Genomic DNA, 54,440 nt, shown 5'->3' with positions numbered 1-54,440 from the left:
CCACAGCACCTTCTTGTGGTGGTCGCCGAGGTTGACGCCCGCGAGCGAGACGAGCAGCAGGATCGCGGGGACCAGCGGGCTCTGCAGGTGCACGGGCTGGCCGGTGATCGAGGCGCGGGCCATCTCGACCGGGGCGATGCCGTAGTTCGCGGCGCTCTCGGCGAGCACCGGGAGGATGCCGAAGTAGAACGCGTCGTTCGACATGAAGAACGTGAACGGGATCGACAGGACGCCCGTGATGACGGCGAGGAAGGGCCCCATCGACGAGGGGATCACGTCGGTGATCCACGACGCCATCGCGGTCACCATGCCGGTGCCGTTCAGCACGCCCACGAGGACGCCGGCGGCGAGCACCATCGACACGACCCCCACGATGCTGGGCGCGTGGGCGACGATCTCGTCGGCCTGTCCGCGCAGCTTCGGGAAATTCACGATGAGGGCGAGCGCCGCACCGACCATGAACACGAACGCGAGCGGGAAGATGTCCATCACCAGCAGCACCATGACGGCGACGGTCAGCGCGAGGTTGAACCAGATGAGCTTCGGGCGGAGCGTCGCGCGGTTCGGGTCGAGCATCGTGTCGGCCATCGCGGTGTCGGCCGTGTCGACCAGCTGGGTCGCGGCGACGGCGTCGCGGCCGCCGCGGACGGTGACGATGTTCCCGGTGCGCAGCGAGGCGGCAGCCCCGGGCTTGGGCTCCGCGCCGCGCACCAGCGCCGGACCGCCGAGACGACCGAAGACCCCGGGGGTGTCGAGCTTCGAGGTGTCGACGACGCCCGCGAGGCGCTTGCGCTCGGCGAGGCCCAGGAACCACGCGAAGGCAAGAGAGACGACGAGGCCCGCGGCGAGCGAGGGGATCATCGGCACGAAGACGTCGGTCGGCTGGAGGCCCAGTGCGGTCGCCGCGCGGACGGTCGGACCGCCCCACGGGACGATGTTCATCGTGCCGTTCATCAGGCCCGCGACACAGGTGAGCACGACGGGGCTCATCCCCAGGCGCAGGTAGAGCGGCAGCATCGCCGAGGTCGTGATGATGAAGGTGGTCGAGCCGTCGCCGTCGAGCGAGACGGCGCCGGCGAGGATCGCCGTGCCAAGCACGATCTTGGCCGGGTCGTCGCCCAGCACGCGCGTGATCACGCGGATCAGCGGGTCGAACAGGCCGACATCGATCATGATGCCGAAGTACATGATCGCGAACATCAGCAGGGCCGCCGTGGGCGCCATCTTGCTGATCGCGTCGATCACCATGTCGCCGAGACCGAGGCCGGCGCCGGCGATCAGGCCGAAGATCGTGGGCACCACGATGAGGGCGACCATGGGGGTCAGGCGCCGCGTCATGATCAGCGCCATGAACGACAGGACCATGAGGAAGCCGAGGGCGACGAGCACGCCGTCGGCGGGCGTGTAGGCCACCGCGTACTCTTCGGCTTCGGACGCAAGGATCAGGGGGGTCATCGCGACTCCTTCGTCGGGACGGGCGCGTCTCTCGCGCTCTCGATGCGGCGACCCTACGGATGCCGAGACCTCGACCGCGCGCTTGCTCGCATTGCGCGGGGTTATGCGCGTACCGTGTGTTCTGCGCATTTCGCGCACGCCGTCGCGGTCGCTGCCGCGCGCGACGATGTCGAGCCCGGAGGTTCCCATGCGGTTCGCCACCCGGATGCTCGTCGTGCAGATCGCGACCCAGATCGCCGTCGTCGCGGTGTGCACCGCGGTGTTCGCCTGGCTCGGCGTGCAGCAGCTCAAGGCCGAGGCCGATTCATCGGCGCTGAACATCGCCCGCGCGGTCGCCGAAGCGCCCGAGGTGCGCGACCTCGTCGCGCAGTACTCGGCTGACCCCGGGACTCCGGATGCCGCCTCCCTGCGTGACGGCGCCCTCCAGCACTACGCCGCCGACGTCACCCAGCGCACGCGCGGCCTGTTCGTCGTGATCACCGACGATCACGGCATCCGTCTGGCCCACCCGGATCCGGACCGCCTCGGCCAGGTCGTCAGCACGAGCTTCGCGGACGCGCTCGCGGGCCGTGAGGTCGTCACATGGGAGACCGGAACGCTCGGGGAGTCCGCGCGCGCGAAAGTCCCCGTGTACGCGCCCGACGGGGGCGTGCCGGTCGGTGAGGTGAGCGTCGGCTTCGAACGCGCGAGCGTCTTCGACGATCTGCCCGCGCTCGTCGGCGGGATCGCCGTGGCCGTGGCGCTCGCCGTCGCGATCGGGGCGCTCGTCGCGCTGCTCATGCGCCGCCGGCTCGAGCGCCTCACCCTCGGCGTCCAGCCCGAAGAGCTGGTCGCCCTCGTCCAGACGCAGACCGCCGTGCTCGAGGGCGCCGATGAGGGCGTCCTCGCGATCGACGAGACGGGGGTCGTGCGCGTGTGCACCGCCACCGCCGAACGTCTTCTCGGGATCACGGATGCCGTCGGCCGCCCTCTCGCCGACCTCGATCTCCCGTCGGCCGTCGCCACCGCGCTGGCCGGCGACGGCGCGAGCACGGGGCTGCCCATCGGGGGCCGAGTCGTGTTCATCGACGTGCGTCCGGTGCGCCGCGGCGCTCGCGCGCTCGGCCGGGTCGCGGTGCTGCGCGACCGCACCGACGTGGCCGCGCTGTCGGGGAGGCTCGACAGCGTCCGCGCGATGGGAGACGCCCTGCGTGTGCAGCGGCACGAGAACGCGAACCGCCTGCACGCGGCGGTGGGCTTGCTCGACGCCGGCCGCGCCGACGAGGCTCGCGCATTCCTCGCGGATCTCGTCGATCGCGGCTCGGTGGACTGGGCCGTCCCGGGCATCGACCTCGTCGGCGACGCGATGCTCCAGTCGTTCCTCGGAGCGAAAGCGCTCGCCGCACGCGAGCGGGGAGTCGTGCTGCGCGTGTCCGACGACACCTACCTCCGCGGCACCGTCGACGACGTGGAAGACGTCGTGGCGGTGCTCGGCAACCTCGTCGACAACGCCGTGACCGCCACGGCATCCGGCCCCGAACCTCGAGAGGTCGAGGTCGCGGTGCTCGGCGACGGCGACGCGGTCGTGCTCACGGTGGCCGACACCGGGGGCGGGATCGCCGACGTCGACGCCGCCTTCGCCCCGCGCGAGCGCGACGACGACCCCTCGGCGGTCCACGGCCTCGGGATCGGTCTGCCGCTCTCGCGCGAGTTCGCGCGACGCCGGGGCGGCGACGTGTGGGTCGTCGATCCCGGTGGCGACGGGCACGGTGCCGTCGTGGCAGCCCGTCTGCCCGGAGTCCTTCGAGGAGAGAACGAATGACCGGTATCCGTGTCCTCGTCGTCGACGACGACTTCCGCGTCGCGGGACTGCACCGTGACGCGGTCGCCGCGCGCCCCGGCTTCGTCGCGCTCGAGCCCGCGCGCACGGTCGGCGAGGCCCGAGCCGCCCTCGCCGCGCACCGCCCGGATCTGCTCGTCGCCGACGTCTACCTGCCCGACGGTGACGGCATCGAGCTCGTCCGCTCGGCCGGGATCGACGCGTTCGTCCTCTCCGCGGCGACGGATGCCGAGACCGTCCGGCGTGCATTCACCGCCGGGGCGCTCGCCTACCTGGTGAAGCCCTTCGACACGCGCGTGCTCGCGGAGCGGCTCGACCGTTACGCGCGGTACCGCAACCTGCTGACCAGCTCGCGGCCCCTGTCGCAGGACGACATCGACCGCGCGGCATCCGTGATGCGCGGGGAGCGCGAGGGACCGTCGCTCGCGCGCTCGGCCACCGAGCAGACGGTGCTCGCCGCTCTCGGCGCGGACGAGGCCTCGGCGACCGAGGTGGCCGAGCGCATCGGCGTCTCGCGCGCGACCGCGCAACGACACCTGACCGCTCTCGCCGAACGGGGTCTCGTGCAGGTGAGCCTCCGGTACGGCTCGACGGGTCGTCCCGAGCACCGCTTCCGCGCCGGCGCCTGACCCGCGGAGGGAGGACGGTCACGGGTCGCGGTAAGCGGTGGCAGGGCTCGTCGAAGCCGTCTCCGGCAGGGGTGGCGTGAGGTGACTGAGCTTGTCAAAGCCACCGGGGTGCGACGGCCCCGGTCCCTTCGACAGGCTCAGGGACCTGCCTTCGACATGCTCAGGGACCCCGAGGATGTCACGCTTCCAGGACGACCCACCCGCGCGGCCCGAGCTCGACGCGCCCGTCCGTCGGCCACCCCTCGCCGGCCACGGGGGTCAGCCCGTCCGCGACCGGCAGCGACACCGGCTCGTCGCCGACGTTCAGCGCGACGACGACCGCGTCATCGCCGACCGCCGTCCGCAGGGCGAGAGCGGTATTGGCGACCTCGATCACGTCGGTATGCGCCCGCCACAGCCACGGCTTTCGGCGGCGCAGCGCGACGAGCGCGCGGTGGGCCTGCAGAATGCGCTCGTCGCCCTGCGCTTCCCCGGGGGTCGAGGGGAACGCGGGCCGCACCGCGTCGTCGCCCCCGACGCGTTCCTCCTTCACTCCCGTCCACCCGAACTCGTCGCCCGCGTACACCGACGGCGTCCCGGCGACCGTGAAGAGCACCGCGAGGGCATGCGGGACGAGGTCGCGCCCCACGGCTGAGGCGATCCGCGTCACATCGTGGTTCCCGACGAACGTCTGCGGCACGAAGGTCCGCAGCATCTCGTCGTGCCGCTCGATCGCGTGCCGCAGCTCGAAGAGGTTGCGGTCCGCGATGCCGTGCCAGATCCCCTGCCACAGCTCGTACTGCGTGAGCGAGTCCATCGTCGACTCCCGCACGATCGCCGGAGCGTCGCCGTGGATCACCTCGCCCAGGAACCACCCTTCCGGGAAGCGCTCCCGCACGCGGGGGAGCACCTCGGCCCAGAACGACGACGGCACCGCGTACGCGGCATCCAATCTCCAGCCGTCGATGCCCCGCTCGAGCCAGTGGCACATGACGTCGGCGACGAGGTCGACCACGGCGGGGGAGGAGTGATCCAGCGCGACGAGCGCGTCATGCCCCTCGAACACGTCGGCCTCGAACCGTCCGTCGATCCAACGCCCGCGGAACAGGCCCGGCCCGTTCTCGGTCAGGTCCCGGAAAGCCGCGTGACCGCGCCCCACATGGTTGAACACGCCGTCGAGCAGGATCCGGATGCCACGCTCCCGAGCCGCCGCGACGAGTCGGTCGAAGTCCCGGTCATCGCCCAGTCGCGGGTCGATGCGGAAGTGGTCGACCGTGTCGTAGCCGTGCGTCTCGGAGGCGAACACCGGTCCCAGCAACAGGCCGTTCAGCCCCAGCTCGATGACGTGGTCGAGCCACGGCTCGAGGCGGTCGAGGCGGTGCACCGGCGCGGCATCCGGACCCTCGTTCTCGCGGATCGGGGCGTCGACGAAGCCCAGCGGATAGACGTGCCACCAGATCACGTGTTCGGGCCACGAGGGCATCCGGTCTCCTCTCGATCGGGGTCGAGGTTCTCGACGCTATCCGGGGGGTCCGACACGGCGAGGGGGGCTTGCCCCTCACGCCCGCGCCCGGTCCTCGGGCAGGGCGAACGCCTCGAGATCGAGCGCGCGAGCGCGCGCCGACTCGACGGCGGCGGAGACGGCCCCGATCGACACGATGTCGGCCCCGAGCGTCGAGGCCACGATCCGCGGCGCCGGAAGGTGCAGCGAATCGGGGATCGCCTCGATCGCCGCGGCGATGATCGGTCCCGCACCGGCAGCGATCGCTCCGGACACCACCACGCGTTCCACGTCGAAGAGGCTGCCGAAGATCGCCGCCACTCCGGCGAGCGCCGGGCCGACCGCGCGTGCCGCGGCGAGGGCTCCGATATCGCCCGCGGCGGCGAGGTCGAGCACGGTCTTGGCATCGAGGCGCTCGGGATCGATCCCACGTAGCGCGCTGTCGACCGGAAGGGTTCCGGATGCCAGAGCCGCCCGCGCCGCATCCACGCACCGCGGTGCGAGGCCCCACGCGCTGCCGACGCCCTCGACCTGATCGAAGGCGACGGTCTCGCCCGCCCCTCCGTGCGCGCCGCGGAGCAGATGACCGTCGACGCTGATCCCCGCGCCGAACCGCTCGCCGGCGAGCAGCGCGACGAAGTCGTCGCAGCCCACCGCCGCGCCGTGCGTCCCTTCAGCCACCGCGGCGAGGGTGGCGTCGTTCTCGACGCGTACGACGGGCGCCCACGCCGCGAAGGTGTCGACGAAGTCGGGGTTCATGCGCGCCCAGAAGCCGTCGTGGTGGACGGGGGACCGCCCCGCCCGGTCGACCGGCGCGGGCACGCCGACACACAGCGCGACGAGGTCGTCGCGCGAGCGCCGCGCGCGCGTGAGGGCCGCGTCGACCGTCGCCTCGGCGGCGCGGCGGCGTCGCTCGGGCGAATCGAGTTCGGGGTCGACGGTGAGCCGCGAGGTCGCGAGGGTCGTGCCGCGGAGGTCGGCGACGGTCGCGGTGAGGTGACCGCGTCCCGCGTCGACCCCGACCACGAGCCCTGCGCCGGGTTGGAAGGCGAAGCGGCGCGCGGGGCGCCCCTTCGAGTACTCGCCGACCGCGCGGGCGTTGGGCATCTCCGCGAGGAGCCCGCGCGCGGTCAATTCGTCGAGCACGTCGATGGCCGTCGAGCGGGTCAGCCCGACCGCGGCGATCACGTCGCTGGCGGTGAAGGCGTCCTCGTCCCAGACGCGGGTCAGCACCGCGTCGAGGTTGTGGCGGCGCAGCGACGGCGTCGTCGTCATGGCATCCATCGGCTCTCTTGACCCCCCTGAGTTCTCCTGCAATACTGCCTGCACTACATTGATTTGGCGAGTAGATTTACTCACCGACACAACATATTCGCAGTGCAGCGGAGGAGGCAGCTGGTGTCGACGAAGACGAGGGCCGGGCGACGATGGGGCGCCGCGACCGCGGTGGGGGTGCTCGGGGCGGCGATGCTCGCGGGCTGCTCCGCCGACGGTCGCGAGACGATCCGCTTCACCTTCAGCAAGCGCGAGGCGCTGTCGTTCATGAACGACGTCGTTGCCGAGTACAACGCCTCGCAAGACCGGGTGCGCGTCGAGATGGACAGCTCCGGCGTCGACGTCGTGTCGGCCAGCTTCGTCCGCGGCAACCCGCCCGACATCATGCTCGCGAACTACAACTACGAGACCGCCCGCTTCGTCCAGCGGTGCGCGCTGAGCGACCTCTCGGGCACGACGGCCGCGAGCACGGTGCGCGACGACCTGCAGCCCCTCATGGACCAGTACGGCTCGTGCGAAGGGCGCACCAGCGCGCTGCCCTACTCGGTCATGGCGGCCTCGGTCATCTACAACAAGCAGATCTTCGACCAGTACGGACTCGAGGTTCCGACCACGTGGGACGAGCTGCTCCAGGTCTCCGAGACGCTGAAGGCCAATGGCGTGACGCCCTTCTACGGCACCTTCAAAGACGACTGGACTGTCGGACAGGGCTGGTACGACTACTCCGTCGGCGGATCGCTCGACGTCATCGACTTCTTCGACGCGCTCGCCGCCGAGGGCGACGAGGTCGGGCCGCAGTCGGCGGTGTCGTTCGCGAAGGACTTCAGCGAGCCGATGGACCGCATGCTCGAGCTCGCCCGGAATTACACGAACCCGGATGCCGAGAGCCGGGCCTACGGCGACGGCAACCTCGCATTCGCCCAAGGGCAGGCGGCCATGTACCTGCAGGGCCCGTGGGCGCTCGGCGAGATCGCCAAGACCTCGCCCGACCTCCCCGTCGGCACCTTCCCGCTGCCCATGACCGACGACCCGGCCGACCTGAAGGTCCGCGTCAACATGGACCTCGCGGCCATCATCCCCGAGGCATCCCGGCACAAGGATGCCGCGCGCGACTTCCTCGAGTACCTGTACCAGCCCGAGGTGATCGAGGCCTACAACGAGTCGCAGCTCGGCTTCGCGCCGACGAAGGACGCTCCCTCGCCGAGCGACCCCCGCATCGCGGGAATGGTGCCCTACTACGACGAGGGCCGCATCTACCAGGGCGCCTCGGTGCTCGTGCCCAAGACCATCCCGGTCTTCAACTACGTGCAGGCGATGCTGTTCGGCGCCTCGCCGCAGGCCACCCTGAACACCCTCGACGAGGACTGGTCGCGGCTCGCCTTCCGCCAGCCGCCCGCCTCGACCACCGACGCATCCGGCGAGGAGGCCGCGCGATGAGCACCACCACCACGATCGTGACGGGAGGGAAGGCGACCGCGCGTCGCAGCACCCGCCGGGTCGAGCCGATCTACTACTTCTTCCTGTTGCCGACGCTCGTGCTGTTCACGCTGGCGATCACGGTGCCCGGGATCATCGGTATCTTCTTCAGCTTCACCGACTCGATCGGTCTGGGGGAGTGGAACTTCACCGGCCTGACGAATTACATCGCGATCTTCAGCGACCCGGCGATCCTGCAGAGCTACCTCTTCACCTTCGGGTTCTCGGTCGCCACGGTCATCGTCGTCAACGTCGCGGCGTTCCTTCTCGCGGTGGGCCTGACCGCGCAGATCCGCTTCAAGAAGGCGTTGCGCACGGTCTTCGTCATTCCGATGGTGATCTCGGGCATCATCATCGCCTACGTCTTCAACTTCCTCTTCAGCAACTCCGTCCCGCAGGCCGGAGCCTCGCTCGGCATCCCGTGGCTCGAGACGAGCCTGCTCGCCAACCCCGATCTGGCGTGGGTCGCGATCGTCATCGTCACCGCGTGGCAGGCGATCCCCGGCACGCTGCTGATCTACATCGCGGGGCTGCTGTCGGTGCCCGGCGACGTCTACGAGGCCGCCGGCCTCGACGGGGCGAGCAAGACCCAGCAGCTCCTTCGCATCACGCTGCCGCTCGTGGCCGGATACGTCGTCATCAACGTCATCCTGGGCTTCAAAGGCTTCCTCAATGCCTACGACATCATCGTCGGTCTCACCGGCGGAGGCCCGGGTACCGCGACGCGCAGTGTCGCGATGTCGATCATCCTCGGCTTCAACGGAGGCGATTACGCCTACCAGATGGCCAACGCGGCGCTCTTCTTCGTCGTGGCCGTCGTCATCTCGCTCCTCCAGCTCTCCCTGACCCGGGGAAGGAACACCCTGTCATGACCGCTCTCAACCAGCCCGCGCTCGCGTTCGAGCAGGCCGAGATCACCGTCCCCGCGAAGCAGCGGTCCCGTCCCCGCATCCGCCGTGTCGGCGCCGAGCGCATCAACTGGTCGGCGACGACCATCCTCGTGCTCTGCTCGCTGACCGTGCTGCTGCCGCTGTACGTGACCATCTCGATGGCGCTGAAGAGCGGGACGCAGGTCGTCGACGGAAACGCCTTCTCGTTCCCCTCGCCGATCAGCTTCGACGGCTTCGTACAGGCGTGGACACTGACGAAGTTCCCCGTCGGTCTCGCCGTTTCCCTCCTGGTCACCGCCGGCACGGTCGCGGCGACGATCATCCTCGCGGCCTTCGCCTCGTACGCGATCGCCCGCAACTGGGATCGCAAGCTCTTCCGGTACTCGTTCTTCTACCTGCTCGCGGCGATGTTCATCCCGTTCCCGGTCGTCGCGCTCCCGCAGATCCAGCTCACCGGCCGGGTCGGTCTCGACAACCCGGTCGGCGTGATCATCCTCGCCACGATGTTCCAGCTGAGCTTCAGCGTGCTGCTGTTCACGGCGTTCCTGCGCTCGATCCCGCTGGAGCTCGAGGAGAGCGCGCGCATCGACGGCGCGACGACGTGGCAGACGTTCTGGCGGCTGATCTTCCCGCTGCTCGCCCCGATGAGCGCCACCGTCGGCATCTTCGCGTTCCTGTACGCGTGGAACGACTTCATGATGCCCTCGCTCATCATCAGCGATCCGGCCTTGCAGACGCTGCCCGTGCGCCAGAACCTGTTCCAGACGCAGTTCAGCAACAACTACAACGTCGCCTTCGCCTCCTACCTCATGGCCATGGCCCCCGCGATCGTCGCCTATCTCTTCACCCAGCGATGGGTGATGGCCGGCGTCACGCAGGGCGCCGTCAAGGGCTGATCTTCCCTCCACCCCGAAAGGAACCCCGCACGTGACTACCACCGCCCCCTCGGTGCAGACCCGCGAACTCTCCGACGCCCCCGACTGGTGGCGCCAGGCCGTGGTGTACCAGGTGTACCCGCGCAGCTTCGCCGACACCGACGGCGACGGCCTCGGCGACATCAAGGGCATCACCTCGCGCGTCCCGTACCTCGCGGAACTGGGGGTGGATGCCGTCTGGCTGAGCCCCTTCTACCCCTCGGCGCTCGCCGACGGAGGGTACGACGTCGCCGACTACCGCGACGTCGACCCGAAGCTCGGCACCCTGGCCGACATGGACGAGCTCATCGAGCGGCTCCACGCCCATGGCATCCGTGTCGTCGTCGACATCGTGCCGAACCACACCTCGAACGACCACGCCTGGTTCCAGGAGGCGCTGGCCGCAGGCCGCGGGTCGGCCGCGCGCGAGCGGTACATCTTCCGCGAGGGCACCGGGATCGACGGCTCCGAGCCGCCCACCGACTGGCTCTCGGTGTTCGGCGGTTCGGCGTGGGAGCGCGTCGAAGACGGCCAGTGGTACTTCCACAACTTCGACGTGTCGCAGCCCGACCTGAACTGGTCCAACCCCGAAGTGCGCGCCGACTTCGTGAAGACCCTGCGCTTCTGGAGCGACCGCGGCGTCGACGGCTTCCGCATCGACGTCGCGCACATGCTGACGAAGGACCTCAGCGAGCCGCTGCCCTCGCGGGCCGAGCTCGAGGCGCTGCCCTTCGACGGCAAGCACCCCCTGATCGACCGTGACGACGTGCACGAGGTCTACGCCGAGTGGCGTGCGGTGTTCAACGAGTACGACCCGCCGCGCACCGCCGTCGCCGAGGCGTGGGTCCACCCCTCCCGCGTGCCGCTGTACGCGAGCATCGAGAGCTTGGGTCAGGCCTTCAACTTCGATCTGCTCGAGGCCGATTTCGATGCGGGGCAGTTCCGCCGCATCGTCGCCGACAACCTCGCGCTCGCCGCGCAGTCGGGTTCGTCGACGACGTGGGTGTTGTCTAACCACGACGTCGTCCGTCACGCCACCCGGTACGGGCTCCCGGATGCCGAGCGCGGAGCCGACGGTCGCCCCACGCTCAAGCACGGCAACGAATGGCTGCTCTCGGGCGGCCAGTCGCCCGCCCTCGACGCCGCGCGCGGCGAGCGCCGGGCCCGCGCCGCCGCGACGTTCGTGCTGGGCCTCCCGGGATCCGCGTACCTGTACCAGGGCGAGGAACTGGGGCTGCACGAGGTGGCCGACATCCCCGACGCCGACCGGCAGGATCCGACGTTCTTCCGCAGCCCAGGGATCGACCAGGGTCGGGACGGATGCCGCGTGCCCCTGCCGTGGACCGCGGACGGCCCCGCGTTCGGCTTCGGCTCGACCGGTGCGCACCTCCCGCAGCCGGAGTGGTTCGGTACCTACGCGGTCGATCTGCAGGATGGCGACCCCGCCTCGACGCTGTCGCTCTACCGCCGCGCGCTCGACCTGCGCCACGAGCTGCAGACCGACGAGCAGTTGGAGTGGATCGACACGGGCCGCGATGACGTGGTGGCCTTCGAGCGTCCGAACGGCTGGACCGTCGTGACGAACTTCGGCACCGAGCCGGCCGCGCTCCCCGCGGGCGAGGTGCTTCTGTCGAGCACCGCGCTCGAGGGCGACACGCTCCCCGCCGAGACGACGGTCTGGCTCCGCCGCGCCTGACCCACCGCCCGCGGGAGCCCCGCACCCCTTTCCGGGCGCGGGGCTCTCTCGCGCGCCACTCTCGTCGACTGTCCAAGACACGCCGTAACTCCCCGCGCGGTTACGGCGTTTCTCGGACACTCAACCGCGATCCGTGCGCACCCACGCCTCACCCCGGCGCTCGATCGCGCCGGCCGCGGCGAATGCGTCGAGCCACCCGCCCATCGGCCACTCGCCCCACCGCTCATGGAACCTTGCGCCGTTGCGCAGGATGTCGTCGAGATGCTGCCACGGGGGAGAGGACGCCGGATGCCACTGGTGGAACGCATCCGCCCCGCCGATCCAGCGCATCTCGACGCCTCGCTCGCGCGCCGTCCACGCGAGGTCGGTGTCCTCGGCGCCATACCCCTCGTAGCCGGGGTGGAACCCGCCGATCCGCCGCCAGGTCGCGGGCGTCACCGCGAACGACAGTGACCAGAACAGGTCGTACTCGGCGGCGGTCGCGGTGCGCGCCTGACCGAGAGGAAGCGCCGGTCGCGCGCGGTGCGGGCGCCGGAGAAACGGCAGGTCGGAGGCGCTTCCCGGGCGCTGGACGCTCGTGAGATAGGTCACCGGGCCCGCCAGGAGAGCGGCTGGATCCGTCCGCGCCGCCGCCCGGTACGCGGGCAGCAGATTCGGACCAGGCAGGCAGTCCACGTCGAGGAAGACGAGCAGCTCGGCTCCCGCGTCGATCGCCCGCTCAGCAGCACGGTTTCGCCCTTCGCCGACGCGGAACCCTCGGGGCCCCGGAGGCACGTGCAACGTGTGGGTCCCGGCATCCCGGATGCCATCCGGCGGCGTCTCGTCGAGCCACGCCTCGACCCGCACGATGTCGTCGGCCACCTCGGCGAGCACTCGCCGTTGACGCTCGAGATGCTCGCGCCTGGCTGCGGAGGCGACCGTGATCACGGCGGTCCTCACGGCAGCATCCCCTCGATCGCCGCAGCCATCCGCGTCGCGGCCCCCGAGACCTGCCAGCGCGTCCAATCGGGGTCGTCGTCTCCGGCTCGCTCGATGACCGAGGCCAGTTCAGCGGCCGAATCGGCGGAGTCCGCCGTTCGCGCGAGTCCCGACCTCTCGAGAGCGTCCGCGGTGGCCCGCTGTTCGTCGAAAGGTCGGTCCTGGGCGATCACCACGGCTCGAGCCCCGGATGCCGCGAGGTCCGCGACACTGTTCTGCCCGGCCGCGCTCACGACCACCGTGCTCCGACAGAGCAGCGGCCACGGATCGTCGACGCGGGCGTGGTCGTCGTGTCCTATGGAGCGGACATCCCATCCGCCGGCCGAGAGTCGGGTGGTGAGCTCGGTGTGGACGGCGGGGTCGAGGATGTGTCCGAGCAGAAGAACCGCCCGTGGCTCGCGGGCGTTCTCGCGTGTGCGTGCGTCGAACCGCGAGATCCCCCCGGTCCAGACGACGCGATCGGCATGCGCCGTGAGGCCGGGGGTCGGCACCGCGCCGTGCGGCCACGGCGCCACGATGCGATCCGCCAGTCGGTAGGCGAGGGCATGCGGAGCGTCGGTCCGCGCGCCCGGCTGGGTCACCGCGACGGTGCGCAGGCCCAGGAGGCGAGCGAGAGCGACGACCTCGGCACTCACGTCGACGACGAAGGCCCCGAGGTGTCGCTCGGCGGCGACGCGGGCGATCGTCGCAAGTCGGGCGCGATGTCCGGGATGATCGTGCGGGGCCCAGTGCAGCGCCCCTCGTGCCGTGGGATCGGCGCTGCGCGGATCGAGCACGGTACCGTCCGCGGCCTCGACGGCATCGGCATCCGAGGGCAACTCCCTCCACTCGACCGAGGGATCGAGTCCGGGCGGCCGCGTCAGCGACGAGAACGCCACGACCGGGGTCCTCAGGTGCGGCTGCACGGCGAGGAAGCGAGCGACGTGCCCGAAACCGTGGTGGTGGACGTACCAGCCGATCACCACGACACCGCCGGCGCACGTCGCGCGGCGACGGGCTGAGCGGTGTGCGACAGCACGCGCTCCACTTCCCGGTAGCGCTGCGCGAGAGAGTGCTGCCGCACCGCTGCGCGCCGCGTCCACACCCGGGTCAGGGGCTCGCGCGCTCCCCGCGCGGCGAGCTCGGCCGCGGCTCTCCCGAGGGCGACGACGTCTCCCGGCGTGACGGTCGCCGATCCCGGCATCCCCGCGAGGACTTCCGAGACCCCGCCGATGTCGAACGCGGCGACGGGGGTGCCGGTGGCCAGCGCCTCGGCGATCACCAACCCGAACGGCTCTTCCCACATCGGCGTTACGAGGGCGACCGCCGACGATCCGACCAGACGGCACAGCTCGGGCTGGCGCAGCGGGCCGACGTAGCGCGCGTGCGGTCCGAGCCGGGGCACGACCTCCTGCTCGAAATAGTCGACGTCGCCGATCCGCCCGGCCAGCACGAGGTGAGCGCCGACGGCGCGCGCCGCCTCGATCGCCAGGTGAGGGGCCTTTTCCGGCACCACACGACCCGACCACACCCACGACGTTCCGCCCTCGCCGCGGGTCCACTGGTCGGTGTCGATGCCGTTCGGGAAGACGAACGCGTCGACCCCCTCCACCGACCACGCGCGTGCGGTCGCCTGGCTGACGGCGACGAAGCGGTGAGCGCTGTCACGCACCTGCTCGGCCGCTTCGAGCAGCGGTTCGAGGGGAGGGGTGTGCAGGGTCGTGACGACCGGGATCTCGGCCTCTCGGCTCCACCGGATCGGCGCCGGATGAAGGCTGTGGTTGTCGACGACGTCGTAGAGGTGGCGGTCGGCGATCAGCCGATCGCGCGCGGCCTCGAAGGCCGCGTCGACGGCCCCGGCGTACCCGAGGGGATAGTCCGTGTCCGACGACTCCTCGGGGCGCGTCCACGCGGGCGTCGGCAAGCGGAACTCGGGCACGTCGCCGAGGTAGTCCGATCCGTCCGCCGCGCACAGCGTGACGTCGTGGCCGCGCGCTTGCAACCACCGCACCCGGTCCCAGACGCACGCCTCCAGCCCTCCGGCGTGGGGCTGGCGCAGCGGATAGCGCGACGGCGCGACGACGAGGACGCGCAGCGGACGCGACGCGCGGCTCATGCGGCATCCGTCGTCTGGAGAGCCCGGCGGTAGATCTCGAGGTGTGCGGCGCGTATCCGGTCACGCTCGGCGGATCGCTCGCGACGTCGCCGAGCGACCTCCTCGGCGCGCCGCTGCGATCCGGATGTCGACCACGCCGGTGCCGTGGCATCCGTGATCGCCCGCGCGAGCGAGTTCGGGTCCCCCACGGCGAAGGCGTGGAAGTCCTCGGGATGCTGCGCCGCGATGTGCCCCACGCGCGTGCCGATCACCGGCACCGCGAGGTCGAAGCAGAGCTCTGCCCACCCCGATTGCGTGCCGTGCCGGTACGGCAGCAGACACGCGTCGAGGTCGGCGAGCCAGCTCGCCAGCTCGTCGTCGTCGAGACGGTCGCCGCGCTCCAACGTCACGCCGTCCGCCTCCGCGGCGAGTCGGTCGATGGATGCCGCCGCCTCCGCGTCGCGGACGCGCTCGTTCACCCGTACCACGGCCTCGACGCGCGCGCCTTCGGCGCGGAGGTCGGCGATCGCCCGCACCAGAGTCGCCACGGTGCCCACCCCGTCGATGTTCGGTCGCAGGTCGCGCAGGTGCACGCCCACCCGGGTCGTCGCGTGGGGCGTACCGATGGGCGGGTCCTCCGCGCCGAGCAGCGTCGGGTGCGGCACGACGGTCGTCGACCGGCCGTACACGCGGCGCACCTCGGCGTCGGCGCATTCGGTCAAGGTGATCAGCTGGTCCGCCGCGGCCGTCAGGACGGCGAGCGACGCACGGTGGGCGTCCTGCGATTCGAGCTGCGGGTTCTCCAGGTCGTGGACCGTGTATATGAGCGGACGCCGAGTGCGCCGCAGCGCGGCCACGGTCTCTGCGAGATCGTCCGGGCTGTACGACTCGATCCCGAAGTGCAGGTGCACGAGGTCGAATTCCGCCGCGTGTGCTTCCAGCCAGGCCGGGAGCAGGATCTGCGGCGGCCACCACTGGCCCTCGGGCGAACCGGGGACCGCGGGGTCGCTGAGCAGGGTCACCGCGTGGCGGTCCGTGACGGCGTCCACGTACGGATGCGACGACGGCACGGCGGCCACCCGGATCGGGGGGATGGTGGGGGCGTCGATTCTTTTTCCTCCTCGTGCAGCGGCTTCGTCGGTGCGCGTACCGCATCGACGGAGACATCGCAATGCAACGGGGCGGTTGGGACGACGACGGCACCGACGGATACGTTCACAGCATGAGCGGCGACGAGGGTGGCAAGACGAGCCTTGCGGACCACGGCGGGACGGTGATAGCGCGCCGTCGCCACTACGCGGAGTTCTTCGGCGAGGCCCCGCTTCCCGCCCGCTTCGGCGTGGTCGTCGGCAACTGCCAGGCCGAGTCCCTGCGTCTCGTGATCGCCTCCGACGCGCTCCCCACCATCCGGGTTCCGGCCGTGCACGAGCTCACCAAAACCGACGCCGTGCGCCTGCATGACGTGCTCGCGCGGGCCTCGTTCCTCGTCGCACAGCCGGTCCGTGACGATTACCGGGGCCTCCCGCTCGGCACCGCGCAGCTGCGGGCGTCCCTCCCGAGCGGTGCCCGCGTGGTCCTCGTCCCCTCGATCCGTTACGCCGGTCTGCACCCGTTCCAGGTCGTGCTGCGCCTCCCCGGTTTCGAGCCCGATCCGCCGCTGGTCGCCTACCACGACGTGCGCCTGCTGGCCGAGGCCGCGGGCCTTCCGGTCGAGCGAGAGCTGCCGGCGGAGTCGGTGCGCGAGGTGGCGGCGGAGTCCGTCGCCGAGCTGCGCCGGCGAGAGGATCTCGGGCTCGACGTCTCGGCATCCGATCTGTTCACCCCCGTCGTCGCCGACCTCGCCCGCACGGTCAACCACCCCGGGAACGCCGTGTTCGTCCCCCTGGGCGAGCGGGTGGTCGAGGCCCTCGGCGCGCCCGGGCGAGCGGTCGATCCCGGCCGCCCGATCCTCGCGGGAGTGCGCGCGCCGCTCGAGGAGTGGGTCGTCGACGCCTGGAACCTGGATGCCGAGCCCCAGCCCGACTGGGTCGTCGAGGGCGAGATCCTTCCCGCCGCGACCGTGTCCGAGGCCCACCGTGCCTGGTACGCCGAGCGTCCCGACTTCGTCGCCGCAGCCGTCACGCGTATCGCCTCCCTGCTGCACCGGTGGCGGGCAGCGTGACGGCCCCGATCCTTCTTGTCCACCCCGGTCCCCACGGGGTCGCGGTGTTCGGGCGCGAACTCGCGGACGCGCTGACGGATCTCGGGGCCGATCCTCGGGTGATCGACCCGGCGGAGATTTCATCGCTCACCCCGGGAACCCCTGTCCACGCGCAGATCACCGACCGGCTGTGGGGAACGTCGCCCGAGGACGCGACCGAGTACGTCCTGGCTCTGGCCGCCCGTCATCCGCTGACCGTGACCCTGCACGACGTCCCGCAAGCCTCCGATGGAGAGCGCAACCGGCCCCGCCGACGAGCGTTCTACACGGCGGTCGCTCGAGCGGCACGCGCGATTGCCGTCAACAGCGAGCATGAGCGCGCGCTGCTCGATGAAGAGGGCGTGTGGAGCGGGCCCGTCGCCGTGGTGCCGCTTCCCGTCACCGCGCACACGCTGTCGACCCGTCCCCGACTCGACGACGCCGTGGGCGTTCTGGGCTACTTCTACCCGGGGAAGGGACACGACGAAGCGCTCGCCGCGACCGTCGCGGCCGGACTGCCCCGGCTTCGCGTGCTCGGGCGCGCGTCGGACGGTCACGCTGATGAACTCGACGCCTTCGTCCGGCGCGCCCGCGGTCTCGGGGTGACGACCGAGGTCACGGGCTGGCTCGACGACGCCGAGATGGCGGTGCAGGCACGCACGGTCGCGGTTCCGGTGATCGCCCATCGGCACGTCTCGGCGTCCGGGTCGCTGGCGTCGTGGATCGGCTGGGGCCGTCGACCCGTCGCGGTCCGCAACCGCTACGTCGACGAGATGTCTGCCCTGCGTCCGGGCACACTGCGCTCCGTCGAACCGGAGGCCCTGCCGGCTGCGATTCGTGAGGCTGTCGACGACCCGTCCTCGACCTGGCACGGCGTCGACCCCATCCCGTTCGATCGGGCCGAAGCCGCTCGCGCGTACCTCCGGTGGTGGGCCGAGGTGCTCTCATGAGCGCACCCGGGTGGGTGGTCGGCAACCGGTGGGACGACGTCGCGGACGCGCCGTCACGCCTCGCGCGGGTGAGCGTCATCGTGACGCACTACGACCAGCAGGCCGAGCTCGACCGGACGCTCCTCGCGCTGTCGCGCCAGGACTATCCCGCGCATCTCGTCGAGATCGTCGTCGCCGACGACGGCTCTCCCTCCGCGCCGATCGTGCCCCCGGGAGTCCGGGTCGTGAGTCAGCCGGACCTCGGGTTCCGGGCCGCCGCCGCGCGGAACAGGGGAGTCGCCGCGAGTACGGGAGAGATCCTGTGCTTCCTCGACGCCGACACGGCGCCCGAGCCGGGGTACGTCCGAGCGATGACGCGCCTGCCCGCGCTCCTGCCCGAGGCGGTCACGGTGGGGCGACGCCGGCACGCCGCCCTCGCGGGGGTGGACCCCTCTGCGCCGATCGCCGAGATCGCCCCGACCGTCGAGCTGCCCGAGCCGCAGTGGCTTCTCGACGCTTACGCCCGCACCGAGAACCTCCGGCTCTCCGACGACCGCAGCTACCGGTACATCATCGGTGCCGTGATGGCCTGCTCACGCGCGATGTTCGACGACGTCGGAGGATTCGACGAGAGCTTCTCGTCATACGGCGGCGAGGACTGGGAATGGGCGCATCGCGCGTGGCAGGCGGGGGCCGTCTTCGCCCACATCCCGGATGCCGTCGCCTGGCATGACGGACCCGAGTGGGCCGAACGAACGGGCGTCGATCGTGCCCGCGAGGGCAACGCGCAGACGCTCCTACTCGCCGACCTGATCCCGGTCGACGGATCCTCCGGTCGTGGCCTGTTGCCCAGTACCCCCGACCTCGCGATCCACCTGGACGGAGAGTTCGCGTCGGCAGCGACCTTCCTGTGCGTCGACTCGGCCCTGGAGGCGTTTCCTCGTGCAACGGTGATCCTGGATGCCACCCCCGCCGTGCCAGTCCTGACGACCGACCCGCGGCTCGTGGTGGGGAACGTCCCCGACGCTCGCGTGGTGCTCCGGCTGACACAGCCCGTCGTCATTCTCGACGCCGACGAACTGCGCGAGCGACTCGCAATGCTCGGCCAGGGAGACGAGGGACGACTCCTCGTCCGGTCTGCGGACGGAACGGCCGTCGGCGAGGCGACCTCCCGTCGGGCGCGGCGCCGTGAGGAGCGATGGCACGGAGCGATCGGGTTCACGACGGGCACCGTCGTGACGAACGGAGTCCTTCCCGTGGGTGACGAGCCGCACCTCGAGTCGTGGGTGGGCCGATGGGGCGGCGCCGAGCGCTGGACGTAAGATCCGCGTATTTCCGCGGTTTCAGGGGTGCGACACGCCCGGGCGGTGGTGTGGATTGGACGAGTGCGCGGGATCCGCGTAACTTATTACTTGTTCGCCCCACAGGGGAGAGCGGAGCGGCCGAAAGGCCCCGCGTCCTCTCAAGCGGTGAACCACCCCCAACACGGCACTTGAGAGTTTCGATTCTCTGGTCTACAGTTGGGATCCTGCCACTCGGCACCTGTCATCGACACAAGCTCTTCCTCTGGAAGTCTTTTTCGTCGTGTTGACTGCCGTATGTGGCACATATAGAAGTGAACTGCCTCACGGGTAGGTCGAGAGATCGTTTCTGTGGGTGCGTCCGTTCCTTGAGAACTCAACAGCGTGCACTTGTCAAATGCCAATTTATTCCTCGTCGGTCCGTTTTTCGGATTGCGAGAAATTCCTTTGGATCAAAGTCCAACCCTTTGGGGTTGGCAACGGATAGTCAGTTTTGACTTCCTGTTTGGTCAGATTGAACTCGCTTGTCCCGACCTTATTCCGGTTGGGTGGGCATTTTTCTTTTACGGAGAGTTTGATCCTGGCTCAGGATGAACGCTGGCGGCGTGCTTAACACATGCAAGTCGAACGGTGAAGCCAAGCTTGCTTGGTGGATCAGTGGCGAACGGGTGAGTAACACGTGAGCAACCTGCCCTGGACTCTGGGATAAGCGCTGGAAACGGCGTCTAATACTGGATATGAGACGTGATCGCATGGTCGTGTTTGGAAAGATTTTTCGGTCTGGGATGGGCTCGCGGCCTATCAGCTTGTTGGTGAGGTAATGGCTCACCAAGGCGTCGACGGGTAGCCGGCCTGAGAGGGTGACCGGCCACACTGGGACTGAGACACGGCCCAGACTCCTACGGGAGGCAGCAGTGGGGAATATTGCACAATGGGCGGAAGCCTGATGCAGCAACGCCGCGTGAGGGATGACGGCCTTCGGGTTGTAAACCTCTTTTAGCAGGGAAGAAGCGAAAGTGACGGTACCTGCAGAAAAAGCGCCGGCTAACTACGTGCCAGCAGCCGCGGTAATACGTAGGGCGCAAGCGTTATCCGGAATTATTGGGCGTAAAGAGCTCGTAGGCGGTTTGTCGCGTCTGCTGTGAAATCCCGAGGCTCAACCTCGGGCCTGCAGTGGGTACGGGCAGACTAGAGTGCGGTAGGGGAGATTGGAATTCCTGGTGTAGCGGTGGAATGCGCAGATATCAGGAGGAACACCGATGGCGAAGGCAGATCTCTGGGCCGTAACTGACGCTGAGGAGCGAAAGGGTGGGGAGCAAACAGGCTTAGATACCCTGGTAGTCCACCCCGTAAACGTTGGGAACTAGTTGTGGGGACCATTCCACGGTTTCCGTGACGCAGCTAACGCATTAAGTTCCCCGCCTGGGGAGTACGGCCGCAAGGCTAAAACTCAAAGGAATTGACGGGGACCCGCACAAGCGGCGGAGCATGCGGATTAATTCGATGCAACGCGAAGAACCTTACCAAGGCTTGACATATACGAGAACGGGCCAGAAATGGTCAACTCTTTGGACACTCGTAAACAGGTGGTGCATGGTTGTCGTCAGCTCGTGTCGTGAGATGTTGGGTTAAGTCCCGCAACGAGCGCAACCCTCGTTCTATGTTGCCAGCACGTAATGGTGGGAACTCATGGGATACTGCCGGGGTCAACTCGGAGGAAGGTGGGGATGACGTCAAATCATCATGCCCCTTATGTCTTGGGCTTCACGCATGCTACAATGGCCGGTACAAAGGGCTGCAATACCGTAAGGTGGAGCGAATCCCAAAAAGCCGGTCCCAGTTCGGATTGAGGTCTGCAACTCGACCTCATGAAGTCGGAGTCGCTAGTAATCGCAGATCAGCAACGCTGCGGTGAATACGTTCCCGGGTCTTGTACACACCGCCCGTCAAGTCATGAAAGTCGGTAACACCTGAAGCCGGTGGCCCAACCCTTGTGGAGGGAGCCGTCGAAGGTGGGATCGGTAATTAGGACTAAGTCGTAACAAGGTAGCCGTACCGGAAGGTGCGGCTGGATCACCTCCTTTCTAAGGAGCATCTGGCACGGATGGCCTTCGGGTTGTTGGTGTCCAGGCGCCGGATCAGACCGAATGTGTCTGCCGGTTAGCTCATGGGTGGAACATTTGATGAGGTGTCAGGGACGAAGGTTCCGGGTTTAGTACGTGGCTTGCCACTGGAACGGTTCGGGTTGGAGTGTCTGATACATGCACGCTGTTGGGTCCTGAGGGGCCGGGCGCTGATCGCGCTAGTCGTGTGGCTGGTGGTGGTTGGTGGCTGTTTCCTTGAGGGCCTGTCTCGGTGCCGGTGTTCCGGTGGCTGGGGTGGGTACCGCCCGTACTTTGAGAACTACACAGTGGACGCGAGCATCTTCCATGCAACTCTTCGGGGTTGTGTGGTGTAGATGATCTTAAAGATCATTAGTCAATTTTTTGACGATTCAACTCATGTGATTTCAAGTCTTTAAGAGCAAACGGTGGATGCCTTGGCATCTGGAGCCGAAGAAGGACGTAGCAATCTGCGATAAGCCTCGGGGAACTGATAAGCGAGTTTTGATCCGAGGGTGTCCGAATGGGGAAACCCCGCCAGGGCGCGTGCGTACCTGGTGACTCCCGCCTGAATATATAGGGCGGGTAGAGGGAACGTGGGGAAGTGAAACATCTCAGTACCCACAGGAAGAGAAAGCAACAGCGATTCCGTGAGTAGTGGCGAGCGAAACCGGAAGAGGCTAAACCTAGCGTGTGTGATAGCCGGCAGGCGTTGCATGTTGGGGGTTGTGGGACTTTTCTGATTGTTCTGCCGAGCAGTCGACGTGACAAGAGGGTATAGACGAACGGTTTTGAATGGCCGGTCATAGAGGGTGCGAACCCCGTAGTCGAAATGCCTGTTCTTGGCGTGAAGAGTATCCCAAGTAGCACGGGGCCCGAGAAATCCCGTGTGAATCTGTCAGGACCACCTGATAAGCCTAAATACTCCCAGATGACCGATAGCGGACAAGTACCGTGAGGGAAAGGTGAAAAGTACCCCGGGAGGGGAGTGAAATAGTACCTGAAACCGTTTGCTTACAAACCGTTGGAGCCTCCTTAGTAGGGGTGACAGCGTGCCTTTTGAAGAATGAGCCTGCGAGTTAGCGATACGTGGCGAGGTTAACCCGTGTGGGGTAGCCGTAGCGAAAGCGAGTCTGAATAGGGCGATTCAGTCGCGTGTCCTAGACCCGAAGCGAAGTGATCTATCCATGGCCAGGTTGAAGCGACGGTAAGACGTCGTGGAGGACCGAACCCACTTAGGTTGAAAACTGAGGGGATGAGCTGTGGATAGGGGTGAAAGGCCAATCAAACTTCGTGATAGCTGGTTCTCTCCGAAATGCATTTAGGTGCAGCGTTGCGTGTTTCTTGCCGGAGGTAGAGCTACTGGATGGCCGATGGGCCCTACAAGGTTACTGACGTCAGCCAAACTCCGAATGCCGGTAAGTGAGAGCGCAGCAGTGAGACTGTGGGGGATAAGCTTCATAGTCGAGAGGGAAACAACCCAGACCACCAACTAAGGTCCCTAAGCGCGTGCTAAGTGGGAAAGGATGTGGAGTTGCTTTGACAACCAGGAGGTTGGCTTAGAAGCAGCCACCCTTGAAAGAGTGCGTAATAGCTCACTGGTCAAGTGATTCCGCGCCGACAATGTAACGGGGCTCAAGCACGCCACCGAAGTTGTGGCATTGACATTTTTGGTAGGCCTTCGTGGTCCAGCCGTGTTGATGGGTAGGAGAGCGTCGTGTGGCGAGTGAAGCGGCGGGGTGACCCAGCCGTGGACGCTACACGAGTGAGAATGCAGGCATGAGTAGCGAAAGACGTGTGAGAAACACGTCCTCCGAAAGACCAAGGGTTCCAGGGTCAAGCTAATCTTCCCTGGGTAAGTCGGGACCTAAGGCGAGGCCGACAGGCGTAGTCGATGGACAACGGGTTGATATTCCCGTACCGGCGAAGAACCGCCCAAGCTAATCCAGTGGTGCTAAGAGTCCTAGCTCAGAATGTTTCGGATCCCTTCGGGGTGATGATCGTCTGTGTGAACGCTCGACCCCATGCTGGTGCGGCTAGCGTATTAACAGGTGTGACGCAGGAAGGTAGCCCAAGCCAGGCGATGGTTGTCCTGGTGCAAGTGCGTAGGCCGAGTGATAGGCAAATCCGTCACTCATTGAGGCTGAGACACGATGCGGATAAAAAGTGGGTGATCCTATGCTGCCGAGAAAAGCATCGACGCGAGGTTCTAGCTGCCCGTACCCCAAACCGACTCAGGTGGTCAGGTAGAGAATACCAAGGAGATCGAGAGAATCGTGGTTAAGGAACTCGGCAAAATGCCCCCGTAACTTCGGGAGAAGGGGGGCCATCCACTTATTAGGACTTGCTCCGAAAGGGTGTGGTGGCCGCAGAGACTAGTGGGTAGCGACTGTTTACTAAAAACACAGGTCCGTGCCAAGTCGCAAGACGATGTATACGGACTGACGCCTGCCCGGTGCTGGAAGGTTAAGAGGACCGGTTAGCCGCAAGGCGAAGCTGAGAATTTAAGCCCCAGTAAACGGCGGTGGTAACTATAACCATCCTAAGGTAGCGAAATTCCTTGTCGGGTAAGTTCCGACCTGCACGAATGGCGTAACGACTTCCCAACTGTCTCAACCGCGAACTCGGCGAAATTGCATTACGAGTAAAGATGCTCGTTACGCGCAGCAGGACGGAAAGACCCCGTGACCTTTACTACAGCTTGGTATTGGTGTTCGGTGTGGCTTGTGTAGGATAGGTGGGAGACGTTGAAGCATTCACGCCAGTGAGTGTGGAGTCATTGTTGAAATACCACTCTGGTCACTCTGGATATCTAACTTAGGACCGTGATCCGGTTCAGGGACAGTGCCTGGTGGGTAGTTTAACTGGGGCGGTTGCCTCCCAAAATGTAACGGAGGCGCCCAAAGGTTCCCTCAACCTGGTTGGCAATCAGGTGGCGAGTGTAAGTGCACAAGGGAGCTTGACTGTGAGACTGACAGGTCGAGCAGGGACGAAAGTCGGGACTAGTGATCCGGCAGTGGCTTGTGGAAGCGCTGTCGCTCAACGGATAAAAGGTACCTCGGGGATAACAGGCTGATCTTGCCCAAGAGTCCATATCGACGGCATGGTTTGGCACCTCGATGTCGGCTCGTCGCATCCTGGGGCTGGAGTAGGTCCCAAGGGTTGGGCTGTTCGCCCATTAAAGCGGTACGCGAGCTGGGTTTAGAACGTCGTGAGACAGTTCGGTCCCTATCCGCTGCGCGCGTAGGAAGTTTGAGAGGATCTGACCCTAGTACGAGAGGACCGGGTTGGACGAACCTCTGGTGTGTCAGTTGTTCCGCCAGGAGCACCGCTGATTAGCTACGTTCGGGATGGATAACCGCTGAAAGCATCTAAGCGGGAAGCCGGCCTCAAGATGAGACTTCCATACCTTCGGGTGAGAGGCTCCCAGCCAGACTACTGGGTTGATAGGCCGGATGTGGAAGCGTAGTAATACGTGAAGCTGACCGGTACTAATAAGCCGATGACTTGATAACACACCGTTTTTGGTGCTTGCGTCCACTGAGTGGTTCTCGATGTACGGTCGGGAACACAACAATGAAAGTAATCGTTGTTGGTTTTTGAAACATCAATAGTGTTTCGGCGGCCATAGCGAGAGGGAAACGCCCGGTCACATTCCGAACCCGGAAGCTAAGCCTCTCAGCGCCGATGGTACTGCAGGGGGGACCCTGTGGGAGAGTAGGACACCGCCGGACTTCTTCTAACGAAATGGCCACCCAAAGCTGGGTGGCCATTTCGCATTTACGGGTAGTTTTTCCCGGGGAGGACAGTCATGTCGACGGACGACGCGAACGATCGCAAGGGCAACGAAGGGCGCTCCGGCGACCGCGCATCCGGTCGTGGGCGGTCATCATCCGGAGGTTCCTCGCGCGGGGACCGTCCATACCGCCGTGACAACGACGCCCGTCCGCGACGCGAAGGCGACGGACGGCCGTCACGGGGTGGCGACCGTCCGTATCGGCGCGACAACGACGCGCGTCCGGCGCGCGATGACCGGCCGTTCCGCCGCGACGGTCAGGGCGCAGGCCGGTCCGCTCGTGACGGTGATCGTCCGTTTCGGCGCGATGGCGACCGCCCGTTCAGCCGGAACGCTGATTCGCGGCCCGCGCGCGATGGCGATCGTCCCGCCCGCCGTGATGGTCAGAGCGCCGGTCGCCCGGCGCGGAGCGGCGACCGTCCGTTCCGCCGTGACAACGACGCCCGCCCTGCTCGAAACGGGGATCGGCCGTACCGAGGCGACAACCCGGGGACCGGTCGTGCGCAGCGAGACGGCGATCGCCCGTTCCGTCGGGAGGGTGAGCGTCCCTTCCGCCGCGACAACGATTCCCGCCCGCCCCGGGACGGGGATCGCCCCTATCGTCGTGACGGCCAGGGAGCCGACCGACCCCGGCGTGACGGGGACCGTCCGTACCGTCGCGAGGGTGATACTTCGGCGCGCCCGCGGCGTGACGGAGAGTCGCGCGAGTTCACCGGGAACGCTCGGCGCCCGTCCGGTGACCGGCGCCCCGGGGCCGGAGCGCCCCGTCGCTTCGACCGCGAAGACTCGCGTGCGACCCGGCCGCCGCAAGACCGCCGTGAGCGCGGTCCTGAGATCCCCGAAGAGATCACGGCGTGGGACCTTCCGGGCGCGGCGCGCAACGAACTGAAGACCCTGAGCAAGGACAACGCGGAGAACGTCGCCCGGCACCTCGCCATGGCGGCCCGCCTCATCGATGAGGAGCCAGAGCTCGCCCACCAGCACGCCCTGGCAGCGTCTCGCAGTGCGGGGCGTGTTGGGGTGGTTCGCGAGACTGTCGCCATCACCGCGTATGCGGTCGGCGACTTCGCCCTGGCACTGCGTGAACTTCGTACTCACAGGCGGATCACCGGCTCCGACGAGCAGCTCCCGCTCATCGTCGACAGCGAGCGCGGTGTCGGACGCCCGGATCGTGCGCTCGAGGAGGGACGCGCGGTCGACCGGATGACGCTGTCCGTCCCGGTGCGCGTGCAACTGGCGATCGCGATGTCCGGGGCTCGTCTGGATCTCGGACAGACGGATCGTGCGCTACAGGAGCTCGACATCCCCGAGGCCGACCCGGACCGCGCGTTCGAGTGGAGTCCGGCGCTGTTCTCGGCGCGTGCTGCCGTTCTGGAGGAGCTGGGGCGCCTCGACGAGGCTGCCGAGTGGGAGCGCCGCGCGCAGATCGCCTCGGACGCTCTCGACGCCGCGTCCGGTGTCGCCGATCGCGAGGTCATCGTCGTCGAAGAGATCGACCTCATCGATGACGAGGGCGGCGTGGACGTGGCATCCGGAGTCATTCCCGTCGCGGACGTGGACGAAGACGAGGCCGTCGACATGGAGACGGTGGCGGACGACGCGGACGACGCGGAGGAGTCGCGGTGATCCTCGGGCGCGCGAAGCGTGAGGCGACGCCACTCGACGAGGTCGATGTCGTCCTCGCCGACCTGGATGGCGTCGTGTACGCCGGCCCGGGCGCGCTTCCGCATGCCGTGGACAGTCTGAATCGCGCGCAGGAGGAGGGGCGTCGACTCGGGTACATCACGAACAACGCGTCCCGTACCGATGCCACCGTCGCCGCTCATCTGTCGTCGCTGGGGCTGCGGGTCGCGGCGGGCGATGTCGTCACGAGCCCTCAGGCGGCGATGCGACTCATGCGCGACCTCGTTCCGGCCGGCTCCACGCTCCTCGTGATCGGCGGAGAAGGTCTTGTTGTCGAGGTCGAGAAGGCCGGCTTCGTCGTGACGCGCAGCGCCGAGGACGCACCCGCTGCGGTGGTGCAAGGATTCTCGCCCGAGGTGGGCTGGGCGCAGCTGGCGGAAGCCGCCTACGCGCTCGCCACCCCCGTCGAAGAGGGCGGCATCCCGTGGGTCGCGACGAACACCGACTGGACGATTCCGCAGGCCCGGGGGATCGCGCCGGGAAACGGCACCCTCGTCTCGGCGGTCCACACCGCCGTGGGACGTCTCGCCACGATCGCGGGGAAGCCCGAGCGTCCCATCTTCGACGAGGCGGTGACCCGCACCGGCGCGAGGAATCCGTTGTTCATCGGCGATCGCCTCGACACCGACATCCAGGGTGCGCGAGCCGCCGAGATGGCGTCGCTCCTCGTCCTGACCGGGATCGATCGTCCGAAACAGGTGCTCGCGGCTCCGCCCTCGCAGCGTCCTGACTTCATCGTCTCCGACCTGCGCCAGCTGTTCGAGCCGTACCCTGCGACGATCGTCAAGGGTGAGCGGACTCGCGTCGGCGACGCTGTCGTCGAGATCGACGGCGTCGATCTCCGCATCGTGTCCGAGGGCTCGCGCCAGATCGATCTCCTGAGGGCAGGAGCGGCCGCGATCTGGAACTCCGGCCGTGCGATCTTCGGGTTCCGCGTTCCGGAGCAGCTCTACGCGGACCCGTTCCGCGTGCGCTGACGCCGGTACCATGGCATCCATGTCGGAGAGCCGAGAGCACGACGCGGACGCCGAGCTGATCAGCCGACTGCGCATCATCGAGGAGCAGCCGCTGGACACCCGGGCGGACGCGTACGCGGCGCTGCACGACGAGTTGGCGCGAAGGTTGGAGTCCGGCCCTCGCGACGCGCCGCCGGCCGCACGCGCATGACGCGCCTGGATGCCGAACTCGCGGCCCGTGGTCTGGCGCGATCGCGCTCGCACGCCACGCAGTTGATCTCCGCGGGCGAGGTCAGCGTCGACGGGAGAGCGGTCGTCAAGTCCTCCGCCACGGTGGACGAGAACAGCGTGATCGAGGTGGCGAGCCCCGACCATTACGTCAGTCGGGGCGCCCACAAGCTGATCGCCGCCCTCGACGCTTTCGAGATCGAGGTCCCGGGCCGCGTCGCCCTGGATCTCGGGGCGTCGACGGGCGGGTTCACGCAGGTGCTCCGTGAGCGCGGAGCGCGTCCGGTCCTCGCCGTCGACGTCGGGCACGGCCAGTTGTCCACAGCCCTCGCGGCCGACCCCGACGTGGTGTCGGTCGAGGGGTATAACGTGCGGTTCATGACCGCCGCCTCGCTCGCAGAAGCCACGGGTGTCGCCGAACGCCCGACGCTCGTGACGGGCGACCTTTCCTTCATCTCCCTGCACCACGTGCTGCCCGCGGTGGTCGACACCGCCGCGGCGGACGCCGATGTCGTCCTGCTGGTCAAGCCGCAGTTCGAGGTCGGGCGCACCGCGGTCAAGGGCGGGCTCGTCACCGATCCGGCCCTGCGATCCGACGCCGTGCACAGTGTGCTCTGGGCCGCCTGGGACGCCGGGCTCAAGACGAACGGCCTGATCTCGTCGCCTCTCGTCGGAACCCACGGCAACCAGGAGTACGTCGCGTGGTTCTCGGCCGCTCGCGGCACCGACCCCTCAGAATGGGAGAGCACCGTGACCCGACTGACCGGAAGCCGATGACCCCCAGCGATCGCCGAATCCTCCTCGTCGTCCACGCGCGCCGCGACGACACCGTCCAGGCAGCCCAGCGCATCATCTCCGCGGTGCTTGCGGCGGGGGCTGTGCCCGTGGTCTCGGCCGAAGACCGGCCGGAGCTCGCGGAACGCCTGTCGCTCGAGGGCGTTGCGACTCTCGGGACCGACGTGGGCATCGACGACGTCGAGCTCGCCATCGTGCTCGGCGGAGACGGGACGATCCTTCGCGCGGCCGAGATGGTGCGGGGGAGTACGGCTCCCATTCTCGGCATCAACATGGGCCACGTCGGCTTCCTCGCCGAGATCGAGCGCGACGACATGGACGACGCGGTGCGTCGCGTGATCGCTCGGGACTACACGGTCGAGGAGCGCCTCGCCCTGGCGGTCAAGATCCAGGATGCCGATGACCGCGTCATCTACGAGACCTGGGCCCTGAACGAGGCGACCGTCGAGAAGGCCAGCCGCGAGCGCATGCTCGAAGTGGTCATGGCCGTCGACGGGCGCCCCCTCTCGTCGTTCGGCTGCGATGGGGTGGTCATCGCGACTCCGACCGGGTCGACCGCATACAACTTCTCCGCCGGGGGTCCGGTCGTCTGGCCGACCGTCGAGGCGATCGCGGTGGTTCCGCTGTCCGCGCACGCGCTCTTCGCCCGACCTCTGGTCGTCGGCCCGGACGCGAGCGTCGCGGTCGAGGTCCTCGAACGCACGAGCGGAAGCGGCATCCTGTGGTGCGACGGGCGCCGTTCGCACGAGCTGCCCCCGGGTGCTCGGGTCGTCGTACGCCGCTCGTCGCGGCCGGTTCGTCTCGCGCGCCTGCATCCTGCGGCGTTCACCGAACGACTCGTGCGCAAGTTCCGTCTCCCCGTCACGGGATGGCGCGGCGCGTCGGGAGGTGCCTCGTGATCGAGGAGATGCGACTTCGCGACCTCGGCGTCATCGCCGACGCGACGCTGCCGATCGGGCGCGGCTTCACGGCGATCACGGGCGAGACGGGCGCCGGTAAGACCATGGTCGTCACCGGACTGGGTCTTCTCCTGGGCCAACGCGCCGACTCCGGCGCCGTGCGCAAGGGCGCGGCGCAGGCAGCGGTCGAGGGCGTCTGGATCGTCCCCGAGGACGGTCCGGTCGCTGCTCGCGTGCGCGAAGCCGGCGGCGACGTCGAGCCCGTGGGCGAAGGATCCGCCGAGCTGTACCTCGGCCGCACGGTCTCGAGCGAAGGACGAGGACGCGCCACTGTCGGCGGTCGCACCGCTCCGGCGGGCGTGCTCGCTGACCTGGCGGACGAACTCGTCGTCGTGCACGGACAGTCGGACCAGCTGCGGCTGAAGTCGTCGTCGGCGCAGCGCGAGGCTCTCGATCGTTTCGGGGGCGAGACGATCACCGTCGCGCGCTCCGCCTATCGCGCGGCGTGGGATACCTGGCGGACTCTCGATGCCGAGCTGACCACGCTCACGACCGACCGCGACGCGCGCGCGCGGGAGGCCGAGGAGCTCCGCGCCGCGATCGCCGAGATCGAGGCAGCCGCGCCCCTTCCGGGCGAGGAGGAGGAGCTCGCCCGCCGTGCCGAGCGTCTCGCGAACGCCGAGGAGCTGCGGATCGCGGCGGTGACCGCGCACGCCGCGCTCTCGAACGAAGACGGCGCGGCCGACGTGATCACTCTCCTCGCCGAGGCGCGTCGCGCCCTGGAGAGGATCGCCGCGAGCGACGAAGCACTCGCCGCGATCGGGGAGCAGGTCGCCGACCTCGGGTACCGCGCCACCGACGCGTCCGTCGCGCTGTCGGGCTATCTGGCCGATCTCGACGAGTCCGGGCCGCACGAACTCGCCGCCGTCGACGAGCGGCGCGCGGTGCTCGCCGGGCTGACGCGAACACACGGATCGGTGGATGCTGCCATCGCGTTGCTCGAGACGGGCTCAGCCCGTCTGGTGGAGCTCGACGATGACGGCGACCGCCTGCAGCGCCTCGAGAAGGAGCGCGATGCGGCGGCCGTCGTACTCGACGCGGCTGCCGAGACGCTGACCTCCGCACGGCGGGAGGCAGCTGCGCGACTGGGCGCCGCGGTCACCGAGGAGTTGCACGCCCTGGCCCTGCCCGACGCGCGTCTCACCGTCGACGTCGCCCCCGCGACCCCCGCGGGTCACGGGCGCGACGAGGTGTCGATCCTGCTCGCGCCGCACCCCGGCGCCGACCCCCGGCCCGTGTCGCGCGGCGCCTCGGGTGGCGAGCTCAGCCGCGTCATGCTCGCGATCGAGGTCGTGATCGCCGGAGTGGATCCGGTCCCCACGTTCGTCTTCGACGAAGTGGACGCGGGGATCGGCGGCGCGGCGGCGATCGAGGTCGGCCGCCGTCTCGCGCGCCTCGCCGAGTCGTCGCAGGTCATCGCCGTCACGCACCTCGCGCAGGTGGCCGCGTTCGCGGGCAACCACCTCACGGTCGTCAAGGGCCACGACGGCGCGGTGACGGCATCCAGTGTCCGTCGGCTCGACGGTGCGGAGCGGGAGGCCGAGATGGCGCGCCTGCTCTCGGGGTTGAGCGACTCGGATGCCGCGCTGACGCACGCCCGGGAACTGCTCGAGACCGGGCGCACCAGCGACTGATCCGACGGATCGACCCGCGATCGTCACGACCCCGTGACGTGGATGTCGGAGGTCGGTGCCAGACTTCCGGACGAGGCGGAGAGGATCCGCGAGCCCACCGGACAGATGCGACTGATAGGATCGAAGCCCGTGATGCAGACTTCGGACGCGGCGGGAAATTCAGACAACAAGACCTTCACGACGAAGCACATCTTCGTCACCGGAGGTGTGGTCTCCTCCCTGGGGAAGGGCCTGACGGCGGCAAGCCTCGGCAACCTCCTCACGGCCCGCGGTCTGCGCGTCGTGATGCAGAAGCTCGATCCGTATCTCAACGTCGACCCGGGAACGATGAACCCGTTCCAGCACGGCGAGGTCTTCGTGACCGACGACGGCGCCGAGACCGACCTCGACATCGGCCACTACGAGCGCTTCCTCGACATCGAACTGAGCCAGGCGGCGAACGTCACCACCGGCCAGATCTACTCGCAGGTCATCGCGCGCGAGCGCCGCGGCGAGTACCTCGGCGACACGGTGCAGGTCATCCCGCACATCACGGACGAGATCAAGCGCCGCATGCGCCTGCAGGCGAGCGAGAGCCCGCAGCCCGACGTGATCATCACCGAGATCGGCGGCACGGTCGGCGACATCGAGTCGCAGCCCTTCATCGAGTCGGCGCGACAGATCCGCCACGAGCTCGGCCGCAAGAACGTGTTCTTCGTCCACGTCTCGCTCGTGCCGTTCATGGGGGCCTCCGGCGAGCAGAAGACCAAGCCGACGCAGCACTCCGTCGCAACGCTGCGTTCCATCGGCATCCAGCCCGACGCCCTCGTGCTGCGTAGCGACCGCCCCGTCACCGAGTCGAACAAGCGCAAGATCGCGCTCATGTGCGACGTCGACGAAGACGCCGTGGTCAACGCGATCGACGTGCCGAGCATCTACGACATCCCGACGATGATGCACGACCAGGGGCTCGACGCCTACATCGTCGACGCGCTCGACATCGACAAGGCGGCTGACGTCGACTGGTCGCGGTGGCAGCGCGTGCTGCAAGCCGTGCACAACCCCAAGCACGAGGTCACGATCGGCCTCGTCGGCAAGTACATCGACCTCCCCGACGCGTACCTCTCGGTCACCGAGGCGATTAAGGCCGGTGGTTTCGGTCAGGAGACGCACGTGAAGATCACGTGGATCCCCTCCGACCTCTGCGAGACCCCCGAGGGCGCGGCGAAGGCCCTCTCCGCGGTGGACGGCATCATCGTGCCGGGCGGGTTCGGCATCCGCGGCATCGAGGGGAAGCTCGGAGCTCTGCGTTTCGCGCGCGAGCAGGGCATCCCGACGCTCGGCATCTGCCTGGGCCTCCAGTGCATGGTGATCGAGTACGCGCGCACGGTCGCCGGCCTCGAAGGAGCCTCGTCGAGCGAGTTCGACCCCGACACTGCGCACCCGGTCGTGGCGACGATGGCCGAGCAGGTCGACATCCTCGAGAGCGGCGACCTGGGCGGCACGATGCGTCTGGGCCTGTACCCCGCGGATCTGGCCGAGGGGTCGCTCGCGGCCGAACTGTACGGCGCGAACCGCATCTCGGAGCGTCACCGTCACCGCTACGAGGTCAACAACGCCTATCGGCAGCAGCTCAGCGATGCGGGTCTGGTGTTCTCGGGTCTGAACCCCGACCTCGATCTCGTCGAGTTCGTGGAGCTGCCGCGCGACGTGCACCCGTACTACATCGCCACACAGGCGCACCCCGAGCTGCGGTCGCGGCCGACCGAGCCGCACCCGCTGTTCCGCGGGCTCGTCGGTGCGGCGCTCGAGCGCCACCGTTCGAGCGAGCTGTTCGACGTCGAGGAGGACTGACATGGGCGAGCTGCGCGACGAGCGGGTGGATCTCGAGATCATCTCGACCGACCTCGTCTACGAGGGTGCGGTGTGGAACGTGCGCAGCGACACCGTGCGGTACGGCGACGGGCAGATGACCCGGCAGTACGTCGAGCACCCGGGCGCGGCGGCCGTCGTGGCGATCGACGACGACGGGCGTGTCGTGCTCATCCAGCAGTACCGACACCCCATCAAGGAGCGCGACTGGGAGATCCCGGCCGGTCTCCTCGACGTCGCCGGCGAGCCGCCGATCGAGACGGCGAAGCGCGAACTGACCGAAGAGGTCTACCTCGAGGCCGACCGGTGGCAGCACCTCATCTCGATGCACACGACCCCCGGCGGGAACGACGAGGTCGTGCACGTCTTCCTCGCCCGCGGGCTCCGATCGGTCGAGACCGACTACGAACGCGAGCACGAGGAGTCCGACATGCGCGTCGAGCGCGTGCCGCTCGCCGAGGTCGTCGACGGGGTGCTGGCGGGACGCTTGCGCAACGGCATCCTGGCCACCGGCGCGCTCGCCGCCGCCGAGGTCCTTCGACGCGAGGCCGCCGCGAGCTGACGTGGAGCTCGAGCGCGCGGTCGAGACCTACCTCCGGCACGTCGCGCTCGAGCGCGGGCTCTCGGACCACACCGTGTCCGCCTACCGGCGCGACCTCGCCGTGTACGTCGAGTGGCTGCGCGCGCGTGGCGTCGATCAGATCGAGACGGTGACGCCGACGCTCGTCACCGAGTTCGTCGCCGAACGGGCCTCGGCCGAACCACCCCCCGCGGCATCGTCGCTCGCGCGACTGCAGTCGTCTGTTCGGGGGCTGCACCGCTTCCTGGTGCGCGAAGGACGTGTCGACGACGATCCGAGCAGTCGGCTGCGGCCCCCGAAGACGCCGCGACGGCTGCCGAAGGCACTGACGATCAGCCAGGTGGAAGATCTCCTGGATGCCGCGGGACCGGGGCCGGGGTCTGCCGACGCGTCGGCTGCCGATCCCGCCGCGGTCCGAGATCGCGCGCTGTTGGAACTGCTCTACGCGACGGGAGCCCGCGTGTCGGAGATCGTGCACCTCGACGTGGATGACACCGCGCACGGTGATCTGCTGCGGGTGCGCGGCAAGGGCGACAAGGAGCGCGTGGTGCCGGTGGGCTCGTACGCGCGCGCGGCGATCGAGGCCTACCTGACGCGGGTGCGCCCAGCGCTCGCGGCGAAGGGGCGGGCCACACCCCGGTTGTTCCTGGGCGTCCGGGGGGCGCCGCTGTCGCGGCAGGGCGCGTGGCTCATCATCCAGGCCGCGGCCGAGCGGGCGGGGTTGACCGCCCACGTCTCGCCGCACACGCTGCGGCACTCGTTCGCGACGCACCTGCTGCAGGGCGGTGCGGACGTGCGCGTGGTGCAGGAGCTGCTGGGGCACGCCTCCGTGGCGACGACGCAGATCTACACGCACGTCACCGCCGACGCTCTTCGCGATGTGTACGCCACCGCGCATCCGCGGGCGCGGTGAGCGGCAGACGTGTTCTCCGGGGTGTTTCCCCGACATCGAGAGCGGCGAGAGGAATGATCGGGCGCATGAGCATCGTCACGGAGCACAACACCGAAGGGAAGTGGTGGCTGTCGCTGCTCTACATCCCGGTGATCCTGGTTGCGTCGGTGTCGGGAATCTTCTCGCTCGGTATCGCTCCCTTCGTGTCGTGGAGTGACGCCTCACCGGTCGACATCGCTCGCATGCTCTGCGTGGTCGTCGCTGCTGGGGGTGCGCCGCTGCTGACCGTGATCTGTCTGCGGGTCCGCGCGGTCCGGTCGCGCTTGCGTCCGGGAGCGGTGAGCATCGCTGCCAGCGGCGCGACCATCCTCGCCGTCGGATGGACGGTCATCGTGGTGGTCGGATACCAGGAGAGCGCGGGCGATGTGTGGAGAACCCTGCCCTTCTTCCTGGGCGTCTGTGCGCCGGTGCTCATCGTGGCGATCTGCGCGCTGACGATCTCGCGGGTCATCCAGCGCGATGACGCTCACCGCGTTGCGGCGGTCCGTGGCGCGGCTCTCGCGCCCTGAGAGACTAGGGGGATGACCGCCACCCTCGTCGCGCAGAACCTCACCGGGGGCCACGGGCACCGCACGCTCTTCGAGGGCGTCGACCTCACGGTCGCGCCGGGCGACGTCGTCGGTGTCGTCGGGGCCAACGGTGCGGGCAAGTCGACGCTGCTGCGTCTGCTCGCGGGAGTCGACGAGCCTCAGGGCGGGTCGATCAGCCTCGCGCCGGCCGACGCCTTCGTCGGCTGGCTTCCGCAGGAGCACGAGCGCGTCGCAGGCGAGACCGTCGCGCAGTACATCGCTCGGCGGACGGGGTGCGCGGAGGCGACGCGCGAGATGGATGCCACGGCGGCGGCCCTCGGCGATCCCACCGTCCTCGGCGCCGACGACGCCTATGCCACGGCTCTCGAGCGGTGGCTCGCGAGCGGGGCCGCCGACCTCGATGAGCGGATGCCGCAGGTGCTGGCCGACCTCGGACTCGATGTGGGACCGGATGCCGAGATGACGGGCCTCTCGGGAGGTCAGGCGGCTCGCGTGGGCCTGGCTGCGCTGCTGCTGTCGCGCTTCGACATCGCCCTGCTCGACGAGCCGACGAACGACCTCGACCTCGACGGCCTCGAACGACTCGAGACGTTCGTCAAAGGCCTGCGCGGGGGAGTGGTGCTGGTCAGCCACGACCGCGAGTTCCTCGCCCGTTCGGTGACACGGGTGCTCGAACTCGACCTCGCCCAGAACTCGCACCGGGTCTACGGCGGCGGTTACGACGCGTATCTCGAAGAGCGCGCGACGCTGCGTCGCCAGGCCCGCGAGAAGTACGAGGAGTACGCCGACACCAAGGCCGACCTCGTCGCGCGCGCCAGGACCCAGCGGGAATGGTCGAGCCAGGGCGTGCGCAACGCGATGAAGAAGTCGCCCGACAACGACAAGATCCGCCGCAAGGCCGCGACCGAGTCGAGCGAGAAGCAGGCACAGAAGGTGCGCCAGATGGAGAGCCGGATCGCGCGACTCGAGGAGGTCGAGGAACCGCGCAAAGAGTGGCAGCTCGAGTTCACGATCGGTTCGGCTCCGCGCTCGAGCTCCGTGGTGTCGACGCTGTCCGGGGCGGTCTTCCGTCAGGGCGACTTCACCCTCGGCCCTGTTTCTCTGCAGGTGAACGCCGGCGAGAGGATCGGCATCACCGGGCCGAACGGTGCCGGGAAGTCGACGCTGCTGCGTGGCATCCTGGGCCGTCAGACGCCGGACGACGGAACCGCGAGTCTGGGGGCGAGCGTCGAGATCGGCGAGATCGATCAAGCGCGATCGCTGTTGGTCGGAGCGCGGCCGCTCGCCGAGACGTTCGAGGGATTCGTTCCCGAGATGAACTCCGGCGAGGTGCGGACGTTGCTGGCGAAGTTCGGGCTGAAAGCCGACCACGTCATGCGGCCGGTCGACGGATTGTCTCCGGGCGAGCGTACGCGCGCGGGCCTCGCCCTGCTGCAGGCACGGGGCGTCAACGTGCTCGTGCTCGACGAACCGACGAACCATCTCGACCTGCCCGCGATCGAGCAGCTCGAGCAGGCCCTGGAGTCGTACACGGGCACGCTGCTCTTGGTCACGCACGACCGGCGGATGCTCTCGGCGGTTGAGACGGACCGCCGCTGGCGGGTCGAGGCCGGCGCGGTCACCGAGCTGTAGGCGGACTCCGCCGCGCGCCAGGACGCACGTAAACGCGATCCGCTCGCAGAAACACGTGCAGAACGCGTTTATGTGCGCGAATCGCGTTTATGCGTGGTGCGACGGGATCAGCGGCCCTGGCGCTTCTTGTACGGCTTGGGCTGGCCCTTCACGATGGGGGCGCGGCCCTTGCCCTTCGACGCCTTCGCCTTGCCGCCGCCCGAAGCCTTCTGCCGCGGCGCGGGGGGCGGGGCGTCGGCGATGCGGGCGTACGCCTCGTCGAGGAGCAGGACGCCGGCGGGGAGCAGGCGCGTCGGCGGGGTCCGCTGCACGAGCGGCTGCCCCACCTCTTCTTCGAGCTTGTCGAGCGTCGTGTACAGGGAGGGGAGGGGGATGCCGAGCTTCTCGGCCGCGCGCGGAAAGTGCAGCTCCTCGGCGAGGACGGCGAACCGGCGGAGATGCTCGAGCTTCATGGCATCCATTCTCCCGTGTCACGCGACGAGACGTTGAGTGTCCAGGACACGCCGCTTCGCGCGGCGCGGATGCGGCGTGTCCTGGACACTCGATAGGGAGAGGCGGCGGGGAGAGACGACGGTCGGGATCAGGCGACGGATGCCAGGAGGCGGTCGGCGGTGCGAAGGGACAGGGCCATGATCGTCAGTGCCGGGTTGGCGGCGATCGCGGACGGGAACACCGAGTTGTCACTGATCCACAGATTGGGGATCTCGTGGGAGCGGCCGTCGGCATCCACCACGCCGTCGGCGGGGTCCAGCGACATGCGGCAGGTGCCGATCGTGTGGGCCGTGCGGGCCAGGACCATCGTCTCGCGCGCCCCCGCAGCCTCCATCACCCGGAGCATGAACGCCGTCGCGTGCGCGTCGAGCGCCTTCTCGTTCGCGCCGGCGGTGAACGTCACCCGCGCGCGCGGGATGCCGAACTCGTCGGTCTCGGCGGTGAGCTCGAGCCGGTTGTCGTCCGAGGGGAGGCACTCGGCGTTGATACCGATCCCCGCCATGAATCGCGACTGCTCGAGCCGCTGCATGAGCTCCGGGCCCCACAGGCCGCCGCCGCGCACGAGCGTCGTCGAGAAGGTCAGGGGCATGACGCCCAGGCTCTGCACGAGGTACCCGCCCGCGAAGTCGGCGTCGGCCGGGCGCATCATGTCCTCGCTGATGAGCGACGACGGGTAGCCGCGGTGGCCGCGCACCGGCTCATCGAAGCGTCCCCACACCTGCGTCGCGCCGTGGGCGAGGAAGTTACGACCGACCTGGCCGTTGTCGTTGGCCAGGCCCGTGTGCAGCAGCAGACGCGGGGTCTCGACCCCGCCGCCCGCGAGCACGAGCGTGCGGCAGCGCTGACGCACGTCCACGCCGTTCTGCCGATAGACCACCGCGGCGACATGACCGCGGGCGTCGAGCTCGATCGCGTGCACCATCGCCTCGGCGCGGATCTCGGCTCCGGCGGCGACCGCCGCGGGCAGGTAGGTGTTGGCGGTGGAGGCCTTGGCATCCGTCCGGCACCCCTGGTGGCACTCGCCGCAGTTGACGCACGCACCGCGCTCGCCGTGGTGCTCTTGCAGCCGCGCACGGGTGAGGACCGCGGCCGGCGCGTCTGCCCAGGTGACCCCGAGGGCATCGCAGCCCTTGGCCACGAGGTTCGCGGGAGCGTTGCGCTTCGCGGGCGCGTAGGCGTAGCGGCGTGATGGGTCCCAGGGGTAGGGCGTCGGCCCCGACACCCCGATGTCGCCCTCGACGCGTTCGACGTACGACAGCAACTCGTCGGGGTCGACGGGCCAGTCGCGGCCCTCGCCCGTCTCGGTGCGGAGCGCCAGGTCGCGGCGATCGGGGCGCGGCGTGAAGGCACCCCAATGGAGCATCGAGCCGCCGACGCCGCGTCCGCTGTTGTTGGGACCGAACGCGGTCGGGTCGTCGCCGCCGCTGAGGCGCTCCGACATCCAGTTGATCTCGACCGCCTCGCTCTCGTCGGGCGTCAGGTCGTCGAGGGCGAAGTGGCGTCCGGCCTCGATCGCGACGACGCGGAGGCCCTTCTTCGCCAGCTCGGCGGTCAGCGGAGCGCCGCCCGCACCGGTGCCGACGACCACGACGTCGACGGTCTCGTCGGTGCCGAACGTGCGCATCTGCTCGAGCTTCATGCCGCGTCTCCCTCGGCTACGGTGCCGCCGACGCCGACGGGCTCCCAGTCTTCGCGGCGCCCCAGCCGCAGTTCCACGTACCCGCGGATCGGGCTGCCGCCGGTCGCGAAACCGTCGTAGCCGATGAGCGCCATGCTCGCGGGGTGGGCGAGCCACTGACGGACGAGGTCGTTGCGGACGTCCTCGAGCCACAGCTTCAGCCGACCCGCGTTCAGGGGGCCGTCGGCATCCGTCGTCCCCTCGATCGCCGCGCGCAGGACGTCCGCGCGCTCCGTCGGATCGGTCGGCCAGACGCGGGCGAGCGTGTCGAGGCCGGCGCGGTAGGCGTCCGGGTCGGGTGGGAGCTCGGCGTTGCGCCAGCCGTCGCCTTCGCCGCGCGCGAGCTGCGTATCGACGCGCGCCGCGATGTCGATCGCGGGCCCGTCCTGCGGGACGACGAGGTCGGCGATCTCGCGCAGCAGGGTGAGTTGGGCGAGATCGAGAACGACGGGGGCGTATCCACGGTCATCGGGAACCGCACGGCGGTTCAGGATGCCGCGCACCCGGGCATCCACGCGGTCGCCGGCGATCAGGGCGGCCCAGTCGTCCGGCATCACGGGCCCGAGGAGGACCTCGTCGGCGACGAACTGCGCGATCGCTTCGGCGGCTTCGGCGGCGCGCTCGAGCGGGATCATGTGGCCGGTGTCGCCCAGAGCGACGAAGCGCGCACGGGGGTACACGGATGCCAGCAGCTCGGGCTGAGCGGCCGCGCCGAGGTCGGCGTCGTCGGCGCCCGCGAGCACCAGGGCCGGAAGGTCGAGCGTCCCGACTTCGGCGGAGGCGTCGACCCGGCTCCCGGTCTCGAGCCACGCGCGCCAGGCGGCGGGGGAGGTGCGCCGGAGGTCGGTCAGGGCGCGTTCGTGTGCCTGAGGTTCGAGCGACTCGGCGGTGTTCTGATCGATGAACGTCTCGGCATCCTGGTCCGACAGGGAGCCGTCGGCCACCCACGACAGCATGCGTTCGCGTCGCTCCTCGTCCATCGGCTCGGGGCGCGGCGGAGAGGGCGCCATCAGCACCATCCCGGCGAGACCTGTCAGGGGCGCGTCGCCGCGGAGGACCCGGGATGCCACGAGCGCGGCGACCTTTCCGCCCATGCTGTGCCCGCCGAGCATCCAGCGTCCCCGGGCGTGGCGGGCGAGGTGGTCGACCACGTGCTCGACGGTGGCGTCGAGCGAGGAGTCGGGAGCAGACGCGAGTTCGCCGAAGCCGGGGAGGTCGACGCCGCGGACATCGACCGTGCCGTCGAGCAGATCGCGGAGGGGCTGGAACTCCTCGGCGCTGGAACCCAGCGCGTGCAGCAGGAAGAGGGTGACGGGCATGCCATCACGCTCGCGCACGCTCCGGTCGGGAACGGGCCGCTTGCCAATTCGGACGATATGCGCAAGTGCGGTCGCACGCCCCGGGCCGAGCCCCCGGGAAACGCGCGAGACGAGGGTCTCGCACGCGGAGACGGAGGGGTTCGGCCCGGGCGTGAAGATCAGGGCGTGACCATGCCTCCGTTGACGTTCAGCGTCTCGCCCGACACGTAGCTCGACTCGGCCGAGGCGAGGAAGACGAACGCGGGGGCGATCTCCGCGGGCTGTCCGGCGCGCTGGTAGGTGCTCTCGTCGTCGAAGTGCTCCATCTGATCGTCGGAGACACCCTGACTCACCTGGAGGGCTGACCACGTCGGTCCCGGAGCCACCACGTTGACCCGGATGCCGCGAGGCGCCAGCTGCTGGGCCAGCCCCTTCGACAGGTTGTTGATGGCCGCCTTCGTCGCCGCGTAGTCGAGGCGGTCGGGGGCGGGCACGTACGCCTCGAGCGAGGCGGTGTTGATGATGGTCCCGCCCTCGGGCAAGTGCGCGAGGGCCGCCTTGGTGATCCAGAAGGGCGCGAACACGTTGGTTCGGAACGTGAGCTCGAACTGCTCGTCCGACAGCTCGTCGACCCTCTCGACCATGACCTGCTTTCCGGCGTTGTTGACGACGATGTCGAGGCCGCCGAGCGCCTCTGCAGCACGGTCGACGAGCTCGCGGCACGCGTCGGGATCGGTGATGTCGGTGGCGATCGAGACGCCGGTGCGTCCGGCATCCCGAATCTGCTCGAGGATGTGGTCGGCGTCCCGCTGCTCGTCCGGAAGGTGCACGATCGCGACGTCGGCGCCCTCGCGCGCGAACGCGATCGCGACCGCTCCACCGATGCCGGAGTCGCCTCCCGTGATGAGTGCTTTTCGTCCCTCGAGGCGGCCGAGACCGCGGTACGTCTTCTCCCCGAGGTCGGGGATCGGAGTCATGTCGGCCTGCACACCCGGTTCGGGCTGATGCTGGATCGGGGGCTCGACACGCGCGTAGCGGGTGACGGGGTTGTCGAAGGTGAACTGATCGCGATCGGTGGTCATGAAGCGACGGTAGGCAGGGCGCGCGCCGTGGCGCGCGGCCTTGACGGCGGGACGGATGCCGCTCCTGCGGCGCGGCGACTCACCCGGTGACGAAGCGGCGGATGCGCTCCTCGAAGACGCCGGAGGAGAACTTCGCGGTGACCTCGACGCCGTCGAACCGGGGGAGATCCAGCGCGGTCGACGTCGCCGCGGCCAGCTCGCGCGGGCTCAGTCCGGTCGCGGTGACGCCCGTCACTCCCGGGACGTACGTTTCCAGTTGTCCGCCGACCGGCCCCGTCACGACGGGGGTTCCGACCACCTGCGCCTCCACGGGAACGATGCCGAAGTCTTCGATCGCGGGAAAGAGCAGCACCGACGCCGCCCGATACAGGCCTCGCAGCAAGGCGTCCGAGGGAGAGACGACCACGGAGACGGGAATCCGTGCGTGCACGGCGCGGTCGCGAAGAGCCGCTTCGTCGGGACCTCTTCCGGCGATGACGGCCGGGAGCCCGAGACGTTCGGCGGTGTCGATGACCAGGTCGAGGCGCTTGTACGTCGCGAACCGCGATGCCCCCAGGACGAAGACCTCGGGAAGGGCATCGAGGACACGCCGATCGCCATCGCTCAGCTGCCGCTCCCACGTGGCGACGTCGGCAATCGCCCGCACATCGACGGGAGGGGGGATGACGACGGCTTCACGTCCCCACGAGCGAGCGATGCGATCGCGGACGAAACGGCTGTTCGCCGCGAGAGCGATCGGTTCCGCAGCTCGTCGGTGGTCGATCGCACGGAACGCGGGGGCTGCCGACCGGACGACCCGCCCCTGTCCGCGAGGGTCGTACTCGGGCGTCCAGATGTAGCGAGCGGGCGTGTGGACGTACACGTACTTCGGGATGTCGCGGGTGTCGTCCGTTGCTGAGCGGACCCGCGCATGATGAGCGAACAGGTGCGAACTGATCAGCATCCAGTCGTAAGCGCCTCGTGGCAGGAGGCGCCATGTCGGGAGGCAGAAGGCGGCGGCGAGAGCCTTGTGGTGCCGCAGCGGAGTCGCCGCGAGCCACGTCTCTCGCACGCGTCTGTCCGAGAAACGAGCGGGGGCGTCGTTCCACAGGCATTGCACGTCGGCCGTGGGAAAGGCCCGTGTCATCGCCTCGAGGACGTTCTCCGACCCACCGGCGGGCGCGATCCATTCGTGAACGAGGAGCCCGCGGTTCGGGTTCGAGGCCATCATCGCCGGCTCCGACGAAAGACGGGTGTCCATGAGCGAACGCCGCGAACCAGGCGTCGGCGTCGGGCCCGACCGGCATCCTCGGTCGGTTCGCCGGCGCGCCGGGCGGAGGCGAGAGCGATGTCGTCTGGCGGCCATGCGAGGTTGCGTAGTGCCCGGGCGCGCTCGCGCCATGGGAGGGAGCGCACTGCGACGAGGTACGCGCGCGGGAGATCGGGTTGCGCGCGATGGAACCAGTCGCGAGGGGCCCCGTCATCGGGACCCGGGTCGATGCCGGGAAACGACACGGAAAGGTCCGCGCGGAGGACGGGGACGGCCCCGAGCTTGCGGGCGGCTTCGATCGCCCCGCCCGCCGAGGCGAGGATGATCTGGGCGACCCGATGGTCGTGCTCGGTGACAGGCCTCCCCACCGCGGGCCGCACCGTGTGCAGGGCGAAGATCACGGCATGGGCATCGCGGCAGGGGACCGAGACGGCGACACCCGCGACGCGCATCGTGGTCGAGAACCCGAGGAGTGCTTCGAAGGCCTCGGAGTCGTCGAGCGTCAGCCCCGGGAAGCGGCGGTGGATGTCGATCTCGCACCCCCATGACGTGGGCGTCATCGTCGCGGTGTGGTGGACGGAGGTGCCCCTCCACGGGTCGGGCTCACGCTCCCACCCCCAGGGGGCGAGAGCGGCGGCCAGCTCATCCCACCGGGCGGGGTCGCACCAGACGTCGACATCGCCCGAATGCTCGCGCTCACGCAGACCCTGGTGATGCAGGGCGGGGCCTTTCACGAACACGCACCGGATGCCGAGGGAGGCCGCGACGTGCTGGACGAGGGCGTACACGAGCTCGTGCAGCGGAGAGGAGAGCGCCGGAGGATCGAGGCGCGTCACTGCGGCGGGATGGGCTCGGCCCACGACCACCAGACCCCTGTCTCGGAGATGTTCCAGAACGACGTTCTCCTCCGGCGAGAACTCGCGAGGTGGATGGGGTGCGCCATCGACGAGCTCGCGCCACAGCGTGGCGCCGTCGCCGACGAGGCAGAGCGCCGGTCCGGGGGTGATCGGAACGGCGAGAACGTCCGCTTCGGCGGCCAGGGTCGGGATGCCACGCGCGTCGAGAGCGCCGAAGGCCACGGGAATCCACCGCTCGTCGGGTAAGGGAGTGAAAGACATGCGGCGGTCCTCGGGAAGGCGGAGTCGACCTCCCAGTGTGACCGCGTCGGATCGGGGCGGTTCGGTCGCGGCGCGTGTTCCCGCGGGCGAGCGCGCTGCAGTTCGCCCGCGACCTTGCGGCGTCTCACCCGTTCCACGAGTGCGAGGGGAAGGTATCCCGCGGACCGACGCGACGGGGGCCCGGGCGCACCGCCCGAGCCCCCGCTCGTGATCGCCGTCGTCCCGGCTCAGGGAATCGGTGTCAGCACCACCTGATCGATGAATGCCGTCGCATCTCCGGAGGCTGCCGACCCGCGGAACATGATCTCGTGATCGCCCGCCGGAACCGTGAAGGTCGGCGAGGTGTGCGAGCTGAACGTCGCCGTCGGGGGAGCGAAGCTGTCGACGACGACCCCGTCGATGAGCACCTGCACCGTTTGCACCGCGCTGTACCCGGGGCGTCGCGACGCCTGGTAGGTCAGTGTGTAGTCACCGGCTGCCATGTCGAGCGTCTGCGAGAACGATCCGTGCTGCCCGTCACGCGACTGCAGCAGCGCGGTCTGGGTGCCCTCGGGCGCGGACGGCGCCCCGAAGGCACTCCCGTTGTGCTGGATGCCGCTGCGGCCGACGAACGACCAGCCCTCGGTGAACGGCGCCGACTTGACGCCCGTCGTGGACGGAGCCTCGAAGCCGGTGTTCTGCAGCTGCGCCGGCTCCGGCGGGACCGGGGCTTCGATCCGGACCGCGTCGAGGAACGCGGTGCGGTCGCCCGAGGGCGCGGTGGCGCGGAACGTGATCGTGTGGCGACCGCCGTCGGAGGTGAAGGCGGGGGTCCGCTTGGTCTCGTACGAGCTCGTCGAGCCGACCGCGAACGAGCCGATCACGGTGTCGTCGTACAGCACGTCGAAGCTCTGCGCGGGATAGCCGGATCGTCCCGAGAGGGCGAAGACGACCTGATACTCCCCGGCGGGGAACGCCGCCTCCTGCGAGATGGTGCCCTGAACCCCGGCATCCGTCTTGAGGTATCCGACCTGCTGGCCCTCCGACGGCGTCGGCGGCCCGAGCGGTCCCTGACCGTTCTGGATGCCGGAGCGACTGTTGAAGGTCCAGCCGTTCGTGAAGGGGCCGGTCTTGGACTTCGTCCCGCCGGGCTTCTCGAAGCCGGCGTTGGTGAGCGTCACCAGCGGGTAGGACGACGGCAGCTCGGGGCTGACGTAGCACTTCTGCGTCCCGTTGGGGTTCGGGTCGCCGAGCGTCGCCGCGTCGCACGAGACCGGGCCCGTCTTCGCCTGGTACGTGAAGAGTCCGTCGCCGCCGAACGCCACGCTCTGCGGACCGGAGAAGAAGCACGTTCCGCCCTCGTTCGCGCAAAGGGTGTAGCCGTCGGGACCCTGGGAGACGCCGCCGACTTTGAAGAGGCGGCTCGTGATGCCCGAGGCCTGCTTTCCCGTTGCGAAAGCCGCCGCGCGGTAGAGCTTCGTGGAGGTCTCCGGGAGGATCAGGGGGCGTTCGTAGAGCGTGGAGCTCGCGGTCGGTTCTGAACCGTCGGTGGTGTACCGGATCTGTGCGCCCGCGGTGGGCGTCGACAGTGTCAGCACCTCGGAGCCGGCGTAGACGCCGCTGTCGAGGTCGAACTGCACGGGATCGACGCGGCTCGCCGTGAGCTGCGGGGTCACGGTCACGAGGGTGACCGCCGACGACGTCGGGTCGGCGGTGCTGGTGGCGCGGACAGCGACCTTGCGTTCCGAGTCGACGCTGGGCGGGGTGTAGACGCCGGAGCTCGACACGGAGCCGTTGCCCGTGCCGTCGACCGACCACGTCACGCCGGGAGCGCCGTCGATGACATCGGCGGTGAGCGCGAGGGTCGAACCCGACGCCACCGTGGGGTCGGCATCGCTCAAACGCACCTGGACGGCGGGGTCGGCCGTCGTGTAGATCGCGAACGAGTACCCCTCGTCGAGCTGATCGGAGAAGCCCGTTCCCGCCGGCAGCGTGGCCGAAACGGCGGGCAGGAGCGCGTTCTCGTCGGGGACGAGATCGTTGTCGTAGACGACGCGGTGGAAGTCCTTGCCGATCGCCGTGGAACCGAACGAGACGTCGAGGTCGGTCGGAGCGGTTCCCTTCGACTCGACCAGGAGCGTGTACTCGCCCGCGGCGTCGCGGAACGCGGCGGTGCGCACGTCCGCCGTCGATGAGCTGGACTGCAGCACCTGGCTGTGCGCCGGAACGTAGCGGTTCAGCAGCCCCGCCGACAGGAACGTCTTGCGCGGCTCGAGGCCGAGCGGAAGGGCGTCCCACATGTTGTACGTGCCGTTCGTGTCGCCGTCGGGGTCGACGGTCCAGGTGCCGTTGAGTTGCCAGACCAGGAGCGAATGCAGCCCCAGGTTCGCGCCCGCGATCACGTAATTGGCATACCCCGAGTCCCAGCCGCTCGCGTTGTCGTCCGACCAGCCGAACTCGGACATGTTCACCGGCTTGCCCCCGGCGACGCTCTTGCGGGCGTTGATACTCGCCGGGACCGAGCCGTACGAGTCGCCGTAGGTGTGGAAGCTGTACTGATCGAACGCGTCGCCGCCGTTCTGCGCCATGTAGGTGGTCCACGCGGGGGCGCCGGTCTCTTCCGGTCCCCAGATCTCGACCTCGTCGCGGAGTCCGTCGGCGACGAGCCGCTGGTGCACGGCCTGCGCCATCTGCACGTAGGCGGCCTGCTGATCGCCGGGGGCTTCGAAGTCCCAGCTGCCGTTGGGCTCGTTGTAATAGGTGAGGTATTTGACGTTGTCGTACCCGCGGACGTTCTTGAGCTGGTCGATCAGAGCGGAGGCGGATGCCGCGTACGCGGCGTTGTCGGCCGGGGCGCTGGTCCACGGGTCGACGCCGGGGATGCCGAACCAGTCGTGGACGGTCGAGCCGACCTTCCAGCCGAAGTTCAGCTCGATATCGGTGCCGGCGGCCTTGAACGCGTCGAGGTAGGCGTAGAAAGCCTTCATCCGGTCGCTGTCCCAGGTGTAGACGCCCTTCTCGGGCTCCATCCAGTCGATCTGGAACCAGACGCGCGCGACCTTGGGCCGGATGGTGGCGATGCGCTCGGCGTCCACCGCCCAGTCGGCATCCGAGTATCCGAATCCGCGTGAACGCCCCATGAGGGCGGATGGGATGACGTTGACGCCGATGCCGAGGAAATCGTTCTGCACCACGGTGGCGGTGTCGACCGAGATCGTGGCGGTCGTGTCGGCGGTGGCCGGCGACACGGTGCCCGCGACCGCGAGGGACGCGATCACCGCGCCGGTGGTGGAGAGCGCCGTCCAGCGGCGCAGGGGGTGGGGGGATCGCATGAGACTCCGTCGTCTTCGAGGGCGAAAGTCAAGTAGTAAAACTACAGGCCCTGATTGCCGTCGAGCGTAATCCGGGGGAATTCGTGCGCACAAGAGCTGATGAAAAGGTAGCAGAGGTAGTCGGGCTACCGATTCGCGGGAAGGCGTGAACCTCACGTGAGATGCAGCGGGCGCGGCGTCCCCCAATGCCGCCGCGCCCGCTGACGAGAACTGGGGCGGCCCGGGCGTCATCCGATGCGCGTGAGCGACGGAGGAGTCGGGGGCCTCGCACCATGTCTCTGTTTTCATCCAAGCACAGAGGGTCGTAAATAGCACTCATCGATTCATGTAAATACGATCAGCGTGCGGGTCGTCTACGATCGAAACGTGGGTCGGGGTGCTGTCGGACCACCTTCCCGGTACTCCCGGCGAGTGGTGGCGAACGTGGATCGCCTGCGGAGGGCGAAAGGGCTCACCGTGGGCGAGCTCATCCGTCGCGCCGGGATGACGAAGAGCTACTACCAGTCGCGCGCGGGCTTCTCGCTGCCGTACAACACCAACGACATCGAGGCGCTCGCCGCCGTGCTCGAGGTGACTCCCGAGCAGCTCGCGAGCCCCGACGCGGCCCCCCGTGTCGAGATGCGCGTGCCCGCGGCGCCCCTCGCAGAACGCGTCCGTCGCCTGATCGCCAGTCACGCCGCGACCGAGTCCGACCTGCTCGATCATCTCGAAGACGTCGATCCCCGTGCCGCCCACGGTGCACGCACCCTGCTCACCGCCACGACGAACACGGTGGTCCTCGACGAAGAGGTGCTCCGACTCATCACACAGTGGGCCGACGTCCCCGTGGAATACCTCACCGATCACACCGACGAAGCCTTGACCGATCGGACCGAGGCCGAACTCGAACTGCGCGACGCGATGCGGGAGGCGGGCGCAGAGAGGATCCAGTTCCGCGCGCTCGGACAGATGTCTCCCGACGCGCTCCGCGCGATCGCACGATCTCTCCGGGGCAGGCCGCCGGCGTCATGATCCACCGGACGGGGAGGCGGCGGTGACGGCGACCGACGACATGCTCGCGCGGGTGCGGACGCGTGGCGATCGCGCGCTCGCCCGCACGACGCTGGCTCCGGGGGCGACCTTCGACGAGGTCGTCCGCGCGGTCGAGCAGGCGGTCGGCATCCGGCTCCGGGTCATCGCCGAGACCGACACCGCATCGTGGGGCACGCTGACCGGCTACCTCGTCTCGTTCCTCGATCGTCGCGAGGGGACCATCCACGTCCGGGCGGCCGACGCGCCCGTCTATCGCGAGTTCGCGGCCTCGCACGAGTTGGGCCACCTTCTCGACGACGCGCACTGCTGCGGCGCGGTGCACGAACGCTCGTCTGTCGCCCCGCACGCGAATCCCGATCTCGACACGGTGCAGGTCGAGGCCGAGCTCGTGGCCGAACACGTCGCCCACGCCATCGCGCGTCTCATATACGCCAGCCCGAGGGTGGCGGAGCTCGCATGGTGACCATGCTCCTCATCGACGCGGCGCTCGTCGGACTCGCGCTCGTCGTGATTCTGCGGGCGCGCGTCGCATGGCGGCAACCGCGCGCGCGGATCGCCTGGCTCGCGGCCCTCCTGGGCGTCATCGCTCTCCTCACCCAGGGCACCGTCATCCCTCTCGCGACGCTGGACAGTCCGCTCGGCGGAACCAACGTGCTCAAGCTCGTGCAGAACGTCCTGACGATGGTCGCGCTGTGGCTCGGCATCCAGGCCGGCACGGCTCCTGCGAGCGCGCGGATCAGGACCCTCCGGTGGGGCTTCCCGCTGACCCTGGCAGCGCTGTTCGCCGTGGTCTTCTTCGTGGCGATGCCGGAGCGTGGTCCCTCATCGTTCCTGTTCCTCGAGACGGCGGCGCACACGTCGACCGGTGCGTGGGCCTACGGCATCCTGCACATGTCGGGAATCGCCCTGGTCGGGGTCCTGCTCTACCGATCGGCGCGCACTTCGCTCCCCGTCGCGCGCCGGCTGTTCCGCGTGGGCGCCGCGGGCATCGTGCTCGGCTGTCTCAGCGAGGTCGTCGACATCACCCTCACGCGGTTCTTCATCCCGAACGCCGTCGTCAGCGCCCTGTTCGACCCGCTGTTCTACCTCGGCGTGGTCTCTTTCGTGATCGGGATCTTCGTGGCATCCCGAACCACTGCCGAGATCCGTCGTCGGGCGGAGAACCTGCTCGCGGGCGCCGAGAGACTCGCGCAGGAGCGCGGGGCGAGCATCCCTGCCGGACCCGCCGAGTTCGCGGACCTCGACATCCGGCTGCACAGCCTGCGCGTCGCCATCGAAGACGACGCGATCGCCACCTCGACCCCTCTGCGGGACGAGGAGCGCGCTCTGCTGGACGCCATCGACACCCACCTCACCCGCCCCACCTCAGGAGACCGCGCATGACTCGCCGCCTCATCGTCGGAACCGGCATGGCCGCGGCGGCCGTCGGCGCTCTGCATCTCGCGCTCGGCGGTTACGTCGCCCGGCGCCTGATCGCACCGCGCGCCGCCAAGCCCTTCGTCCCCGTCGAGATCGAGGGCGACACCGTCTCGGTGCCCGCGACCGCCGAGAGTCGGCAACCGGGCACGTACGGCGTCTGGCTCGACGACGGCACGCACCTCACGGTCGGCGAGATCGTGCGGGACGACGGAGCGCGCATCGTCCGATCCCTCGTCGCGCGTCCGGACGGCCTGGCCGACGGACCCGCGCGAGGGGCATGGACCTCGCAGAGCATCGGGGCCCCCGAGGAGGTGGGCCCGACGCAGCACGTCGCGATCCCCCTCCGGCGCGGCGGGGATGCCCGAGCATGGGTCATCGGGGATCCGGATGCCGCGCGCTGGACCATCCACGTGCACGGCCTGCGGTCGAGCCGGTCCGGCGCGCTGCGCTCGGCCCCCGCCGCTCACGACGCCGGGTGGACCTCGCTCGTCGTGTCGTACGCGGGTGACGAGGAAGCGGCTCCCGCCGAGGCGCTGCCCTCGTCGCTCGGGATGCGGGAATGGCGCGACGTCGACGACGCGATCAGCTACGCCGTCGAGCACGGCGCGCGCGAGATCGTGCTCGTGGCGTGGTCGATGGGGGCGACGATCGCGATGCTCGCGCTCGAGGAGTCGCGTCATCGCGCGGCGATCACCGGTCTCGTGCTCGTCGCCCCTGCCCTGGATTGGAACCGGATCGTCGCCCGCGCGGTGCGGGGCGTGCACCTCCCCGGTTCAGTCGGCGCCACCGCCCTGCGGGTGCTCGAAAGCCGGCTCGGATCGCGGGTACTCGGACTCATCGAGGCGGTCGACGCCCGCGCGCTGAACTGGGTCGACGGCCCGCGTCCCGCGCCGGCTCTGCCGACCCTCATCGTGCACAGTCTGCGTGACCCGGTGGTGCCGGTGACCGGTTCGACGGCTTACACGGCGCGGCATCCGCAGGCCTCGCTCGTGGCGTTCGACGCGACGGGGCACTGCAACGAGGCGAACCAGGATCCCGAGCGGTTCCGCGGGGCGATCACCGGGTTCTTGCGCGGGCTCCCGCGCGCCGATTAGAGCCCCAGCGTCCGCCGCAGGAAGTCGTTGCGGAAGACGCCGCGCGGGTCGGCCTCTCTGGCCGCGGCGAGGAAGTCGTCGACGCGGGGGAGCGTGGCGCGGACGGCGTCTCCGGGCATGGTGAAGGCTTTGCCCCAGTGCGGCCGGACGTCGAACGGCGAGAGCGCCGTCTCGATGTGGGGCAGCACGCCGAGGACGCCCGCGGTGTCGTTGCGCCAGGTGAAGTGGATCGCGAGCACGTCGCGCTGATACGCGGGGCTCAGCCACAGTTCGTCGGCGGCGACGGTGCGCAGCTCGGTGACGAGGAGGTGCGCGTCGAATGCGGGCGCGATCGCCCGCACCGCGGCAAGGGCTTCGCGCGCGGACGAGAACGGGACGAAGTACTCGGACTGGATCTCGTCGCCGTCGCTGGGGAGGGCGTCGGCGCGGAAGTGCGGGAGCCGCGTGTGCCACGGGCCGACGGTCCCGCGCGGGGTGGTGTTGTCGACGGTGCGGATCCGTCCGAGGTGGATGTCGTCTCCGACGGGTCGACCGCCCAGCTCTTCGACCCGGTCGGGTGCGCCGTCGTCGCTCTTCGCCCAGACGAGATCGTGGGCCGGGTCGCCCCAGGTCGTGAAGACGCTGACACTGCGCGCGCCGCCGAAGACCCGCTCGGGGTCTGCCACGATGTCGTCCCACGCCACGCCGGTGTACGCCTGCTGCGTCACCCGGTAGGTCGGCTCGGTCTGAAGTTCGACCGCGGTGACGACACCGAGGGCGCCGATGCTGAGGGCGGCGGCGGGGAACCACGCGTGCGTCTGGTCGATGCGGTGCGTTCGGCCCTCGGCATCCATGATCTCGACCGCCCGCACGGCGCTCGACAGGTTGCCGTTGTGGGTACCGGAACCGTGCGTACCCGTGGCGGTGGCGCCGGTGACGGAGATGTGGGGGAGCGAACCGAGGTTGTGCAGGGCGCGGCCCTCGGCCTCGATCACGGGTGCGAGTTGCGCGAACGTCACGAGACCCTCGACGCGTACCCGGTCGCCGGTTATCTGGACGCGGGTGGGCATGCGCTCGAGCGACACCAGCGCCGCGTCGGAGTCGGCCACGTCGTTGAACGTGTGTCGCGTGGCCTGGACGCGGAGGGTGCGGGCGGATGCCACGACCTCGGCGAGCTCGTCGAGGTCGGCGGGCAGCAGCACCTCGGTGGCGCGGTAGCGGTGGTTTTCCGACCACGTGGCTCCGGCGGGGCGTGTCTCGGTCATGGTTCTCCTCGCGTCGACGTGTCCATCCTGCCCTGGGTCGCCGACACCGGGGCCGGCGCGGCGCGCGCCGTGCGGAGGGGAGGAGCAGGGACGAGCGGAGGACGTGTCGGCCGGGGGCGTCCTCCCTTCGTCCCTGGTCCTCCCCGCGTCACGTGGTTGCGGCCCGAACGGGAGGAGATGCGCGGGGGGTCGGTACGCCCTCCCGACCCGGGATGTCCTCCCGGTGGGAGCGCTCACCGCCCCGGGAAGAGCTCGGCCTCGAACACCGCCTCGGCCGCGCCCACGAGCAACCGGTCCTCGCCCAGCTCAGCGACCGCGAGGCGCAGGCCCTCGGCGCACGCGGGCACCGTCTGCGCGCGCACCGCCGCGTCGAGCCCGTCGAGATCGCGCGCCGCGAGCACGGCCAGGAAGCCGCCGAGCACGATCACCGCCGGGTTCAGCACATTGGCGGCGTTGGCGAGAGCGGTCGCGAGGATTCGCCGCTGCCGATCGACTTCGGCGGCCGAAACGGGGTCGGATGCGGATGCCAGGGCGTCGGACAGGGCCGCGTCGTCACCGCCCTCGAGCCCCACGGCGGCGAGCAGCCGCGAGCGGCTCACCTCGTCTTCGAGCACCCCGTCGGCGGCCCGGCGGTCGGCGGCGTCCACGATCCCGGGGCGATTCTGCCCGAACTCGCCCGCGTATCCGCCCGCGCCGCCGAGCGAGGTGCCCCCGACGATCACGGCGCCGCCGATGCCGCTCGCGCCGCCGTTGAGGTACACGACGTCGTGGGCGCCGCGCGCGGCGCCGAAGAGGTGCTCGGCGACAGCGCCGAGCGCGGCGTCGTTGCCCACCCGGGCCGGCAATCCCGTCGCCTGCTCGATGAGCGTGCCGATCGCGGCATCCGTCCACTCCAGGTGCGGGGCCGTGCGCACGAGGCCGTCCGAGGCACGCACGGGACCGGGGACCGCGACTCCGACACCGACCGTGCGGCGATCGCGGAGCGGCCCTTCGGCCCAGGCGGCGAGGCGCTCGCCGACGATCTCGGCGGTGCGCTCGGGGGTCAGCAGCCGCCTCTGCGGGAGGCGTTCGCGGGCGATCAGCGTGCCATCGAGCGCGATGGCGCCGATGTCGAGCGCGTCGACCTCGGGGTTCACCGCCACCGCGACGACACGCGGATCGGGGGCCACCGTGGGCGACGGGCGGCCGACCCGGCCGATCGGATCGGGGGCGCGCTCGACGACGAGGCCATCGCTCACGAGCTCGCCCACGAGATCGGCGATCGTCGAGCGGTTCAGACCGGTCGCCTCGGTGAGCGCCGCGCGGGAGCGGGGACCCTCGCGGTGCACGGTGCGCAGCACCAGCGCGAGATTGGCGCGGCGCATGCCGTCGCCTCTGCTCGCGGTGACCATTCGTCCACTGTGCCATGTGGCGCGTCGACGCGTCGGCATCCGGGACCTCCGTTCGCGGCCATAAACGCCATCCGCGCACAGAAACGCGAGCACAGCGTGTTTCTGTGCGTGGATCGCGTTTATGCGGAAGACGGGGGCGCCGAGGTGCGCGGCCCGCCCGCCGGATTCGCCGCCCGTCGGATCAGCCCACGCCGCCCCGGTCGACGAGGCGCGTCGGCACGAGCTGGGTGTGCGACCCGGTGGCCGGTTCGGCCCCGCGGGAAAGCAGGGTCTGCGCCGCGCGCGTGCCGAGGTCGGCGATGTCGTAGTCGACGATGCGGATGCGTCGGGGCAGCAGCCGGGAGAGCTCGAAATCGTCGAATCCCGCGATGGCGACGTCGGCTCCGCGCGGCAGGATCGACTCCAGCGCGCCGATCGTGGCGCGGTTGTTGGCGCAGAACACCGCGGTGGGCGGGTCGTCGGCGGCGAGGAGGCGCTCCATCGCGTCGCGTGCGGCGGTCGGCGTGTGCAGGTTCTCGACCACGAGCGCGGGATCGGGCGTATGACCCGCGGCCGCGAAGGCGTCGCGCACCCCCTCCCAGCGCTCGGCCATCGTGTAGATCCCGAGCGAGTCCTGCAGCACGGCGATGCGCCGATGCCCCTCGGCGAGCAGCTCCGCGACGGCGGACCGGGCTCCGCCGCGGTTGTCGAGCAGGATCGCGTCCGCGGGGATGCCGCTACCTGGGCGGTCGAGGAAGACCACCGGGGTGCCCAACTCGACCTCCCGCGCGAGGTAGGAGTGGTCGGCGGCGGTGGGCACCACGATCAGCCCGCCGACCTGGCGCTGGCACATGTCGAGGGCGAGGGCGCGTTCGATGTCGGCGTCTTCTTCGCTGGATGCCATGACCACGTGCATGCGCTGGCGTGCCGCGATCGACGACACGGCGGCGGCGACCGCCATGTAGAAGGTGTTCGACAGGTCGGCGGCGATGAAGCCGATCGTGTCGCGGCTGCCCGACCGCAGGTTCGCGGCCAGGGCGTTGCGGTGGTAGCCGAGGCGGGTGACGGCGGCGTTCACGCGCTCGGTCAGCGCGGGGTCGACGTGGGGCTCGCCGTTGACCACGCGCGAGACCGTCTTCAGGCTCACGCCGGCCTCGGCGGCGACGTCGATCATCGTGGGGCGGCCGGATTTGCGCATGCGTCTCCTCGGGGTGCCGTCGGGCGGCGTCCTCCGAGCTTAGGGAGCCGCGGGGCGGCATC

42 protein-coding genes and 3 rRNA genes are annotated in these 54,440 nt (G+C 69.2%); 27 read left to right on the top strand and 18 right to left on the bottom strand.

What is annotated here, in order from left to right; genetic code table 11:
• Window positions 1-1,455: CitMHS family transporter (locus P2P98_RS10705; protein ID WP_275799702.1), on the bottom strand; the 1,455-nt coding region annotated here is incomplete at its 3' end.
• A 187-nt stretch (window positions 1,456-1,642) separates the two neighbouring features.
• Between P2P98_RS10705 and P2P98_RS10700 the strand changes: the two genes are divergently transcribed.
• The gene (locus P2P98_RS10700) at window positions 1,643-3,256 is read left to right on the top strand and encodes a sensor histidine kinase (protein ID WP_275799701.1); all 1,614 of its coding nucleotides are present in this window, start codon (window positions 1,643-1,645) and stop codon (window positions 3,254-3,256) included.
• A complete protein-coding gene (locus tag P2P98_RS10695; RefSeq protein ID WP_275799700.1) occupies window positions 3,253-3,903 on the top strand; it encodes a response regulator in 651 nt (216 codons plus the stop codon). Before P2P98_RS10700 ends, P2P98_RS10695 begins: the two co-directional genes overlap by 4 nt.
• Window positions 3,904-4,081: 178 nt before the next feature.
• On the opposite strand, the gene P2P98_RS10690 is transcribed toward P2P98_RS10695, so the two are convergent.
• Both P2P98_RS10690 and P2P98_RS10685 read right to left on the bottom strand, forming a co-directional pair.
• On the bottom strand, window positions 4,082-5,365 hold the full coding sequence (locus tag P2P98_RS10690) for an alpha-amylase family glycosyl hydrolase (protein ID WP_275799699.1): 1,284 nt from the start codon (window positions 5,363-5,365) through the stop codon (window positions 4,082-4,084).
• Between the two features lie 75 nt (window positions 5,366-5,440).
• A complete protein-coding gene (locus tag P2P98_RS10685) occupies window positions 5,441-6,658 on the bottom strand; it encodes an ROK family protein (RefSeq protein WP_275799698.1) in 1,218 nt (405 codons plus the stop codon).
• Between the two features lie 123 nt (window positions 6,659-6,781).
• Here P2P98_RS10685 and P2P98_RS10680 point away from each other — a divergent pair, with 123 nt between their 5' ends.
• Genes P2P98_RS10680 through P2P98_RS10665 form a run of 4 tightly spaced genes read left to right on the top strand, consistent with a single transcriptional unit; the run spans window position 6,782 to window position 11,634 of the window.
• The gene (locus tag P2P98_RS10680; RefSeq protein ID WP_275799697.1) at window positions 6,782-8,095 is read left to right on the top strand and encodes an extracellular solute-binding protein; all 1,314 of its coding nucleotides are present in this window, start codon (window positions 6,782-6,784) and stop codon (window positions 8,093-8,095) included.
• Window positions 8,092-9,006 carry a sugar ABC transporter permease gene (locus tag P2P98_RS10675; protein WP_058627907.1) on the top strand — a complete coding sequence of 305 codons (915 nt, stop codon included), beginning with the start codon at window positions 8,092-8,094 and terminating at the stop codon, window positions 9,004-9,006. Before P2P98_RS10680 ends, P2P98_RS10675 begins: the two co-directional genes overlap by 4 nt.
• A complete protein-coding gene (locus tag P2P98_RS10670) occupies window positions 9,003-9,920 on the top strand; it encodes a carbohydrate ABC transporter permease (protein ID WP_275799695.1) in 918 nt (305 codons plus the stop codon). The genes P2P98_RS10675 and P2P98_RS10670 overlap by 4 nt, the downstream gene beginning before the upstream one ends.
• 31 nt (window positions 9,921-9,951) lie before the next feature.
• Window positions 9,952-11,634 (top strand): glycoside hydrolase family 13 protein, encoded by a 1,683-nt coding sequence (locus P2P98_RS10665; protein ID WP_275799694.1) that lies wholly within the window; start codon window positions 9,952-9,954, stop codon window positions 11,632-11,634.
• A 120-nt stretch (window positions 11,635-11,754) separates the two neighbouring features.
• On the opposite strand, the gene P2P98_RS10660 is transcribed toward P2P98_RS10665, so the two are convergent.
• The 4 genes from P2P98_RS10660 to P2P98_RS10645 are packed head-to-tail and all read right to left on the bottom strand — an operon-like array spanning window position 11,755 to window position 15,735.
• A complete protein-coding gene (locus P2P98_RS10660; protein WP_275799693.1) occupies window positions 11,755-12,573 on the bottom strand; it encodes a galactosyltransferase-related protein in 819 nt (272 codons plus the stop codon).
• Window positions 12,570-13,574: a glycosyltransferase gene (locus tag P2P98_RS10655; RefSeq protein ID WP_275799692.1), complete on the bottom strand. Its 1,005-nt coding sequence runs from the start codon at window positions 13,572-13,574 to the stop codon at window positions 12,570-12,572. The genes P2P98_RS10660 and P2P98_RS10655 overlap by 4 nt, the downstream gene beginning before the upstream one ends.
• Entirely contained in the window at window positions 13,571-14,707 is a 1,137-nt protein-coding gene (locus P2P98_RS10650) for a glycosyltransferase (protein WP_275799691.1), read from the bottom strand. Before P2P98_RS10650 ends, P2P98_RS10655 begins: the two co-directional genes overlap by 4 nt.
• Window positions 14,704-15,735 carry a glycosyltransferase gene (locus P2P98_RS10645; protein WP_275799690.1) on the bottom strand — a complete coding sequence of 344 codons (1,032 nt, stop codon included), beginning with the start codon at window positions 15,733-15,735 and terminating at the stop codon, window positions 14,704-14,706. Before P2P98_RS10645 ends, P2P98_RS10650 begins: the two co-directional genes overlap by 4 nt.
• Window positions 15,736-15,908: 173 nt before the next feature.
• Here P2P98_RS10645 and P2P98_RS10640 point away from each other — a divergent pair, with 173 nt between their 5' ends.
• The 6 genes from P2P98_RS10640 (at window position 15,909) to rrf (ending at window position 24,931) form a co-directional block, all read left to right on the top strand.
• Window positions 15,909-16,847 carry a WcbI family polysaccharide biosynthesis putative acetyltransferase gene (locus P2P98_RS10640; RefSeq protein ID WP_275799689.1) on the top strand — a complete coding sequence of 313 codons (939 nt, stop codon included), beginning with the start codon at window positions 15,909-15,911 and terminating at the stop codon, window positions 16,845-16,847.
• A complete protein-coding gene (locus tag P2P98_RS10635; protein ID WP_275799688.1) occupies window positions 16,844-17,815 on the top strand; it encodes a glycosyltransferase in 972 nt (323 codons plus the stop codon). The genes P2P98_RS10640 and P2P98_RS10635 overlap by 4 nt, the downstream gene beginning before the upstream one ends.
• Complete coding sequence (locus P2P98_RS10630; RefSeq protein ID WP_275799687.1) at window positions 17,812-19,116, top strand: glycosyltransferase; 1,305 nt, start codon at window positions 17,812-17,814, stop codon at window positions 19,114-19,116. Before P2P98_RS10635 ends, P2P98_RS10630 begins: the two co-directional genes overlap by 4 nt.
• Before the next feature lie 541 nt (window positions 19,117-19,657).
• Window positions 19,658-21,179, top strand: a 16S ribosomal RNA gene (locus P2P98_RS10625).
• A gap of 423 nt (window positions 21,180-21,602) precedes the next feature.
• Window positions 21,603-24,712, top strand: a 23S ribosomal RNA gene (locus P2P98_RS10620).
• A gap of 102 nt (window positions 24,713-24,814) precedes the next feature.
• Window positions 24,815-24,931: ribosomal RNA gene (gene rrf / locus P2P98_RS10615) — 5S ribosomal RNA — on the top strand.
• Together the 16S, 23S and 5S rRNA genes form the textbook arrangement of a ribosomal RNA operon.
• A 239-nt stretch (window positions 24,932-25,170) precedes the next feature.
• Here the strand turns inward: rrf and P2P98_RS10610 are convergent.
• A complete protein-coding gene (locus P2P98_RS10610) occupies window positions 25,171-25,971 on the bottom strand; it encodes a hypothetical protein (RefSeq protein ID WP_275799686.1) in 801 nt (266 codons plus the stop codon).
• A gap of 42 nt (window positions 25,972-26,013) precedes the next feature.
• On the opposite strand from P2P98_RS10610, the gene P2P98_RS10605 reads away from it, so the two are divergent.
• The 11 genes from P2P98_RS10605 (at window position 26,014) to P2P98_RS10555 (ending at window position 36,793) form a co-directional block, all read left to right on the top strand.
• Complete coding sequence (locus tag P2P98_RS10605) at window positions 26,014-26,619, top strand: hypothetical protein (protein ID WP_275799685.1); 606 nt, start codon at window positions 26,014-26,016, stop codon at window positions 26,617-26,619.
• Window positions 26,619-27,653 (top strand): HAD-IIA family hydrolase, encoded by a 1,035-nt coding sequence (locus tag P2P98_RS10600; RefSeq protein ID WP_275799705.1) that lies wholly within the window; start codon window positions 26,619-26,621, stop codon window positions 27,651-27,653. Before P2P98_RS10605 ends, P2P98_RS10600 begins: the two co-directional genes overlap by 1 nt.
• Before the next feature lie 19 nt (window positions 27,654-27,672).
• Window positions 27,673-27,843, top strand: a complete 171-nt coding sequence (locus P2P98_RS10595; protein ID WP_275799684.1) for a hypothetical protein — start codon at window positions 27,673-27,675, stop codon at window positions 27,841-27,843.
• Complete coding sequence (locus P2P98_RS10590; protein WP_275799683.1) at window positions 27,840-28,637, top strand: TlyA family RNA methyltransferase; 798 nt, start codon at window positions 27,840-27,842, stop codon at window positions 28,635-28,637. Before P2P98_RS10595 ends, P2P98_RS10590 begins: the two co-directional genes overlap by 4 nt.
• Window positions 28,634-29,554 (top strand): NAD kinase, encoded by a 921-nt coding sequence (locus P2P98_RS10585; protein WP_058626887.1) that lies wholly within the window; start codon window positions 28,634-28,636, stop codon window positions 29,552-29,554. The genes P2P98_RS10590 and P2P98_RS10585 overlap by 4 nt, the downstream gene beginning before the upstream one ends.
• Complete coding sequence (recN, locus tag P2P98_RS10580) at window positions 29,551-31,248, top strand: DNA repair protein RecN (RefSeq protein WP_275799682.1); 1,698 nt, start codon at window positions 29,551-29,553, stop codon at window positions 31,246-31,248. Before P2P98_RS10585 ends, recN begins: the two co-directional genes overlap by 4 nt.
• Before the next feature lie 132 nt (window positions 31,249-31,380).
• Window positions 31,381-33,081 carry a CTP synthase gene (locus P2P98_RS10575; protein ID WP_275799703.1) on the top strand — a complete coding sequence of 567 codons (1,701 nt, stop codon included), beginning with the start codon at window positions 31,381-31,383 and terminating at the stop codon, window positions 33,079-33,081.
• Between the two features lies 1 nt (window position 33,082).
• The gene (locus P2P98_RS10570; protein ID WP_275799681.1) at window positions 33,083-33,661 is read left to right on the top strand and encodes an NUDIX hydrolase; all 579 of its coding nucleotides are present in this window, start codon (window positions 33,083-33,085) and stop codon (window positions 33,659-33,661) included.
• A gap of 1 nt (window position 33,662) precedes the next feature.
• The gene (xerD, locus tag P2P98_RS10565) at window positions 33,663-34,592 is read left to right on the top strand and encodes a site-specific tyrosine recombinase XerD (RefSeq protein ID WP_275799680.1); all 930 of its coding nucleotides are present in this window, start codon (window positions 33,663-33,665) and stop codon (window positions 34,590-34,592) included.
• Window positions 34,593-34,657: 65 nt separating this feature from the next.
• Window positions 34,658-35,140, top strand: a complete 483-nt coding sequence (locus P2P98_RS10560) for a hypothetical protein (protein ID WP_275799679.1) — start codon at window positions 34,658-34,660, stop codon at window positions 35,138-35,140.
• Between the two features lie 12 nt (window positions 35,141-35,152).
• Entirely contained in the window at window positions 35,153-36,793 is a 1,641-nt protein-coding gene (locus tag P2P98_RS10555) for an ABC-F family ATP-binding cassette domain-containing protein (protein ID WP_275799678.1), read from the top strand.
• Window positions 36,794-36,900: 107 nt separating this feature from the next.
• Here P2P98_RS10555 and P2P98_RS10550 read toward each other — a convergent pair whose 3' ends face one another.
• From P2P98_RS10550 to P2P98_RS10520, 7 genes are all read right to left on the bottom strand, one after another.
• Window positions 36,901-37,245: a LysR family transcriptional regulator gene (locus tag P2P98_RS10550; protein WP_275799677.1), complete on the bottom strand. Its 345-nt coding sequence runs from the start codon at window positions 37,243-37,245 to the stop codon at window positions 36,901-36,903.
• A gap of 128 nt (window positions 37,246-37,373) precedes the next feature.
• Entirely contained in the window at window positions 37,374-38,924 is a 1,551-nt protein-coding gene (locus P2P98_RS10545; RefSeq protein ID WP_275799676.1) for a GMC family oxidoreductase, read from the bottom strand.
• On the bottom strand, window positions 38,921-40,282 hold the full coding sequence (locus tag P2P98_RS10540; RefSeq protein WP_275799675.1) for an alpha/beta fold hydrolase: 1,362 nt from the start codon (window positions 40,280-40,282) through the stop codon (window positions 38,921-38,923). Before P2P98_RS10540 ends, P2P98_RS10545 begins: the two co-directional genes overlap by 4 nt.
• A 158-nt stretch (window positions 40,283-40,440) precedes the next feature.
• Window positions 40,441-41,343: an SDR family oxidoreductase gene (locus tag P2P98_RS10535; RefSeq protein WP_275799674.1), complete on the bottom strand. Its 903-nt coding sequence runs from the start codon at window positions 41,341-41,343 to the stop codon at window positions 40,441-40,443.
• Between the two features lie 79 nt (window positions 41,344-41,422).
• The gene (locus tag P2P98_RS10530) at window positions 41,423-42,583 is read right to left on the bottom strand and encodes a glycosyltransferase (protein WP_275799673.1); all 1,161 of its coding nucleotides are present in this window, start codon (window positions 42,581-42,583) and stop codon (window positions 41,423-41,425) included.
• Window positions 42,550-43,710, bottom strand: a complete 1,161-nt coding sequence (locus P2P98_RS10525) for a nucleotidyltransferase family protein (RefSeq protein ID WP_275799672.1) — start codon at window positions 43,708-43,710, stop codon at window positions 42,550-42,552. Before P2P98_RS10525 ends, P2P98_RS10530 begins: the two co-directional genes overlap by 34 nt.
• 227 nt (window positions 43,711-43,937) lie before the next feature.
• Entirely contained in the window at window positions 43,938-47,021 is a 3,084-nt protein-coding gene (locus P2P98_RS10520) for a chitobiase/beta-hexosaminidase C-terminal domain-containing protein (RefSeq protein ID WP_275799670.1), read from the bottom strand.
• Between the two features lie 456 nt (window positions 47,022-47,477).
• On the opposite strand from P2P98_RS10520, the gene P2P98_RS10515 reads away from it, so the two are divergent.
• From P2P98_RS10515 to P2P98_RS10500, 4 genes are read left to right on the top strand one after another with little or no spacing between them, the layout of a single operon-like run.
• A complete protein-coding gene (locus P2P98_RS10515) occupies window positions 47,478-48,032 on the top strand; it encodes a hypothetical protein (RefSeq protein ID WP_275799669.1) in 555 nt (184 codons plus the stop codon).
• A 22-nt stretch (window positions 48,033-48,054) separates the two neighbouring features.
• A complete protein-coding gene (locus tag P2P98_RS10510) occupies window positions 48,055-48,516 on the top strand; it encodes a hypothetical protein (RefSeq protein WP_275799668.1) in 462 nt (153 codons plus the stop codon).
• On the top strand, window positions 48,510-49,436 hold the full coding sequence (locus P2P98_RS10505; protein WP_275799667.1) for a hypothetical protein: 927 nt from the start codon (window positions 48,510-48,512) through the stop codon (window positions 49,434-49,436). Before P2P98_RS10510 ends, P2P98_RS10505 begins: the two co-directional genes overlap by 7 nt.
• Complete coding sequence (locus tag P2P98_RS10500) at window positions 49,433-50,566, top strand: alpha/beta hydrolase (RefSeq protein ID WP_275799666.1); 1,134 nt, start codon at window positions 49,433-49,435, stop codon at window positions 50,564-50,566. Before P2P98_RS10505 ends, P2P98_RS10500 begins: the two co-directional genes overlap by 4 nt.
• Here P2P98_RS10500 and P2P98_RS10495 read toward each other — a convergent pair.
• The 3 genes from P2P98_RS10495 to P2P98_RS10485 all read right to left on the bottom strand — a co-directional run bounded on the left by P2P98_RS10495 (window position 50,563) and on the right by P2P98_RS10485 (window position 54,378).
• Window positions 50,563-51,810 (bottom strand): D-arabinono-1,4-lactone oxidase, encoded by a 1,248-nt coding sequence (locus P2P98_RS10495; protein ID WP_275799665.1) that lies wholly within the window; start codon window positions 51,808-51,810, stop codon window positions 50,563-50,565. The genes P2P98_RS10500 and P2P98_RS10495 overlap by 4 nt on opposite strands.
• Window positions 51,811-52,043: 233 nt before the next feature.
• Window positions 52,044-53,201: an ROK family transcriptional regulator gene (locus P2P98_RS10490; RefSeq protein WP_275799664.1), complete on the bottom strand. Its 1,158-nt coding sequence runs from the start codon at window positions 53,199-53,201 to the stop codon at window positions 52,044-52,046.
• 181 nt (window positions 53,202-53,382) lie between these two features.
• Complete coding sequence (locus tag P2P98_RS10485) at window positions 53,383-54,378, bottom strand: LacI family DNA-binding transcriptional regulator (protein ID WP_275799663.1); 996 nt, start codon at window positions 54,376-54,378, stop codon at window positions 53,383-53,385.
• Between the last annotated feature and the right edge of the window lie 62 nt (window positions 54,379-54,440).

It is taken from the genome of Microbacterium sp. Kw_RZR3, from assembly GCF_029222405.1.
Classification (GTDB): Bacteria; Actinomycetota; Actinomycetes; order Actinomycetales; family Microbacteriaceae; genus Microbacterium.
Note: the sequence above shows the minus strand (reverse complement) of the source record. Positions and strands in the feature narration are given on the sequence as shown.

Bases quoted from the DNA above. Each gene is read 5' to 3' on its own strand.
- P2P98_RS10570 (WP_275799681.1), top strand. From the start codon at position 33,083: ATGGGCGAGCTGCGCGACGAGCGGGTGGATCTCGAGATCATCTCGACC.
- P2P98_RS10485 (WP_275799663.1), bottom strand. From the start codon at position 54,378: ATGCGCAAATCCGGCCGCCCCACGATGATCGACGTCGCCGCCGAGGCC.
- P2P98_RS10550 (WP_275799677.1), bottom strand. From the start codon at position 37,245: ATGAAGCTCGAGCATCTCCGCCGGTTCGCCGTCCTCGCCGAGGAGCTG.
- P2P98_RS10505 (WP_275799667.1), top strand. From the start codon at position 48,510: ATGGTGACCATGCTCCTCATCGACGCGGCGCTCGTCGGACTCGCGCTC.
- P2P98_RS10695 (WP_275799700.1), top strand. From the start codon at position 3,253: ATGACCGGTATCCGTGTCCTCGTCGTCGACGACGACTTCCGCGTCGCG.
- P2P98_RS10685 (WP_275799698.1), bottom strand. From the start codon at position 6,658: ATGACGACGACGCCGTCGCTGCGCCGCCACAACCTCGACGCGGTGCTG.
- P2P98_RS10640 (WP_275799689.1), top strand. From the start codon at position 15,909: ATGAGCGGCGACGAGGGTGGCAAGACGAGCCTTGCGGACCACGGCGGG.
- P2P98_RS10700 (WP_275799701.1), top strand. From the start codon at position 1,643: ATGCGGTTCGCCACCCGGATGCTCGTCGTGCAGATCGCGACCCAGATC.
- P2P98_RS10525 (WP_275799672.1), bottom strand. From the start codon at position 43,710: ATGTCTTTCACTCCCTTACCCGACGAGCGGTGGATTCCCGTGGCCTTC.
- P2P98_RS10630 (WP_275799687.1), top strand. From the start codon at position 17,812: ATGAGCGCACCCGGGTGGGTGGTCGGCAACCGGTGGGACGACGTCGCG.
- P2P98_RS10670 (WP_275799695.1), top strand. From the start codon at position 9,003: ATGACCGCTCTCAACCAGCCCGCGCTCGCGTTCGAGCAGGCCGAGATC.
- P2P98_RS10585 (WP_058626887.1), top strand. From the start codon at position 28,634: ATGACCCCCAGCGATCGCCGAATCCTCCTCGTCGTCCACGCGCGCCGC.
- P2P98_RS10520 (WP_275799670.1), bottom strand. From the start codon at position 47,021: ATGCGATCCCCCCACCCCCTGCGCCGCTGGACGGCGCTCTCCACCACC.
- P2P98_RS10575 (WP_275799703.1), top strand. From the start codon at position 31,381: ATGCAGACTTCGGACGCGGCGGGAAATTCAGACAACAAGACCTTCACG.
- P2P98_RS10490 (WP_275799664.1), bottom strand. From the start codon at position 53,201: ATGGTCACCGCGAGCAGAGGCGACGGCATGCGCCGCGCCAATCTCGCG.
- P2P98_RS10540 (WP_275799675.1), bottom strand. From the start codon at position 40,282: ATGCCCGTCACCCTCTTCCTGCTGCACGCGCTGGGTTCCAGCGCCGAG.
- P2P98_RS10500 (WP_275799666.1), top strand. From the start codon at position 49,433: ATGACTCGCCGCCTCATCGTCGGAACCGGCATGGCCGCGGCGGCCGTC.
- P2P98_RS10530 (WP_275799673.1), bottom strand. From the start codon at position 42,583: ATGGACACCCGTCTTTCGTCGGAGCCGGCGATGATGGCCTCGAACCCG.
- P2P98_RS10555 (WP_275799678.1), top strand. From the start codon at position 35,153: ATGACCGCCACCCTCGTCGCGCAGAACCTCACCGGGGGCCACGGGCAC.
- P2P98_RS10690 (WP_275799699.1), bottom strand. From the start codon at position 5,365: ATGCCCTCGTGGCCCGAACACGTGATCTGGTGGCACGTCTATCCGCTG.
- P2P98_RS10545 (WP_275799676.1), bottom strand. From the start codon at position 38,924: ATGAAGCTCGAGCAGATGCGCACGTTCGGCACCGACGAGACCGTCGAC.
- P2P98_RS10595 (WP_275799684.1), top strand. From the start codon at position 27,673: ATGTCGGAGAGCCGAGAGCACGACGCGGACGCCGAGCTGATCAGCCGA.
- P2P98_RS10560 (WP_275799679.1), top strand. From the start codon at position 34,658: ATGAGCATCGTCACGGAGCACAACACCGAAGGGAAGTGGTGGCTGTCG.
- P2P98_RS10535 (WP_275799674.1), bottom strand. From the start codon at position 41,343: ATGACCACCGATCGCGATCAGTTCACCTTCGACAACCCCGTCACCCGC.
- P2P98_RS10675 (WP_058627907.1), top strand. From the start codon at position 8,092: ATGAGCACCACCACCACGATCGTGACGGGAGGGAAGGCGACCGCGCGT.
- P2P98_RS10650 (WP_275799691.1), bottom strand. From the start codon at position 14,707: ATGAGCCGCGCGTCGCGTCCGCTGCGCGTCCTCGTCGTCGCGCCGTCG.
- P2P98_RS10590 (WP_275799683.1), top strand. From the start codon at position 27,840: ATGACGCGCCTGGATGCCGAACTCGCGGCCCGTGGTCTGGCGCGATCG.
- P2P98_RS10495 (WP_275799665.1), bottom strand. From the start codon at position 51,810: ATGACCGAGACACGCCCCGCCGGAGCCACGTGGTCGGAAAACCACCGC.